This window comes from Halobacillus sp. ABH2_015 (genome assembly GCF_056158945.1).
The window spans coordinates 413,357-471,027 of the sequence record NZ_JBSWUG010000002.1 but is presented as its reverse complement, the minus strand read 5'-3'; the positions used below and the strand labels follow the sequence as shown (position 1 = coordinate 471,027).

Below are 57,671 nucleotides of genomic sequence, written 5' to 3'. Positions count from 1 at the left end.
ATTTGCAGCACCTGTGGAATGAAGTTCATCAAGTGAGTCGTATCATCCCGCTCCTCCCAGAAAAATCCGCATTTTTTATAGAGAGGGACCGCCTTAGTGTTGCCCGGCCATGTAAACAAGTCCAGACGCGGCCATCCATAGGCAACCGTTTGATCGATCGCTTTCCTCAATAGCTTGCGCCCGATCTTTCTTCCATGATAATCCGGATGAACGTTCAACAGCGGGATATATAAAGCTTCCTGATCTTCCCTGTACTCCGACAGGCCACAGTAACCGACGACTTTACCGCCGTCGAGCGCGAGGAACAGATTCAGGTTCGTAGAGGCGTTTTCCTTTTCCTTTACATCCTCCGCCGTTGTGACGACCAGGTCTCCTCCCCATTCTCCACGGCTTTCGTTCCACATCTCAGCTGTACTTTCCGCCAACCCATCATGATATTCAACAATGGTTAGATCACCTAAAGTCTTCAATACCGACTCCTCCAGTTCATGATTGATTCAAGACAATAGAGACGATTTACCTTCCTTGTCAAAGAGAGTGAGAGTGTTCCTCATACGCATCAGCCTTTCTGTTATGTAAGAAATCACGATCTCTTTTAGTGTATGGTTTTCCACGCACGGAGTAAAGAATATTCAGAAAGGTTAACAAAAAGAAAAGCCTCTTCCCAATGGAAAGAGGCAGCGCTAAGCTTAAGGCAGTTCGTGTCTTTTTACAAACTCAGCCTGCACGATAAAACGTTCAGGAGCTGAGCCGATGAAGTCAAAAGGATAGCACGTCGTCAAAGTTAATGTGGGAGAGTCTTTTTTCACGATGACAGACGTATCTTGTTCATCCGTCACCCAGATCCGGTTAATCTGGTACTCGTATTCATAGCCTCCTTCTGTAAGGTAAAGGAAGTCCCCAGGAACAAGACCGTCGAGGCCGCGGAAGACCGTTTCTCTGTGGCCAGCAAGCGCAGTATGTCCCTTTTCAGACGGAAGAGTCGTATACGACGTATCATACAGGCCGACGCCTTCTTTCAATGTGCTGTCCCCTGTCCCGAAAAACACAGGATAACGCCTTCCGAGTTTAGGAATCGTAAGCTCTCCGATTTCCCCGCCTTCCTGATAGCTTCCGACGGTTTCTGCAGCGACGAAATCTTCGGATGGAGATGGTCCGCTCTCCGGAGAATATGAAACATCCTGCATCTCTGCATCATAAACAGCGACACGACTTTCCGACCACCATTGGAAGCCATTCCAAAATACCAGCACCAATCCCAGCAGCAATAAGGCAACGCTCAGCTTTTGAATCATCGGACCTCTCCTTTATCCCGCAGTTTGTTACACTTTCAGCTGTTTCCTTCTAAAGAAAAGAATGACACCTGCGGCCCCGGCGACAGCTGCGCCGGCCAGCAGCCCCAACGGATAGGAGGTGGCTGTATCAGCCAGAGGTGCACCTTCTTCTTCCTCTTCCGCACCATTCAGCAGTTCAAAAATGATTTTAGCATTGTCCGTATTGTCAATAAATCCAGAGAAGCGATCCGAGGCCGGACCATAGGCATATACCGGAACATCCACACCTGTATGTCCGTCGGTTGTCCATCCTGTACCGGACCGCTTGTTGAAGATGTCCTCAATCGCATTATCCACATCTACCATTTTTTCCTCATCGTCTCCATTATTTACAGCATCCTGAACGGACATGATCTCTTCTTCTGTTAATTCGAAATCGATAGACTCCGTCAAGGTTTCCTCTACGTCAGCCCCCTCTTCCACAATCTGTCCGGCCATATAATCAGGCGTATGGGAAGCGGCATGGATGACATCGGGATCCCATTTATAAGGACCACCTTCTCCAAGGGAAAACCCTCCTGTAGAATGGTCCGCAGTTGTAACAACCAGTGTTTCTTCATCCTCTTCAGCAAAAGCCATCACTTTCTCGAAAGCTCCTTCGAAATCTTCCATTTCACTCATGGCAGCTACGACATCATTGTCATGTCCGGCCCAGTCAATCTGGCTTCCTTCCACCATAAGGAAGAAGCCTTCTTCATTGTTTTTCAACTTATCAAGAGCAGTTTCTGTCATATCAGCGAGAGAAGGCTGCTCTTCCGGACGGTCGATAGCCTTATCCAATCCAACAGGAGCAAAAAGGCCAAGCACTTGCTCTGCTTCAGAATCCGCCATCTCCTCGGCCGTCGTCACATAATCATAGCCGTCTTCCTGAAATTCCTTAGTCAGGTCACGGTCATCACGAATAAAATAATCCGTTCCACCACCGAGAAGGACATCAACCTTATGAGCTCCGTCAATCTGATCGTCGAAGTAATCATCAGCAATGTCATTATAATTCTGGCGGGACTCATCGTGTGTTCCGTATGCAGCAGGTGTGGCATGATTGATTTGGGAGGTAGCAACAAGACCTGTGGACATCCCCTTTTCCTTGGCCGCCTCCAGCACTGTCTTCGTATCATCCTTCTCCAGATCTTTGGCAATGGCTCCGTTGTACGTTTTCACCCCGGAAGACATGGAGGTAGCCGTCGCTGCGGAATCCGGAATATTCTCCTTTTCATCCTCTTCGCCGCCATCGTGATAAGGATCATGGGAATAGACCGACTGCATCCCAACAAGATAGGGATCAAAAGCCGTCGGCTCCATGTCCTTGGTGTCCGGATCATCTTTAAAGTAACGGTACCCGGTCGTATAGGCAGGCCCCATCCCGTCACCAACCATGAATATGACGTTCTTCACTTCTTCGTTGTGATCTTCAGCACTTATGTATGATGGGGAATCAGCCGTTCCAAAAAACAGGCAGGACAAGGCGGTCACAGACAATACTTTCTTTGCAAGCTGTTTGTTCAAAATAATTTCCCTCCGATCATGTGATTACATGGTTCATACTAGTAGCCTTATGTTAATGACAGAATAAGTAATGGTAAGAATGAGTTAATTCCACGTAATAATTATGTAAATCCTTATATAGTGTACCCGGAATCCATCCCCCTACTTCCGCATAAAAAAAGTACGTTCCCATAAGGGGAAACGTACCTTTTAATGGTCTTCATGACTGGAATCTGCTGGTTTCACCGTTAAAGCGGTTGCAATGATAAAAAGACATGTATTGATCCAGAGCATCACACCGTTCCAGTTGTTTTCAAAAAGGGTGACATTCACAAGGGCCATCCCCTGCATCATGAAAATAATCAGCAGTAAAAAATACGAGAGCTTCATGTTATCCCCCCTGTTTATTTCAATTATTACAAAAGGGGAATCGAACCTCAAGCTTTCTCGCGACAAACCTTTATTCTTCAGCCTCCGCAGCCAACGCATCCGCTTTTGTCTTATGGACCGTGCCGAATGGATGCTCTGGAGGAGCGTAGATGGAATACAGCTTCATAGGAACGTCCCCGGTATTTGTTACGTTATGCCACATTCCTGCTGGAATCATGATTGCATAGTCATCCGAAACTTCCCGTTCAAATGTAAGCTGGTCTTTTTCAGGTCCGATTTGTACTTTCCCACGTCCCTGCTCCAGACGGAGAAACTGATCAACATCCGGATGAATCTCAAGGCCGATATCATCTCCGACACCGATGCTCATTAAAGTGACCTGAAGATCGTCTCCCGTCCAGATGGCTGTGCGGAACGTATCGTTTTGAACGGTCGCTTTTTCGATATCCAGCACATAAGGCTGGCCGCCGAAGTCCACAGTCGTTCCTGTTTCTTCCTGACGGGTCAACAATCTGTACCACCGGCCTGCTTCGTCGGCATTACTTTGACAGGCACGCTGAAGACACGGTTCACATGGGGTGCCCTGCAGTGCCCTGAACGCCTGCTGATCATAATTATAGTGATTGAGCTTCATTTCATATGCTTTCTGCAGTCCATCCTGATACGTATTGAAAGCTGGCGGTACGGCCTTGAGAGAAGGCTGCCTTCCTGTCATCTGTCTATAAAGGACGGTCTGCTCATTCAAGACAGCTGATTCTTTTTCAAAAGCCTGCCTGATGACGGATTGGTCAGCAGCAGGAGCATACGAAAAAAGGCGCTGATAAAAATGGGCGGCGGCCGCTTTGGAAGCGATGCTGTTCTGCAGAATATCTCCAGCCGTCTCCTGCCTGTTCATAGGTGGGTATGGATACACATGGATCTTCCCTTCCTTACAATCTCGCCTTATCTTATGCAGAGAGGGGCAGGAACGTACATCCATTAAAAAACCGGTCTCAAAGAAGAGACCGGTTTTCTTTATGTGCCGCAATACGTGCGGTACGGCTGATCCGACGGCTCTGGAGGCTGGGCGTACTCCTCCTGCGCATCGGAATAGGCGTAAGGGTTTTTCAGTTGTTCCATCAGCTGATGCATCACCGAATAGTCATCCTCTTGAATGACTGCTTCCAACGCCTCTTCTACTCTATGGTTCCTGGGAATGATGGCAGGATTGGCCTTCTTCATTGTTTCAAAAGCGAGGTGCAGCGGCTGCTCCTGTCGTTCGAGACGTTTTTTCCATTGATCATACCAGCTTGAAAAAGCGACGGAATGATACATCGGCAGCTCTTCCGGTCGATCAAGCGTCAACGCTCTGAAGGTGTTCGTATAGTCCGCTTCCTGCTTTTTCATGATATCCAGAAGATCATCCATCAAGGCTCGATCCTGGCTTTCCTCACTTAAGAATCCGAGCTTATCCCTCATCCCGTTGACCCAGTGTGTTTGGAAATAGGAGCCATAGCGGCTGAGGATTTCCTGAGCCGTTTCGACAGCGGCTTCTTCTTCGTCATCAAGAATCGGTATCAAGGCTTCAGCCAGACGGGCAAGGTTCCACTGAGCGATAGGCGGCTGGTTTTGATAGGCATACCGTCCCTGAGTATCGATGGAACTGAATACTGTTTCCGGGTGATACACGTCCATAAAGGCACAAGGTCCGTAATCAAATGTCTCCCCGCTGATCGCCATGTTATCGGTATTCATCACCCCGTGGATGAAGCCTGTCAGCTGCCATTGGGCAATCAGCGACGCCTGTCTTTCCACGACCTTCTCATAAAAAGCGGCATACCTGTTTTCTTCTCCTGCCACTTCAGGATAGTGGCGCTGGATGGCGTAATCGGCCAACAGTCGAAGGGCGTCCACATCACCAAGGCCGGCGGCATATTGGAACGTGCCCACGCGTAGGTGGCTGCTGGAGACGCGGGTTAAAACCGCTCCTGGAATTTCAATTTCCCTTTGGATATGTTCTCCGGTTGTCGTAACAGCCAGAGTCCGATTCGTCGGAATACCGAGTCCATACATGGATTCACTGATCATGTATTCCCGCAGCATCGGGGCGAGTCCTGCACGACCATCGCCACGTCTTGAAAACGGGGTGCGTCCGGCTCCCTTCAATTGGATATCCAATCGTCTTCCCTTATTCGTGACCTGTTCACCAAGAAGGACGGCCCGGCCGTCCCCAAGCATCGTAAATTGACCGAATTGGTGACCGGCATAGGCCTGGGCAATCGGGTCAGCTCCGTCTGGAAGCTCATTTCCACTCCATAGTTCCGGGTGTTGTTTGGAATCATCCGGGAGGCCGAGTTCTGCGGCCAGATCATCGTTAAAAACGACGCAGGCCGGATTTTTGACTGGTGTCGGTTCCACTTTGGCATAAAAATGTTCCGGAAGCAGTTGATAGCTGTGCTTTAAGTTCCATCCTGTCTGTGTCATTGAATCTCCTTCATTCATAGTAGTGTTATCGTTAACCCTAACATAATTCTTCCCTTGATGCTTAAGATCTTTCATGTGGATAGTCACGCTCCTTTGGTGCCGCGGCAGGAGGCGGACAAATCCTGTGACTTGACCAAATGAGGATTGAACAGGGCAGCGGTACGTCCATTTTACAGGATCCATCAAAAAAGACTGCCGAGAATTTTCTCGACAGCCTGCAGCTCTACTCAAAAAGCCGGGTTCCTGTTTATTGCCCGATCCGCTGAAGAAACTGCTGGGTCCTGGGTTCCTTGGTAGAATGGAACACCTCATCCGGGGTCCCCTCTTCCACAATGGTTCCTTGATCCATGAAAATAACGCGGTCCGCTACTTCTTCGGCGAACTTCATTTCGTGGGTGACGACGACCATCGTCATCCCTTCTTCCGCCAGTTCCTTCATGACGTCAAGAACGTCCGCCACAAGTTCAGGGTCAAGAGCAGATGTCGGCTCATCAAACAAGATGACCTCTACACCTGTCGCCAGAGCGCGGGCGATGCCGACACGCTGCTGCTGCCCTCCGGAAAGCTGGTGGGGATACACATCCAGTTTGTCCCCCAATCCCACCTTGTTCAAAATATCAGCCGCTTTTTTCTTCGCTTCTGTTTTAGGCGTCTTCTGAACCGTTACAGGGCCTTCCATCACATTCTGGACAGCGGTTAAATGAGGGAAAAGATTATGGTTTTGGAACACCATTCCGGTCTGCTTCCTGAATTCCACCAGCTGCTTTTTCTTCTGGGGACGGCTGAAATCAAGGGAGCGTTCCCCAATGGTGATTTCACCGGATTCCGGGGTCTCCAATATGTTCAATGAACGAAGCAGCGTCGTCTTCCCTGACCCTGAAGGTCCGATAACAACGACCACTTCCCCGCGGTTCACGTTCATATCAATGTCTTTCAGCACATGAAGGTCACCGAAATATTTATTCAGTTGATTTACTTTTATCATTGTATCAGCCTCCTACTTTGCGACATATCTTTCCATTCGATTTTCAACCCGGTCCTGAACAAACGACAGAGCCACACAGATCATCCAGTAGATGAGGGCTGCTTCGGAATAAACGAGTAGAAATTCGTAATTTTGAGCAGCAATTTCCTGAGATTTCCGGAACATTTCCGTGTACGTAATGGTTGAAGCGAGCGACGTATCCTTGATCAGACTGATAAACGAGTTGGAAAGCGGTGGGATGGACACCCTTGTCGCCTGAGGCAGAATGACACGCTTCAACGCCTGTGCGGTTGTCATCCCGATAGACTCGGAGGCTTCCCACTGTCCTTTCGGGATGGATAGAATAGCTGCTCTAATAATTTCAGAGTTATACGCCCCCATGTTCAGGGAGAAACCGATAATCGCTGAATAAAAAGGACTGATGGTCACGCCAAGAGATGGTAGACCGAAAAAGATTATGAATAACTGCACGAGAAGCGGGGTGCCGCGAATGATGGAAACATAAGCGCGGGCCACGCCCCGGAAAAACTTCACGTTCGACAAACGCATCAATGCTGTGATGACAGCGAGCACGATCCCAATAGCGAATGTGATCAGCGTCAAAGGAATTGTATAATATAAAGCCCCTTTCACCAAAGGGAGAAAAGAGCTTGTAAAAATGTCCAGGTATTTTTCCTGCATGTCAGGGTTGGTGAATAGATTACTTAGATACATCTTCACCAAACCACTTCTCGGAAATTTCGAGGTATGTGCCGTCTTCCTTCATTTCTTTTAAGGCTTCATTGACAGCTTCCACAAGTTCCTCATTTCCTTTTCTGAACAACAGACCGCTTTCAGAAGCTTCATCCGCACGAGCGGCAATTTTCACCGGAGCCTCCGGGCGCTGCTGCATATAGTCCAGAACAGACAGACGGTCATTGACTGTTGCTTCAATGCGGTTGCTCGCAATCATCTGCATGGATTCGTTAAAGCCTTCCACCCCTGTAATTTCTGCGTTGTTGGCTTCTGCGATATCACGGTAGTTACTCGTCAGAGACTGAGCTGTATTGACGCCTTCCAAATCTTCAAAGGATTGAATGGAGTCATTGGCTTCGTTGGTCACCACGACCGCTGATGTCTGGATGTAAGGATTGGAGAAATCATACTTCTCCTGACGATCTTCCCTGATTCCGACTTGGTTGGCTACCATATCAAAACGTCCCGCATTCAGGCCAGCAAACATGGAATCCCATTTCGTCTCATTGAATACCGCTTCTACTCCGAGACGGTCTGCGACTTCCCTGGCGATTTCTACATCAAAACCGGTCAATTCATCATTATCATCATGGAACGTATACGGACGATAGGTTCCTTCTGTTCCAATGACGAGTTCCCCATTATCCTGGATTTCTTTCAGAAGGTTTTCCTCTCCGTTCCCTTCTGTTTCAGAGGATTCTCCCCCTTCCGATGTATTTTGGCTTTCCTCCCCACTTGTTCCGCAGGCAGCCAGAACAAGGGCAAGAAAACCGATCGATAATAACCATGTTAATTTTTTCATTTTATTTTCCCTCCGTAATACCAAGTAAATTTATAAGTTTTAATGACTTAGGTATCATAATTCAGATGATATGTCGATGTCAATCGATTGAACTCTTTCTTTTATCCTTTTCCAAATGCCGTAAATTAACCAGCATACAGTCTTGTTCCTAAAGCATAAACAGAGCGGGATCCTCATGGGACCCCGCTCTGTTTATGCTTTCAATAGTTTTTTTGAAATCGGTGCAACACCTGCGCTCTGAAGGATAAGCGAGATGATCACAACAGCGAAGGCAAGCGCTGTAAAGGCACCTCCTCCGCCCACTCCGGCTTCAAATGATAAAATGAGAAAAATGGACATCGTTCCCTTTAAACCAGCCCATGTCAAAAGCGCAGACTCGCGCCAGCTGATTTTCCTCCGCCAGTTGGGGAACAGCTGCGTAGAACCGGCAATGACGATGAACCGGACGACTATGGACAGAAGAAAAACGACAGCGGCCAGTCCCCAAAGCGTCGAAACGAGATACCCTGCGGCTTCAATCCCAATCAACAGGAACAATAAAGAAAGGGCCGACGTTTCTACAACTCCCCAGAAACCGTCAAGGGTTTCTTTAAAGTGCTCTTCCTTAATCGTTCTTCCGTATTCAAAAGACAGCATCAGACCAGCGGATACGACTGCAAGCACACCGGAAACTTCGAGATATTCAGCCAGGTTAAAAATCCCGTAGGCCAGGACGATGCTCAGCATAACCTGGTATTCACGGTTGTGCGTGTAATGGACCCCTTTACTGATCAACCTGCCAAAGGCCACTCCGAGAGCGATCCCCCCGAAGGAAACGAGTACGAACTCACCAAAAAAGGACAGCAGGGAGACATCGGACTTCCCTGTATACATCCCCATCAGAACAGAAAAAATGACAATGCTGGTTCCGTCATTTAAAAGGGACTCTCCTTCCACAACATCCGCCATCTTGTCATCACTCGTCGAGTTCTTCAAGATCGACACGACAGAAACCGGGTCTGTCGGAGTCAGAACAGCCGCCATCAACATCGCCCCTGTCAGGGACAGGGAAAGGAATGGACCGGTCACCGCATAAATCGCAGCCCCCAGAATACCCACAGTTCCTATGATGCCGATGGAAGCCAGAAAGATAATCAACGGGCTGTTTCTTTTGAATCCCTCCGGAGGGAAGCGGTACGCAGATACAAATAACAGAGCGGGAAGAAATACATGATAAATCAGATGCTCTGTTACCTCAATGGTTGAAAAGTAGGGAAGAAACGACAAACCGACCCCAATAAACACCAGGATCATGGGAACAGGAAGGTTTTCCTGCTTTTTGTCCAGGGTGAAGATAAGATAACCGATCAATAACAGCAGAATCGTTTGATTGATGGACATAGGATCCCCCCTTTTTTTTCATCTCTCCATTTTCCGATGTTCCTAAACATGAAAAACCCGGCTATATGCCGGGTCTTCCCATTATTTATGACTTCTGTTTTTTTGCCAGCTGTGCTTTGACCTGGTTGTACGAAAAGCCGGACAACGCATTCAAGCGCTTCACTTCATCCACGTTCGTCCTTGAACGCCGACCTGCTGTTTTTCCCATAAGCTCCACCTCCTTACATGAGGGTGACGCTTATCCTTCCACGCGTGCGGAAGCATAACCGAGCGCAATACCTAAAAGGGCTCCTCCCAGGACTTCAACAGGCTGATGTCCAAGCAGTTCTTTCAATTCTTTTTCACGCTCTACAAATTCAAGGCTGGGAAAATCACCGGATATTTGAGCGACGTTATCTTCAAGGTCGTTGACCAGCTGGGCGATTTCTCCCGTATGTCTGCGGATGCCCTGTGCATCATACATCACGATGACACCAAAAATAACAGCCAGGGCGGTTTCTGTATGACGAGACCCTTTATTCGCTGCAATATAGGAGGCAAGCGCGGCTACACCTGCAGAATGGGAGCTTGGCATTCCGCCGGTGGTCGCCACCTGTTTCACGTCCCACACCCCATGCACTCGTTTATGGGTGACAATTTTCAATGCCTGTGCGATTCCGATTGCTGACAGTGCTGTAACTATTCCTCGGTTCATTTTGTTCATGGTTTACACCCTCCCATTCAGACTACCATGTACCTTCCCGTTAAAAAGTCTCTTTATTCAATCAGGAAGATGATTAATGTTTTTCTGTCTGGGGAGGCTCTTCCATCCATCCGTGTTTAATCATCAATTTTGCCCCTTTATGGGCATATTCAAAAATATCCTTCATAAATAAGGAAAGTTTCGCCGGCAGGTCATTCCGGAGACTGAAAGCTGTTCCCAGCGAATTCCCTCCTAATGAGAAGCTGCAGAACAGACTGACACAATACAGCATCATTTTATCTGAAAATGGAGAGAGATGAGACTGGGTGACATTGCCGCCCGAGGTCATCGGAGCAGGCGTGTCATTTTCAAACATGATTGTGGTCAGCTGCTTTACAATCCCTTTAGCCAGATTTCCGCCTTCATGGAAATATTTTCTCGTTTCAGGTTCTTTGGCCACCTGTGAAAAACCGTAAATCATCTGCATACCGATGATATTGGACTCAATTGCGTGATGGATATGGGTCATTTCCACTGTATTCAACGCTCGTCTCCCTTGGATCGGCTTGAACAATTTCAGGTAGTCCTTATCGTGTACATGCTCCACCGGCTTTTGGATGGAGACATAAGGAGCATGTGGAAGAAGTCCTTTTTTAAGCAGATACTGGGTGCACTTTTCATAATATCTTTGTGTAAGGTAGGTTAGTTCACGATACATTTCAATAATATCCTTCTGATAAGACATCGTCAGGTTCAGCGTATGCATCCCCATACTGATTTCTTTCACAAGCCGGACGAACATGATATCAAAACCATTATCGTAGAGTTTTGGAACCTCTTTTGTCACATCGTCCTTCGTAAATCCAACCGGCACTTCAAGGCCATGCTTTTCAAATATTTTTTCTATCTTCTCCGCATAGGGTTCAATGTCCTTCTGCAGATGGACCATAATCTTTTCCGCTTCCCGGTCATCCGCTTTTTCTATAAAATAGTCCAGCATCCTGAGAATCATGGTCTTTTGCTGGTAGGTCATCCATAACGTCCCGATTTCGGCAGAAGAAAGTTGAGAATTGTCCGCCATACTGACTCCTCCAATTTGGATTGCACTAAAAACTTCTGTATCCACGTGCTTTTGTTTTAGTCTGAGCTAAATCCCGTTTTTCATCCTGCAACCTGTTGAAAAGACGAAACCCACCTCTATCCACTGTTGTCAGAAGAAAAGCATCAATATTTTTCACTGATCCAAAATCCCCATACCAGAGGAATATGAAATCGGTATCATGAAAAATCAGGAAGGCGTTGTTGTTTTTAACAAAGGATTTCGTGGTAGAACCCATTTAGCAGATTAAAAAAAGGTGGTCATGTTATGAATCGTTCAATAAGCAAAGGGTGGATTTTCTTTTTCGGTGCCCTTGGCGGATTATTATATGGGTATGATACCGGTGTCATTTCCGGAGCCCTCTTATTCATCAGTGATGATATCCCACTGACAGACTTCCTGGAAGGGCTTGTCGTCAGTTCTCTCCTCGTCGGGGCTATTGTTGGTGCAGGTTTGAGCGGCTACGTTTCCGACCGGTTCGGACGAAGAAAAGTGGTGTTTACGATCGCTTTGATCTACATAGCCGGGTCTTTTGTCCTTGCATTTGCACCGAACGTTCCCATGCTCGTCACAGGACGGGTCATCCTGGGACTGGCAGTCGGCGGGTCAACGGCCATTGTACCGGTTTATCTATCGGAAATGGCGCCGACGGATTCTCGTGGTGCGCTGGGGTCATTGAACCAGTTAATGATTACCATCGGGATTGTCCTTGCCTATCTTGTGAACTATGCGTTCGCACCTGTTGAAGGCTGGCGCTGGATGCTCGGTCTTGCTGCGGTTCCTGCCGTCGTTCTTGCTGTAGGCGTCATGTTTATGCCGGAAAGTCCGAAATGGCTCCTTAAACAGAATCGGGAGAAAGAAGCGCGCAAAGTGATGGGATTGACAAGAGACGAGAAAGAAATTGAGAAAGAAATGGAACAGATGAAGAAAATCGAAGCGGAAAAAGAAGGCACCTGGGATGTCCTGAAAGCTAAATGGGTCCGCCCCATGCTTCTTGTCGGAAGCGGAATTGCTATATTCCAGCAGCTGATCGGGATAAATGCGGTCATCTATTATGCTCCTACCATCTTTACAGAAGCAGGACTGGCCGATTCTGCTTCCATTCTTGGAACCGTTGGGATTGGAGTACTGAACGTACTGATGACACTCGTGGCTATTGCAACGATCGATAAACTCGGAAGGAAAAAGCTGCTGCTGATCGGGAACGCCGGGATGGTCACAAGTCTTGCGGTTCTGGCTGCCATCTTATTTACAGCCGAACTTACCACAGCTGTTGCCTGGCTGACAGTCGTTTTTCTTGGCTTGTTCATCATCTTCTTCTCCGCTACATGGGGACCTGTCGTCTGGGTCATGCTGCCGGAGTTGTTTCCGACTAAAGCGAGAGGGGCTGCCACAGGCTTTACGACACTGCTGCTGTCCGCCGCCAACCTGGTCGTCTCCCTCTTCTTCCCGATTCTACTCGGCGCTATCGGAACCGCGTGGGTATTCGTTCTATTCGCAGTCATCGGTATACTCGCGTTCCTATTCGTTTATACGTATGTACCGGAAACGAAAGGACGAAGCCTTGAAGAAATCGAAAATGATCTACGGGGAAGCACCAGCTGAATCTCCTAAAACTCCCTGCCTTGAGGCAGGGAGTTTTAATATTACGAATATTTCTTCTTTTTTAGAACTTCTGGATTTTATGTTCAGCGTCGTATATAATTCTGTTTATGCACTTTTTATAAAGTTTTTTCTGAACGAACTATACGAACGAGATAAACATTTCAGGAGGAATAACGTGAATAAACTTTCACCCATGTATTGGATTGCTTTAGCAATAGGAATTGTGTTTGTAAGCTGGGGAGCGATTTTCCCTGATCACCTATTAAATACGATGATGACGATTCGGAATGGAATCCTTGACCGTTTTGGCTGGTTCTATCAATTCGCCGTCACCTTCATGCTCATTATTGCCTTCATCATTGCCTTCAGTAAATACGGGAAAATCAAACTTGGTAAAAAAGATGATAAACCCGAGTATACTACTCCGACCTGGTTTGCGATGCTGTTCAGTGCAGGTATGGGAATTACCCTGCTGTTCTACGGATTGACAGAACCGGTCACCCACTATGCCAACCCGCCCGTGGGAGATGCACAGACGATCGAATCAGCTAAACTCGGTCTTGAAATCAGCTATCTGCATTACGGCCTGCACGCCTGGGTCATTTATGCGATTGTATCCCTCGTGCTTGCCTACTTTAAATTTAAAAAAGATAAGCCGGGTCTGATGAGTGCTACCCTTACGCCACTCTTCGGTAACCGCATGAACGGTGTCGCCGGTTATATCGTCGATATCATCGCTGTTTTCGCTACCATCTTTGGTGTCGCCATCTCACTTGGCGTAGGTGCCCAGCAGATCAACAGCGGCCTTGCGTATCTATGGGGCGTGCCGAACAACTACGGCGTCCAGCTTATCATTATGGGAATAACAGCCGTGCTGTTTATCTACTCAGCAGCTTCCGGCCTTTCTAAAGGCATCAAATACATCAGTAACATCAACTTGATTCTGACTGTCGTATTATTTGCAGCTTTCCTGCTGCTCGGACCTACGGGATTTGTATTGGAAACGTATTCCACAACCCTTGGAAACTATATGCAGAACTTCGTTCAGATGGGGATGCGCTTCAGCCCGTTTGATGCAGAAAACAACCAGTGGGTAAAAGACTGGACGATTTTCTACTGGGCCTGGTGGATTTCCTGGACGCCATTTGTGAGTTCCTTCATTGCCCGTGTATCCAAAGGACGTACTGTACGTGAATTTATTGTGGCGGTTGTTATTGCCCCTGCTCTTGTCTGTACCCTTTGGTTCGGCGTGTTCGGTGGAGCCGGCATCTACTTCGACTTTGTGGAAGGCGTCAACGTAGCCGGTCAGTCCATGGAATCTTCCTTGTTCTATGTCTTTGACCAGCTTCCATTCAGCGGTCTGCTTTCCTTTGTAGCCGTTATACTGATCATGACGTTCTTCATCACATCCGGGGACTCCGCCACATTCGTCCTTGCAATGCAGACGTCCCGCGGAAGCTTGAACCCTCCATTCTTTATGAAATTGAGCTGGGGTATTATCCTGACAGCGATCGCCATGATCTTAATGGGGGCTGGAGGACTTGATGGTCTACAGGCCGCAGCGATCATCAGCGGTTTCCCGTTAACCATTATACTGCTGTTGATGATCGTCAGTCTGCTCAAGTCGTTCAGAGAAGAATTTAATGAAGCGGCTGGATCGGACTCCGAAGAAGAACAAGATCAAAAGTCTGCTTAACGAAAAGAAGCTGCCATTAGGCAGCTTCTTTATTTTGTATCGACGTTCACCAATCTCATGCCTCTCTTTTCTATATCCAGTCCAAACCTACTGTCTCTTCTATAATAAAAACCCGCCTCTCCTGCAAATGCAGATGAGGCGGGTCTTTTATTTAGCCCCCGGCAATCATCCGGGCGAGCTGGCCGCATAGGAGAGCGGCGTACATGCCGACGACGTTTCCGAGAATCCCCATGAGAAGGCCGACTGGCGCAAGAGCCGGCTGGAATACGGACGCTACAATCGGCGCAGAACTTGTCCCGCCAATATTCCCCTGTGATCCGACAGCGACGAAGAACAATGGAGCACGAAGCAGACGGGCAGCAGTGAAGATAAAGAGTATGTGAATAGAAAGCCACACCATTCCCATTAAGAGAAATTCAGGAGCTTGAACAATATCTGCAAGATTCGCTTGAGCCCCTATTCCGGTAAGGAACAGATAAATTCCCATATACCCAATTTTGCTGGCACCATAGTATTCAAGCTTCCTCACCTTCGTAAAGGAAAGCAGGATACCAACAGCGGTAACAAGCAGGAATGTCCAAGTCGATGTGCTCATCACATCAGATTTCGGGATGAATGACAAATCAGCAAACAAACGGATCAAGTATGAACCGGCAAAACCGACCGCCAGAATCGCAAACAACTGTGGCAGCTCCAGCGGTTTAGCGTTGCGTGCCACGTCGGTAGCAATATCTTCGTTGATTTTTTTAATTGTAGAGTTATCTGCCTTGTTCCACTTATTGAATCGATCCTGGAAGTTGGCCAGGGAGATCATGACACCCATCCAGCCGATTCCAACGAGTGTATCGGTCAGAATAATCGGACTTAAAATATCATCCGGGGTCTTGAAGGCTTCTATCATGGCACCCATGTTTCCGGTACCACCGATCCAGCTTCCGGCAAGCGCTCCGACTCCGCGCCAGGCTTCATCAGGAAGCACACCTTGGAACAGGGCGAAAGCAACCGGGCCGCCGACGACGACTCCGAGAGTTCCTGCCAGGAAAACGAGGACCGCTTTTCCGCCGAGTTTCAAAGTGGCCGGAACGTTCGTACTGATCATTAGAAGCAGCAGACCTGCCGGAAGCATATAAGTACTTAAAAAGCTGTAAAGGTCAGAACTCTGCGGGATGATGCCGAATGTCGTCGACAACATCGGAAGAAAATACATCCAGATCAACGGCGGCAGATAGCCGAAGAATTTTTTCAGTGGTGCATAGTCAACTGTCGCTAACATGAAAACAATGCCGACGATAGCTATTAAATAGGCGAAGACCGCCATAGGCTCTTGGATAAGGGCTTGTGTGAAAATCATGATGATACTCCTTTTCTACGTAATCCTTTGAATTATCAAACAATTTATGGTTTATAAAAGCCACATTGAGGGAGTATAGCACAGGAAAACCGCTTGAGAAATAAAAAAGTACTGCCATTATTTTTCCAATCCAACCCATAAAAAAGAGGCTCCCTACGGGGGCGCGCATGTAAACGCTCCCCTGTAAAAAGCCACTGTTGAAAAATTTATTTCAATTGTATTAATCGTCCCAGATGTTCGATGATTTCGTCTGTAAAAACCTGCAGACGTGTCAAGTCTTCTTCCTTATCGGGATGCATATCTACTTTCCATCCTTCCGACATCCGCTCTCCACCGACAGCCGTTAACCTGTCTTCAAAAAGGTTCACTGCTTCACAGAACTGCGGGTAGGAGGTATCCCCTGATCCGAATACTGCAATACCTTTACCCGTCAGATCGATGTCTTCCAGGTCTTCGTAGAAATCTTCCACTTCATAAGGCAGATCTCCATCATTCCACGTATAGGATCCTAAAAGGACCGCATCGAAACCGGCGAGAAAATCGGGCTCGATTTCTTCTATTTCTTCCAAGTGGATGTCATGATCTCCTTCGAGACGCTCCTTGATCAAGTCCGCCATTTCCTCCGTATTCCCGGACATGCTGGCAAAGCCAATGAAAATGCGTGCCATAGGTTACACACCCTTTACGAGGCTGTCTTCAAGGTAACCGGAAAGCCGGGCGTGGAGACGTGCATGTGTCCGGAAACTCTCCTCATCTTTCCATTCCAACGCCTGATTGATTTTATACGTGTGATAGTTGAGAGCAAGCTGGATATCCATTTTCGTAGAAACTGCACGGCGGTCATAAAGGTCCTGGACAAACTGGGCGGACATTGGAAAAGCGCCCTCCTCATTTTTCCGCACGAGCACATACCAGCCACGGTTGGCCACAGCGTATGGATTTTGAACAATATGTAAACGATCTCCCTTATCAAACCGGATTGTTTGATGACACGAGCATTGACGACTTCCTTTTTCGTACGTAAAGGATTTGACAACAAATAAGCATTCCTGCATTGTCTTCTCTCCCTTCCTGATTCACACCTATATCATAATTGATAACGATTATCATTGTCAATAAAAAATAAAACGCACAGTCCCCCTGTACGTTTATTCCGTATGAAAGTGTCCGTCCTGGAGCTGTTTTTCAAGAATGACGCTTTTTACTGAGCGCCTGCTTTTTACTGAGCGCCTGCTTTTTCTCTTCCGTCTGCTTATTATAGCCGCCCGCGGATGAGCTTCTGCTATTTAAATATCATTCTCCTTGTCTACATCCGCAGCGATCGCCCGTTTATGACACAGCTGATTGCCGAGAATCCACCTTGTTTTCCTCCCATCCCCTCTGTCATTCAGCTTTCCGGAACGCGATCCCCCCATTAACCCGGACGGGCCGCTTGACTCTTTCCAACATCTTCAAAATAGACTACACTGTCATAAAAAAGGAGGGATCTCTGTGAAACCAACAGCATGGATGCTCCTTGAACTTCTCCGTATTCTCCTGCTGCTTCCATTCATTGGAGCAGTACTCTGGTCTACCGTGCTTGGACCGCTTTACGAAGCTGTCGACGTTCATGATCCATACAGAGTGGTTGGAGCAGCCGGCGTATGGGTCTTTTTATTTATTATATATAGGAATTACCTTCAATTCAGTGGATGGTACAAAGGAAAAGAAAGACGGAAGCTTCCACGCGGTGCCTTGATCACCCTTACGGTTGTATCCCTGCTCATGACTATCGGTCCACTTTTCTTAGGATTGAATGGATTGTGAAGAAATTTCAAAAAAGAGGATACCCTTTGACGGGTATCCTCTTCAGACCGCTGGGATCATCCCCGGCAGTTTTTTTGAATAATTATTATGCAGGCAAGAGGAGATCGGCCTTCTGGATCTCCGGAACCGCCGGTCTCTACGCTTTTTTCAACAATCCGTTTTCCAGACAGAACGCCAGCAGCAGCTCCTTATATCCATGCTCCTCAAACTGGATTCCGATCTGATCCCCGCCATATTCGGAAATGATGCCCGCTCCGAATTTCCGGTGGGACACCTTCAACCCAAGCTCCATCTCCCCTTCCTTTAGCAGCGATTCATCTGATAAGTCGACAGCCGGACGGACCGGAGCCTTTTTCTTCTTCTCCACTTCCGGCTGGATAATGCGGCGGACATTCATAAGAAAAATGGACTCTGTAACCCGCTCACTGCCTTTATAGTTGTAGGAAAGGAGTTCAAGATGAGAGCGTGCCCGCGTCATGCCGACATAAAACAACCGGACCGCTTCCTCCATCGGCGCGCGGTCTTCACTTCGATACCGCTCCATGTCATCCTTGGAGGGCACCACCCCGTTAATAAGGTCGATCATATAGACATTGTCGTATTCCAGCCCTTTAGCACTGTGGAAGGTCGTCAGAGTCAGGGGAGCTTTATTTTTGTTGTACTTCGACGTCTGAATCAGCTGTTCAAGGTGTTTCAATCTGTCTGCAAAGCCCTTTAATGAACCGAGACCGTGGGCAATTTCCTCAAGGGTGTCCAGAATGCCGAATAGATGCTCCGCATTGAAGCCGAAGTTCTCACACATTTTCGTGACCGCCTTGTCATAACCGAGCTTATCCCGGATCATACGAATGGCCTTGCCGGGCTCCATGGTGTTCATTTCATGGAACCTCTTTTTCGCCTGAGCGAGATTTTTGTCTTGATACGAAGGGATATCCTCTTCTCTCAACACATCAAAAATAGAGGTTAAGAGGTGTGTTCTTTTCAAAAAAGCGATCTGCTTTTTCGTGATATAGCCGTTGAATTTCGTATGAATCCGCTCCAGGATATCCACCCGCTGATCATTATAGCTGAAGCGCATGAAGTTCAATATATCTTCAACGATCCAGTGCTTGAAAAACTTGGCATCAATATCCTTCATATAAAAATCGATACCGGCCTTATCAAGCTTGTCTGCCAGTGGAACCGCTGATGAATTATTCCGGTATAAAACAGCCGTTTCCTCCCCCGGGGAGGCTGCTTTCACAGCTTCCGCGACATAGGTCAGCTGCTGGTCATAATTGCTGAATGTCTGCATCTGGATGGGGGCGTTGGACGGATTTTCCGTAAACATCTGCTTCGGATAGCGGTTTTTGTTGCGTTTAATAAACTGATTGGACGCTTCCACAATTTCCTTCGATGACCGGTAGTTCTGCGACATCGTCATCACGGCAGCATCCTCATAAACCTTCTCGAATTGAAGCAGCTTCGTTACGTCGGATCCCCGCCACATGAAAATCGACTGATCATCATCCGCCACGACACATAAGTTGTTGTGTGGACGCGCCAGAAGCTCCACGATTTCATGCTGGACCACACTGTTATCCTGACTTTCATCGGTCAGCACATATTCAAAGCGGCTCTGATAACGGCCCAGCAGTTCTGCATCTTCTAAAAGAAACTGATGGGCGTACGTGAGCATATCGTCAAAATCGAGCAGAAGCCGATCAGAAACCTGCTGTTTTTTAAACCGCTCGTACTCTTTATACATATCAGCCGCCCGCTTCACCTGACACGAAACCTTCTCCAGCTCTTTCCCTGCCAGCATCCGGTTTTTCACGAAGCTGATGTAAGTCATCAGTTCATCCATCTCATCCTCGGACATCTGTTTCTGATGGATATCCTCATAAATCCTTTTCAAAATAAACTTTTTGTGGAGCGGTACATCCGGTCCATGGAAACCCTTTTTCAGTTCTTCATCACTGACATTCCCCTCGATAAGCTGGAAGGATTCTCCTCTTTTATGCAGCGTCTCCCGGACCACTTGAAAGGCGAAGCTGTGAATCGTTGAGAAGTGCACCTTTTCATTCGTGAGGGAAGAAAAAAACCGGTCAAAACGATCGGACATGTCCCGGGCCGATGCTTTACTGAAAGTAATCGCCATGATCCGCTCCGGCTTCACCTTTTTCTCAAGAAGCAGGTAGCCGATTTTCATATTCAGTGTCGTCGTCTTCCCGGATCCCGGTGATGCCAGCAGGAGCAGTGGGCCGTCTGTGTGAAGAACCGCCTGCTTCTGGACATCGTTCAGTTTTACTCCCGTGTGTTGTTCCATGTTTGTGAAGAAATCCATATGTTCGTCCCTTTCTGTTCAGGAAAGAAAAAATAGATGGAAAAAGGCCCGCGCCCCTTTTCCATCTACATTTTCCATCATCATTGTTGTTCCATTATACCTCCTTCACCCAATCGATTCCAGATGATTTTCTTCCCTCTTTTTACATGAGATGACCGAAGAAGAAACATACTATCAGGGACAAGGAGGTGGAGAACGATGGCGAAGAAAACAAAGAAAAACCAAGCAGAGCAGAAAAACCAAAAAGGGTTTGCTCCAAAACAGGCCGATGTAGAGTTTTCTGAGGAGTTCGGCAGTGCTGCTGCGAATGAAGCTCATCAGAAAGAAGCGAAAAAAGCCCGCAAATCCAAAAAAGCAAAACAAGATAACTAAATGAATGTAGAGGATTTCCCTTTTTCAGGGGAATCCTCTTTCTATAGTTGGAGGTTATTATGAAACGTACAGGTCTACTTACCATCATTATTTTTTTCTCCCTTTCCACAGCACCTGTCTCTGCAAGCGTCCTCTACACAGTGAAGCCCGGGGACAGCTTATGGAAAATCGCTGCACAGTATGAAACAACGCCAGACCGTTTGAAAACGATAAACGGCATAACGGACGGTTCGCAGATCATGCCCGGGCAGTCCGTGATCATACCTGGGAATGCGTACAACGTAACGACAGGGGATACACTTTGGAAGATTGCCCGGATTCATCAGACGTCCATCCATGCTTTAAAAAAACGAAACAGCATCAGCGGAAGCGTCATCACGCCCGGGCAGAAACTCCATATCCCGCAAAGTCGGAAACAGCCGATTACCGCTGGAGCATTTTTCATTCCCGGCACCCCAGTAAAAAATCAACAGTCCATTGACTATTATGGGGAGTATTTATCTGCCCTCGGCCTGTTCGAATACCGGCCGGACGAGAGTGGAGAACTCAGCCGACTGAACGGTGAAGACTCCATATCGCGCACATGGAAAAAAGGCCTGATCCCTCATGCCACCATCACTAATTTAACTAAAGAAGGCTTCGATCCGGATTTGGCCCACCGTCTGCTGTCTAATGAGAAGAAACGAAAAGCGTTGATTGAAAATATCGCCGGCCTCGTGGACGAAAAGCAGTACAAAGGGGTGGTGATCGACTTTGAAAGTCTGCACGAAAAGGACAGGGCTTCTTTCAATACATTCATCCAGCAGCTTTCCACCCGGATTCATAGAATAGGAGGAGAAGTCGGAGCCGCCCTGCCGCCGATGACCGGCGCCTACACCCCTGCCCACCACAAAGCCTATGATTACAACACCATCGGCGGGGCCGTCGACTTCGTTTTTCTTATGACGTACAACTGGCACTGGATGGGTGGGCCGCCCGGCGCCATTGCACCGATCAAGAAGGTGGATGCTGTTATGAACTATGCAGGAACAGCCATGCCGAAAGAGAAAATTTTCTTAGGAATCGCCATGTACGCCTATGACTGGAATACAGAAGATCCTGAAGATGTCCAAGCCTATTCCCAGCAGCGAGCTGTCGATACAGCGATGGAGCACCAACGTCCGATCCATTATGATTTTGAAAAACAAAGTCCGTGGTTTTCCTACACCGATCCTCAGGGCGACATTCATGAAGTGTGGTTCGAGGACGCCCGGTCCATACTGGCCAAATACAGACTCGTGAAAAAATATGATATCCAGGGTGTCGGCGGCTGGAAAACCGGTCTCGATTTCCCTCAAGCCGGCTTCCTGCTTAAAGAAGAATTCACCATAAAAAAACGGTGAAACGCCGCACTTCCAAGCTATGATAAAATGAAAGAATCATAGAGGTAGGAGTGGGATTGATGGATAAAAAAGACATAGCCGGAATCCGGAAACAATTGAAGGTCGACAATGATCTGATGAAGATATCGAATATATTCAACGTCTATATTATGAAGGAATCAACAGACATCTATCATCATCAAAGCCAGCCGTTTGAAATGCTGGACCGCGACCAGCAGGAGCTTTTTATGACCAACTTCAAAAAAGTGCTCACAGGACAGCTCGATGAAAAGCTGTTCGAACTGAAGTTCAATCAGGAGGAAGAGAATTCCAGCCAGTTCATTCTGCACCGCGGACTCTTGAGCCGGAACGTAGAAGACTGGAAACAGGAAATGCTCGCCATGACGGAAAAAATGATCAAGGACCATCCGTATGAAAAAGATGTCGTCATCACTTTCATACGGGCCGAATACTTAAAACCGACGAGACGACGCAGTGAAGAATCAGAAGAAAGTGACCGCGATGCCGTGTACTCCAACCCGTTTATTCTCTGCAGCGTCAACCAGACGGAAGAGCCGAAAAAGGAAATCCAGTTCGACTATGTTGAAAAAGAATTCAAGTACAATATCCAGGTCGATCCGGTTATTGACTTGAAGCACCCGCTGACGGGATTCATGTTCCCGAGCATTACCGAAGGAACCTCTGATGTCAACCACGTGCTGTACGCCGCCGGCAAAGCCAACGAACCGGACTACTGGTTTATCGAGGATGTCTTAAACGGCGAAGAGATTATGACAGCAAAAGAAGACAAAGCCGTATTTGAGGAAGTCATCCGCGGTGTCGTCGGGGATCAACTGAGTCCATCCACCCTCGCCAATGTATATGGGGAAATCAATAAAGTGGTCGAGGAAAATGAGGATGATACCCCGCCAAAGCTTGATTACCGGGACGTGGAACGGGTATTAAACCAAAGCGGCGAGCAGGTCGAAGGCGAAAAAGTGAAACACGCCTTTCAAATGATCACAGACAACGAAGGATACGAGCTGAAAGCCAGCAGTATCGTTCCTAAATACAAGACGAAATCCATCAAAATCAACACGAAAGTGGCCAACATCTCCATCAGTCCCCAGGACCTGGAGTTTGTCAGACAGGTCAACTACAAAGGGAAACGATGCATCATGATTGAAATTGAAGAAGATGCAGAAATTGACGGATTTAAAATGCTGCCGGAGGCCTTCGGAAACGAATCCTCCTGAAAAAAAGGAGTGGACACGCATGTCCACTCCTCAGCTTGTAAAGAAACCCCTGTTTCTTTACAAGCTTTTTTCTTTTTTACCGCCAGGAGCGAAAGCCCCTTCCCTTTCCGCAGGAGTGGAAGGGGCGCCACTCCTTGGGGATTCTTTAACATCGAAAAAGACTCTTCACCCAGCACAGCTGGATGCAGGACAATCTTTTTCATATTCCGGCAGGCAGTCGTCATCAGCGCCTGTGCTTTCCCTTTTTGTTTTCCACGCAGGCGGCAACAGCGCAGCCCATGCCGTGCTTTTAAATCTGCGAACCTGCTTCGTGCACAATCTCTCTCCTCTATATTCCAACGTCGGCACGAGGAGCGTTCGGTGGTGATGCCTGCGGGAACAGCACGGGCCGAAGATCCACTTGGGCAGGCGGTCTTCCTGACCAAGTCAGTGGAGGGCGTGCCCGCGGCATTCATCCACCGATAAGCGGAATGTGACCTTTCACACGACAAATGGATAACTCGAACTGGTTAACACAGGCTTTTTCTACAGCCAAAGGGAGTGGACGGTGACGTCCACTCCCTTTTTTATTCTTGTCCGACAAGCTCCCGCTTGGAGGCATTCTTCTCTCCCGTATAGCCTTCTGGATTCTGCTTCCGCCAGTTCCAGGAGTCCACACACATATCATCAATCGTCTTCTCTGCCTGCCAGCCCAGCTTCAAATGAGCTTTGGCCGGGTCTGCGAAGCACTCTGCAATATCTCCGGAGCGGCGCCCCTCTATGGCATAGGGAACTTTACGGCCGGAAGCTTTTTCGAAAGCCTTCACGAGCTGAAGAACACTGTATCCTTCACCTGTTCCAAGATTATACGTTTCGATTCCAGTTTCGCCTGCTGTCTTTTCCAACGCATGCACGTGTCCTCTCGCAAGGTCCACGACGTGAATGTAATCTCTTACTCCTGTCCCGTCAACCGTCGGGTAATCGTCACCAAACACCTTCAATTCAGGGAAATGACCGACAGCCACCTTTGTAATATAAGGCATCAGGTTGTTCGGAATCCCTGAAGGATCCTCACCTATGCGGCCACTCGGGTGCGACCCGATCGGATTAAAGTAGCGGAGAACAGATATACTCCACGATTCATCAGAGACATATAAATCCTGAAGAATTTCCTCAAGCATCAGCTTCGTACGGCCATAAGGATTTGTGGCCCCAACCGATGCACTCTCCGTAAGAGGAAGAGAGTCAGGGGTGCCATACACGGTGGCGGATGACGAAAAGATCAGCTGTTTAACATCAAATTCCTTCATCACTTCACACAGCATCAACGTCCCCGTAATGTTGTTATGATAGTACGTCAGCGGCATAGAAACCGATTCACCGACCGCCTTCAGTCCTGCCAGATGAATGACAGCTGTAATATCGAAGTCCTTGAAAACCTCTCGTAAAAGGTCCTGATCCCGCAGATCCCCTTCTACAAACGTCAACGTCTTCCCTGTCAGTTCCTGCACACGCAGCAGGGATTCGGGGTGGCTGTTCGATAAGTTGTCCAGAACGATAACCTCATGGTCCCTCTCCAATAATTCAAGACAGATGTGGCTGCCTATGTATCCGGCCCCGCCTGTAACTAAGATCATTGCCTCTCCTCCTCTATCAATCTCTTACCTTGGAATGTACAGGAAAATTAAGGATATGTCTACTATAAAAGGAAAGGAGCCCTCCTTTAGGCTCCCTTATAAAAGTCCTCGATCTGTTCATTTTTCGACATTTTTACGCCATTCAGCCCATTTTTCAAGAAAATTTTTGTATAATAATTACCAAGCATTATAATGGCTGGATTCATGATAATGGATGAACCCGTGACTTTCTGCCAGCCTCTGACTTTTCGACTTCTGAGAGAAGGAGACGGTCAGTATTTCCAAACCTGTTTCCTGACGAAGCTGCTTCAAATCCCGCATGCGGTCCAGGGACCATTGATCTTTCGCAACCGAGGAGTAATTGTAATTCTCCCACATAATGCCGTCTACATAAGGATACGTTGTGGTCGACAACGTGCCGAACCCCCAGTTTTGAATAAGGGACAAGGAAGGGTACTGACGCCGGATTTCCTGCAGGAAGACGGCCATGCCCGCACGCTGGTCATCCAGTACATCGGATCCGCAGTGTTCGTTATCGATATTGCCGACAGTATCTAAAAAGACACCGTCCAAACCCTTATCAGCCACCTGCTTCTCAATCTCAGCCAGCAGCACCTGCTGATAATGATCAGAGGTGATATCGGTCAGATAAGAATCCCATTCCGGATAATAGACACGCTCACCGTCCCGGTGGAAAAAGTCGGACTCTTCAAGCTGACTGATCAACGCCGTATTCCAGTTATCAGCTTCCATGGTGTTGATATACCCATACACCAATGTCCCGGACTGCTGAATCGTTTCAATCTGGCTTTTAGTATAGAACACCGGTTCAATCATGACAGCATCATACGCCTGCATCTTATTCAAGACTGCTTCGGTCGGAGAATCATAATAAATTTTATAGGACTGCACATTGGAAAGTGGATGAGAAGATTGTGCAGAAGTAGATAGAGGGGAAAGTACAAGACCAGCGGCTAAAACAACAAGAAAACTCCGTTTCATTTTTGTGAGTATACCCATAATACGCCTCCTGATTATTCAGAGAGCGGCTGTGGCATTGCAGACTGGCAGTCGGCTCCTGTGAGGAACTACGACCCATGTCTTTGCGCCCTTATCTTTCGATAAGTTTGCCTTTCTCTATTCAATTTTATCCACATTATACCACAGGTTTAACATGTTAAAGTATTTTAAATCCACATGGAGGTGATTGGATGTTCTACCAACAATCCAGTTTTATCCGGAAGTTTATTGAACTGATCCTCGTATTTTTTGTATTGGGATTCCTTGATCAGACGTTGGAATGGAACATGCTGGAATGGACGCTTAACCCTGTCTTCTTTGCTGTCCTATTGTTTTCCCTCAGATACGGTCTGAATTTTGCTCTTTTGAGCTTTTTTGCTGCACTATTCTATCATGTGTATGACATGTATCAGCGGGACGGGGACTTGTTTCTCTTATTCTATGATCCCGCCAATTATTTATCTCTCCTCTTCCTACTCCTGACCGGCGTCATTACAGGGCTGTACAGCACGTCCTTCCGGGAGAGATATGAGAGTCAGCAGTATGTGCTGAAGGAAACGAAGGATGAAAATGAGGAACTAAAAACATCCTTAACCGCTCTGGAACGGTCTCAACGGGTCATGCAGGCAAAAGTCCTTGATTCCGAGTACACGCTTTCCAGGATTTACGAAGTCGGAAAGACGCTTGATCAGCCTTCTCCAGAACTTGTCCGAAACGAGGCCGTTACGATTATCGGAGACCTGTTTGAGGCGGAAGACTTAGCTGTCTATCATGTCGACTCTTCTAAGAAATCACTGCGCCTCCGCGTTCGAAAAGGAAATACCGAACGACTTCCGCAGACGATTTTCATTGATGATGCGGCCTCGATTTTCTCACGGGGACTGAAGAACAAAACCATTACTTTAAAGACGGTTGATGATGAAGCCGATGCTCCAGTGCTGATCGGACCGATCGTCTACAATCAGGACGTACGGGAAATCCTCGTGATTGATCAACTTGATTTTGCCAAACTGACAAAATATGAAGTTCAAATCCTCTCTCTCGTGCTCGACTGGATGGCCAACCGGATCGAAAGAGCTGGAGAGTATCTTCGTAAAGAAGAAGAGCAGAAGATGTATCCAGGCACAAGTATTTATGATAAGGAAGCTTTTGACGAACTTGTTCAGCTTCAGGAAAAACGAGCGGAGAAATACGGGGTGCCTTATAGTGTCGTTTCCATCGATGTCAGCCCTTACAGGGAAATGTCGGTCGTGGAAGCAGAAATCATCCTGCGTGCCTACTTGAGAGAATTGGACATTATGGGCTACGACCAGACGGAGCAGCATTTCCACTTCCTGCTTCCAGGTACGAGCTCCGAGAATGCATCCATCGTCGAAGAGCGGATTTACAAAGCACTCGATACAAAAGGCGGGATTTACATTGGTTAATTTCCAGGAACCCTACTGGCTGATCTTTTTCTATGTTATTCACGGCCTCGCTGTTCTGATCGTTTCCCTGCTGCTTCGAAAAAGGATGCATGATGACAAAAAAGGAACCGTCACATGGCTCGCCATTACGAGCGTATTCCTCCCGATCATCGGAGAGCTTCTCGGACTGGCCGCCTGGCTGGCTGCGAAAGCGTCCGGCAGCAATCACATGATTGATGATTACGATGATTATGTCACATTCACGCCGTTGAATCTTGAATACCTGCGTTATGAAGCATCATCAAGCATGGATTTATCGCCCATCAGCGATGCCCTTTTGAGGAACGATGGCGTCAACCAGAAGGAATTGATTGTCAGTCTGATCAATTCCGATATCGCCAATAAAGGACGGCACTTGAACCTCGGCCTGACCCACAACAATTCAGAAACCGTCCACTATGCAGCTACAACCATGAACGTGCTGTCCAGCCGGTTTGAAAAAGAACTGGAACATGCCAGAAAAGAATTGGCCCCGGAAGCACCCATGTCTTTCGAGCGTTTATGCAGCGTGTACGAACGTTATCTGGGAAGTGGTATTCTTGATGAGAACGGACAGGCGCGGCTCGAGAAACAATATGAACAACTGCTGGAAGAAATGGTTCCGAAACTTGAAAAAGAACCATGGATGTACCGCAGTCTCGGCGATATTTACATACGTCGTGGAAAAGAGGAAAAAGCGGTGGAAGCTTTCCGTGAGATGGTCAGCCGCTTCCCGGCCCATCCAGGAGGCTACTTGAAATTGATTGAAATATACTATGCAGGACGCGACTGGACAAACATCAAGCCTGTGCTCAACGACCTTTTCCAACATGTGCAGGCAGAGGACATCCCTGAAAGCCAACGCTTCATTATCCAACAGATGGGAGGGAAAACACTGTGAAAAAACAAATCACTATTTATGCTTCGGTTCTTTTCCTTCTATTCACAGCTGCCATTATCATTCTGCAATTTATGCGGCTCGATATGTTTCATCAGTGGTTTCCTGCCGAAACGGCACAAGAAACATCGGTGGAAACGATGAGCACGGAGGAGAGTCCCACAGAAGGAGAAGAACTTCAGGTTTATGTGCATAAAAATGACACCCCATTGTCCAAGGACGCATTGGAAAACCTGGAATACGCCATGGACTACGCTAAGGTTTCCTATAAGGAGATAACGAAAAAGGAAATGGAAGAGCTGACGCCTTCCCCTTATACCGTCCTCGTTCTCGGAGGTGAGCACTCCGAAGAATGGCCGTATGAAGAAATCCGCTCCTTCGTGGAAAAGGGAGGAAACCTGTATATTGCCTCACGCTTCATCAATCCCAACTGGAATGAACTGATCGGCTTGGAAGATGTGGAAGATTTCCTCGACGATATATACGGGCTGACGTTTGAGAAGGAAGTTTTCCCTGGATATATGGATTTAGGTGAGGATTCCCAGTTGTTTTCCCACAGCATTGCTGATGTTGAACTCGCTGAAACCGCCGATGTTTACATTTCAGCAGAAGATCACCCGATTTTATGGGCGAACAATTACGGAGAAGGGAAGGTCATGTTCTGGAACACCTCTTCTGTTACAGAAAAAACCTCACGTGGACTAATGCTGCAGGCCCTTTCCTTCCTGCCTCCCACATTCGTTTCCTCACAGGCGGGTATTAAGGTGATGCACATTGATGACTTCCCTTCTCCTGTTCCAAGCGGTACGACAGATGTGATCCAGCGGGATTACGATTTGACTGTGGAAGATTTTTATTCTGAAGTCTGGTGGGAGGATATGAAACGGATCGGCGAAGAAGAAGATGTGATTTATACCGGATACTTAATTGGAACCTATCAGGATACGATGGATATGACAGCAGAAGACCTGATTGAAACCAGACGTTTCCCAATGCTTTATTTCGGCCGCAAGGTTTTGAAGGAGGACGGGGAAATTGGACTCCATGGATACAATCACCAGTCTCTTGTAACAGCAGATGAACCGATCGATCCTGAATACGGCTACCGTCCTTGGCAGAATCAAGGCAAGATGGAAGAGTCTCTAAACCGAGTGAACGAACTGTTCAACTACTACTTCAAGGAAAAGGATGTTCATTCCTATGTCCCCCCTTCCAATGTGTTAAACGAAACCGGGGTGCGCGCTCTGCATGAAGTATTTCCGGAACTTGAAGCTGTATCCGGCTTGTATACAGGTGACAAGGAGACGGGAGCCTTCTTACAGGAATATGAACCAAACAGTGAGTTTCCATCCATCTACCATTTCCCAAGGATTTCAAGTGGGTATGGGGAGACCGATGAAGAGCGTTTCGTCCAGATTGATGCGATTGCGAACTTCGGGGTATTCGCCCACTTCATCCACCCGGATGATGTGCTCGATCCATACCGGGCCGGAGACAGTGGATGGCCGGAAATGAGGCAGTCTTATGAAGATATGCTCCATTATATTCACGATCACTACACACACCTGAAGGGGATGCGTCAGACGGACGCCACAAAGAAAATGAAACAGTACCAGGCTTCTGTCATTGACGTAACCTATCAGGACGAGCAGATCGTTATCAAGGGCGAAAATCTCCTCTCCCCTTCCACAGTTCTTGTCAGATTGAATGAAGGAAGGATCGAGACCGGTTCCTTTGATTATGGAGATGTCGAATCTCTCGGTGAATCCGGCACACTTTATCAAGTGACCCTTAAACAGCCGTATGCTGAAATTACGATAAAGGATGAAGCCTTGTGAAAATAGGAATGGTCGTTGAAGGAAGCTATCCCTACGTAAGCGGCGGCGTGGCCAGCTGGGTACAGATGCTTGCTGCACAGATGCCTCAGCATGAATTCGTCATTATTGCCATTACACCGGAGGAAATGACCGCTGACGATTACCGCTACGAGCTTCCTTCCAATATCACGGAAGTCATTAACCTTCCATTGAATCTAAAACCAGCCGCAAAAAAGCGGCGCGTCAAACTGACTGAAGAAGAACAGCATATGTTGACCGATTGGATGATGTTCCGCAGTCTTCCGCCGGATGTACTGGACATCTTCAAGAAAAAAATCGGTTCGACCGAAGCGCTCTTTTCAAGCGAACTGTTCTGGAACATGGTACAGGAAAGCTACCGGATTGAAGAACAGTCGGGTTCCTTCATCGATTACTTCTGGATGTGGCGCGGCATGTTCACGCCTGTCCTCGAGCTGCTGCAGGCGGACTTCCCGGACCTTGATCTGATCCATTCTGCGTCCACGGGTTATGCCGGACTGATTGCTGCTGCCATCAAGCAGCGTCAGGGAATTCCTTATCTCTTAACGGAACACGGCATCTATTCACGAGAGCGTGAGGAGGAAATCCTGCAGGCTGGATGGATTCCTGAGTACTATAAAAAACGCTGGGTCCAGTTTTTCCACCATTTATCCAAGCAGGCCTACACGGAAGCGGATGATGTGATTACGCTTTTCGACCGCAACAGCCGGCTCCAACATGAACTTGGTGCTGATGAAGACAAGCTGGCTGTCATTCCAAATGGCATCCATTATGACCGGCTTTCAGGAATTGTCAAAGTTCCCAAAACAGATGTTCTGAAAATCGGGGCGATTGTCCGCGTTGTTCCAATCAAGGATATTAAAACGATGATCAATGCCGCCAAAATCCTCGATGACAAAGGGGTCCCTTTTGAGCTGACGATTATGGGACCACTGGATGAAGAGGAAGAGTATGCCGAGGAATGCCGGCTGATGATTGAACAGCTGAGTCTAAATCACTGCGTCATGCTTGCGGGTAAGGTCAATATCATAGACTACCTTCCTCACTTTGATGTCTGCCTCTTGACAAGTATTTCAGAAGGGCAGCCGCTGGCCGTCCTTGAAGGTATGGCAGCAGGGATTCCTTATGTCGTCACAGATGTGGGGTCATGTTCTGAGCTGATGTATGGACGTGAAGATGATCCCTTCGGACCGGCAGGCTTTGTCGTCCCGCCCGTGAATCCGAAAGCCATTGCTGAACACTGCCAATGGTATTATGAGCACCCTCAGGAAGCTGAGAAATTCGGAATAAATGGACAGAAGCGGGCAGAAACGTATTATCAAGTGCACCAATTCATTGATCAGTATACAGAGTTGTACACAGAAAGGGGGATGGCTTATGGCCGGCATCGGGTTTAAGCTGCAGAAATTGTTTCAGGAGGACTACTTCTCCTCGCGGATTAAAGCCTACGCATTTGCAGGACTGGTCACCTCCGGTCCGTGGCTGGTCGTTATTGCGACCATTGCTGTAATCCAGTGGATGACCTCTTTCTTCTCCCTGCTTGATCTGCAGGAGAGGGAGCTGTTCAACCTTTCTGTAGCCTACTGCTTCATCTTTTCCCAGGTCCTTTTCGGTGTGCAGCAGTTAGTTGTCACGCGGTACACCGCCGACCTGTTTTATGAACGACGAACAGAGGCCATTTTCCCAACGTTTATCGGGATGACAAAGGTGACGCTCGGACTTGCCTTCATCAGCTGGTTGATTTTCTTTTTGATTTCGCCTCTTCCCTACTACTTCAAATGGCTGATGTTGATTCTTTATGTGACCGTTAATCTCATCTGGGTGCTGTTCCTGTTCCTCAGCGCAGCGAAATTTTATCAGGCCGTGGCCTACAGCTTCCTGGCCGGAGGCGGAGCCGCTCTGCTTCTCGTCTTCCTGTTTGGAAAAAACGCTTCCTGGTTTCCGGTGTTCGAGCACTCCAACAGCTTCTTTCTGCTTGCCGGATTTACGTCAGGCATGCTCGTGACGTTGTTCGGGTTATTCATGTCGATGCTCATGACGTTTCCAGACAGGTCGAAGGAGAACCAATTCAGCTATCTGGACTATTTTGACCGTTTCCCTTCCTTATTCTGGACGGGATTCTTGTACAATGTCGGCATCTGGGTCTGTAACTGGGTGATCTGGTTCGGTGAAGGAAACGGCTTCCTTTTAGAATCTTTCTTGTACCACCGCATCTATGATACGGCGATATTCTGGTCGTACTTAACGATCATCCCAACGCTGATCATTTTCGTCGTTTCCGTTGAAACGCGTTTTTATGAGCGGTACCGTGTCTTTTACGGTTATATCAATGAAGGGGGGACGCTTTCCCAGATCAAGACTGCGAAAACAGCGATGCAGCGCGTTCTGAAGCAGGAAATGGAGCGCCTGATCCGCAGCCAGGGGCTCTTTTCCCTGCTGATCCTTCTGACGATTGGAAGTATTGCATCCTTCCTTTCCCTAGAACCTGAAATTGCCTCCATTTTCCGCTTTACGACCATCGGTGCGTTTGCCAATGCGATGGTTCTTGTGATTACACTGATCCTCCTCTATTTCGAAGACCGGCGGGGAGCCATGTGGACATCCATCATCTTTTTCCTATTGAATCTCGGGTTGTCGCTGTTGTTCCTCCCATTCGGCTATGACGGCTATGGGCTGAGTTTCTCGATTGGGTCCACGCTGGCCTTTGTATTCGCACTAGCCCGTTTGATTCTTTTCATTGAGAAGGTCGACTATCAAGCTTTCTGCCAGCCGCAGGCACTCACCTACACGCAAAAGCGCAGACCGTTTACAAAGCTGGGGGCATGGATGAACAAACGCACCCTCTTCTAGCAGAAAAGGTCCGTCCCCACACATGGGACGGACCTTTTTTATTTTCTATAACCGCGCCTGCTTCGTGTTTTGACAGATGTTCAAACCTACATCCCATTCTATATCATTTAAAAGGCTATTTTTTTGAGGGCCGTACTGACCGATGCCATTGTCGGAATCATCCCCCTCCCGTCCTGATTGAGAAACTTCAATGTATTTCTCACCATATCCGGTCGGATTCCTGTACAAATGGGGGATATGCCGAGAAGCTTAAGAACGCCTGTCAGCTCATAGAGTAGTTTTCCGGCATGTTCATCAACATCATACAATCCGGACACATCGATGATCAGGTAGTTGAGGCGGTGACGGGGGATTTCTGTGCAGAGCTGCTGCATCATATGCTCCGTCCTTGTTTGATTCATCGTGCCGATCAGGGGAAGAACAGCGATTCCTTCCTTCAGCGGGACGATAGGAGTCATGACTTTGATCAGTTCACGCTCCGCTTCTTTCTGTGTGGTCATATCACGAAAGATCGATTGAATCGCCTTGGTTTCTTCATATTGAATTGGATGACAGAAAAGTTCCACCTCCACAACCGTGCCGTCTCCCCGGTAGACGGTTGTTTCCACCAATTCCCCGATCCTGCCCTTCTCTTCCCCATCCTTAATCCGTCCTCGGATAAAAGACCGAAAGTCTTCTGTAAACACATCTAAGACATTTCCTCCGACAATCTGGTCTTTTGCCAATCCAAAGAACTCGGAAGCCGCTTCATTGATGTGAAGAATTTCATGATCGCAGTGGATGACGGTCGGTTCCATCGAATATTCGGTAATTTCCCTGTGCAGGCTTTCTTTTTCTTCATTAAATAAGGCGCGTGTCGATTTTTTCATCCCGCTCCCTCCCCGTTGAATGGTCCTTTTCCATGCAGCTTTTCACTATAGTAGCACACGGAAACAGAGATATTTGTCACATTATGGCGAAGGACAAAGAAATATCATTGAGAATGAAAGCGCTGTACTTGAAAATTTCCTGTATGAATTTTAACCACTTAAAATATATTATATTTTCTGATATTTTGTTACAATAAAGCTAGTAAACTTCTTAAAAAACCTAAAAAACCGCATTACACCGCTTTTTGTCGATCGCTGCCAATTCCCTCTGTTCCATGAACACGAACGTTTGTTCATAAATCTTTCAAAATATTTACGGGTTCACTCTTTCAATCTATGTTCTTTTTTATTATAATTATAATCTGAGATGGGTTATAAAATAACATAAATTCTGAAGGGAGAATTGTTATATGCATAAAGATGATCTTCACGGAAGCCAGGGCGGTCAATGCCCGTTCACTGGTCAAACGAATGGTGGCACAGAGGAAGAAACAGCCATTACCACACAAAAAGTAGGAACGACCAATAAAGACTGGTGGCCGAATATGCTCAACTTGAGTATTCTTCACCAGCACGATAAGAAAACAACGCCGATGGGCGATGATTTTGATTATGAGGAAGAGTTCAGCAAGATTGACTATGATCAATTGAAGCAGGACCTTCATGACCTGATGACAGACAGTCAGGACTGGTGGCCGGCGGACTACGGGCATTACGGTCCCCTTTTCATCCGTATGTCCTGGCACGCTGCGGGAACATACCGTACAGGTGACGGACGCGGTGGTGGCGCGACAGGAAACCAGCGTTTCGCTCCATTGAACAGCTGGCCGGATAATGCCAACATAGATAAAGCCCGCCGTCTCCTCTGGCCGATCAAACAGAAGTACGGCAATAAACTCTCCTGGGCCGACCTGCTCGTTATGACAGGTAACGTTGCTCTTGAATCCATGGGTCTGAAAACGTTCGGCTTCGGAGCCGGCCGTGAAGACATCTATCACCCCGAAGAGGACGTCTACTGGGGTACAGAGAGAGAATGGCTGGCCGACAACCGTTATTCCGGTGACCGCGACCTTGAAAATCCACTGGCTGCTGTCCAAATGGGCTTGATTTACGTCAACCCTGAAGGACCGAACGGCAACCCGGATCCACTTGGAAGTGCCCGTGATATCCGCGATACATTCGGACGTATGGGAATGAATGATGAAGAAACTGTAGCGCTGATTGCCGGTGGACATACCTTCGGTAAAGCCCACGGTGCCGGAGATGCCGAAGCCCACGTCGGTCCGGATCCAGAAGCAGCACCGATTGAAAACCAGGGACTTGGCTGGCAGAGCACACACGGCAGCGGAAAAGGCCGCGACACAATCACAAGTGGTGTGGAAGGGGCATGGACAGCAAACCCGACGACATGGGATAACGGCTTCTTCGACCTTCTATTCGGCTACGAGTGGGAGCTATCCAAGAGTCCTGCCGGTGCCAACCAATGGGCTCCTGTCAACCAGAAGGAAGAACATATGGCGCCTGATGCTGAGGATGCATCCATGAAAGTACCAACCTTCATGACGACCGCGGATATGGCCCTCCGCATGGATCCGGATTATGAGAAGATTTCCCGCCGTTATCATGAAAATCCGGACGAATTCGCCGATGCATTCGCCCGTGCCTGGTTCAAGCTTCTTCACCGTGATATGGGACCAAAAGCAAGATACCTTGGACCTGAAGTCCCTGAAGAAGATTTGATCTGGCAGGATCCTGTACCTGAAGGAAACTATGACCTGTCTGATGCAGATATTGAAGACATCAAGTCCCACATTCTTGATTCTGAACTGACGATCAGTGAGCTTGTCAAAACAGCCTGGGCTTCTGCAAGCACATTCCGCGGCTCTGACAATCGTGGTGGAGCCAACGGAGCGCGCATCCGTCTGGAACCGCAGAAAAGCTGGGAAGTCAACGAGCCTCAGCAGCTGGCCAAAGCTCTTGACGTGTATGAGCGCATCCAGTCGGAAATCGATTATGAAATCAGCCTGGCTGACTTGATCGTCCTTGGTGGCTCAGCTGCCATCGAACAGGCGGCGAAGGATGCCGGTGTTCATATCACAGTCCCATTCGCACCTGGACGCGGAGATGCCACAGAAGAACAAACCGACGCTGAAAGCTTTGATGTATTAGAACCGATGGCTGACGGTTTCCGTAACTACGAGAAGAAAAAATACACGCTCAGCCCTGAAGAGCTGCTCGTCGACAAAGCCCAGCTCCTTGGACTGACGGCCCCTGAAATGACCGTTCTTATCGGCGGCATGCGTGTACTTGGAGCGAACTATGAGGATACGGATCTTGGTGTATTCACGAACCGTGTCGGCTCGTTGACCAACGACTTCTTCGTCAACCTGCTTGATATGGGCATCGAGTGGAAGCCTGTGGATTACAACCGCTATGAAGGCCGTGACCGCCAGAGTGGCGAGCTTGTCCGCACTGCTTCCCGTGTAGATCTTGTCTTCGGTTCAAACTCTGTGCTTCGTTCCATTGCAGAGGTATACGCGACAGAAGACAACAAAGAGAAATTCGTCCATGATTTTGTATCCGCATGGGTGAAAATCATGAACGCCGATCGTTTTGACCTGAAAAAGAATAAAAACCTGGCTTATAACCAGGCGTAACCATTAATCATCAACGACCCCGACCCCAAAAACCCTGGAAGCGGCACTGCTGCTTCCAGGGTTTTTTATATGCATCCTGAGTCAGGACAGCCGTCCGCACAATTAGTTACACTTCCCGGACGGCAGGGGTTCACCTCATCTATCGGAATAGTCGTTCTACCATATACCAAAAGAAACCCCGGCGCGAAAAAGCGCCGGGGAAAAATATAAACAACTTAGGTGACCCAACCATGTAAGAATCATCCTTGATTCTATACATTTCGATTGATTGTTTAAGACTTTCCCGAAGGACAATTCTACCAGGCATTCGTTTCCTTATCCCGTTACGTCCCGTTTTTATTCCAGCCCAGAAAGGAGAAAGCAGCAGCTATGGAAGCGGCCAATGTTTCTTTATTCCGCTGACCATCCAGCTTAATAAAGAAACCTTCCCTGTTATCCTTCTGCGGCCGGCTGGATCACAGACCCGATGTCCTTTCCTCGGTAAATGGAGGAACGTTTTTTCCACGGCTGTGATTTTGTCCGCTTGGAAACGAACCCGTAATGGTTGAGCCACCTAAGTTGTTTATGTTTGTTACTGATCTTCTTTACACTTTTATTATAGCACCCTGTGCGGGTGTGCACGGGGGAAGTTGTGTCTATTTTGCAAACGTTTACAAAAGGAGTTCAGACGGTTTTTGATGAATAGGTAAGGAAGAATGATCCATCGATTACTCCAAAGGAGAGAAAACCATGCTGGAATCTGTAGACTTATCCTTGAGCATAAACAAACAGCAGTACAAACAGGAACTAAAGGAAACACAGCTGAAGTTACTTCAGCTGCAGCGCCCCATTTACGATCAGCAGTTAGGGGTGATCATCGTTTTTGAAGGCTGGGACGCTTCCGGTAAAGGAGGCGCCATCAAGCGGATTACGAGCGGACTCGACCCTCGCGGCTTCGAGGTCCATGCCATCGGTGCTCCTTCTACAAATGAAAAGCGGCACCATTACCTCAAAAGGTTCTGGAATAAGCTCCCTCCCTATGGGAAAATAGCCATCTTTGACCGCTCGTGGTATGGACGGGTGCTGGTGGAGCGGGTCGAAGGTTTTGCTTCAGGGCAGGAATGGAAACAGGCGTACGATGAAATCAATCAATTTGAACAACTGCTTTCCCAGGACCGCTATGTGGTAATCAAGATATGGATGCACATATCAAAAGATGAACAGCTGAGACGATTTCAAGAACGACAATCCGACCCATTGAAAAAATGGAAAATCACAGACGAAGACTGGCGAAACCGGTCCAAATGGGACATATATGAAGAAGCGGTGGAAGATATGTTCCACTATACTTCTCCTCCTGAATGTCAGTGGCACATTGTCGAAGGGGAAAATAAGCATTTTGCCCGGGTGAAGACCAATCGGATTATTATCCAGGCCATTGAAAAAAGGTTACAGCACGTCCCTTCTCATCCAAATCCATAAGTGAGGATAATAAAAAACAATCCCTGATAGAGATGTCAGGGATTGTTCTTTCAAGGTCATTCCCCTTTTTTCTTCACGATGTACATATGATACGCGGCGTGAAAGGCAGGATAGTCTGTATAATCATCACAAAGGATTTCCCAGTCGAAATCCATCTCATTCAGCACGCGCTTCAGATCATCCTCCCTCTCCTCTCCCTGAATCATGAAAGTGGCAAGGATGCCGCCGTACTGTAACTCGGATGCGACACGATGGAGCAGCTTTGTTTCTTTTTCCAGGTCCCTTTTATAAAAATGCAGGATGGAATCAAGCAGGACAATATCGTGGTCGCGGGATACCGGGTACGCATAAAGATCTCCTGCCACCCCTTTGACGTCCAGCTGCTCATCACTGGCGGAATGGTTCATCTGCTCAAGGCCGACTGTTGATATGTCCACCCCTGTCACTGTATAGCCTAACCTTCCTAAACAAAGAGCGTCCCTCCCCTGCCCGCATCCTAAATCCAGCACGTGTCCTTTCGGTTCATAGGACTCAAAGAACTTGATGAGTCCTGGGTAGGGGTCACCGAAGTATTGCGGTTCTTCATAATAATGGTCGTAGATGGGTTTAGTCATTCTTGTCCTCCTAGATCAGTCATGTCGTTCCTAAATTAATATCCTTTCGTGATTCCTTACTGCAGACATTCCGAATATCTTTAATTACCGGGGCATACAGGTTCGTTTCTCCTGCCCACATTCTAATCAACATGCGGCTTTAAGGTCTAGTGGCAAACAGCTTCCTACACCCTTCTTTAAACTCCGGTGCACCGCCATAGGAAGGATGTCGGATAGAAATGCTTTTCATTCCATACTCCTTCAGTTTTTCCTCCGCATATTTCCCAATACCAACCACTTTAATACCAGGAGGGCAGTATTCAATAAAGCTTCTTAAATACTCTATTCCTGCTCGTAATTCCTCAACTCTTGGAGGCCGGTTGGAAAGTAGCCCTTTTTCCTCGTGATAAGGATGGAAGGGAAAGACATTCCAAAAAATCACCTTGTAAGCATCGATGTTATTTTCAAGGAGTGTTTTCCATACAATAGAAGCCGTCGGCTCACTAAAACCCTTCTTTCTCCAAGAATTTCTGAAGCCTGGATAATCTGATTCTGGATGGCTCGTTCGCTGCCCCGCTTTCCCTCTGAAAACACCCTGATGCCCTATGTCAGGATGATTACCAGTAATGATTCTTTCCGATGTCATTGGAATCCCTGAAAAACGGCCACCCTGATACCCTAATGCTTCTGCTACAAAGATATACTCTGCTGTTGTTTTTCTCTGTTCTAAATACCTGGTGAGATGTTCGGCCCTTATCAATGGCGCTTCAGGGTGGATATCAAGGTGTTCCGAGTAATCCTTCCATGGGTTAAACACTCCAGCATCCGTACGGTGTGACTTCATCTCGTCAATGAAATTCAGCATACCCTCATCCTTCCTTCTGCTCTTATGACCAGATACCCTCACGAGCTTGTTAACGATTTCAACATAATGGAAGGATTTCCTTTTCTTTTATTGAAAATCGGTCTGTGTAAATAGGCACATCACCTCTGTTCATGGTATGGTGAAGAAAATAGACGCATACCAAACACAGCCCCCTTCCCTACCCATAAAGGAGGAATGCTCCGTGGAATATAACCGCGAAGAAGAAGTGATCCGTAACTATCAAAAAGGCGAAAAAATGATGATCCTGGTTTTTGCCCAGTGGTGCATCAACCATGACCTCGATCCCATCGCCATGTATACAGAAGCCTATCCCTACCAGGAGAAGAATAAAGAGTTGATCGAAGCACTGGATCTGACTGTTCCAAAGAAGGAATCCGATCTCATTGATTCGGAAACGATTTTGGAGGTACTCTCCCTTTACGGAAATGATGACCTTGCTTTTGTCGTCTCTGATTACATCCATCGTAAAAATATAAAATAACCTTTAAAAACGGTACCTTCCCCAGCGGATTCAGGTACCGTTTTTACATTTCAAGGCGGCCACATAGGAAGTTGATATAAATACATGAAACATTCGCCCATGTTCTTACGTATATTCATAGTAAGAGATTCATAGATTCCCCCGGATATATGGTATTCTTGAAGTAATATATAAACTTGAAGCCACGGAAATTAGGAAAGATGAAAAAAGGGGCTGACAATGCATGGACAACCTCTACTCTTCTACGCTGGAGTATTTGGAAAGAGCCTTCATGCCGCATACATCCGAATATCAGCGCTATATCGACTTTCAAACGATGAGAGATATGAAACAGGTCATCAAAGAGAAACGACCGGTCTATTTCGATCTGGAGATCAAAGAGCTGGCGGAAATGAACAAAAGATATATTCTGGATGGATTTTGGAACGGCATATTCTTTACCGCCGTGCTTCCAACCTCCAATACATTCAAAGGGACGATCGAGTATTACGGCAAGCCGCCGAAAATGCTGATCGGCCGGTTTGAAATGGACGATGAACGCAGACACTTTTTCCCCACGTTCCTGAAGGAAGAGTTCAGCAGGAAAAAAGTGCTCGGAGACACATTACGGGATTTTTCAGGGATTTTGTTTACCTATTTGAATACGTACGTCAACGATATGGGCGTATCCATAGAAACTACAACCTTTGAAGATTTTGAGAACCCCATATTCGAGGAGTGGGAATTTCCATTTCTCGAAAAGCATCACGATCTTCAGAAGGAGTGGGTTTCTTTAAAGGAACGGACAGCAAACCAATTCAAACGCCTGGACGAACTCGACGTCGAAGACCAATACGCGCTCGAGACGATGATGGATAAAGACGTTCCTGACTTTATCGCATCGTTCCATCGATTGTCTGATGAGAATAAGGAAAACCGGAAGCATGAACTGGTAGAGACGATGTATGATTTGAGCCGGTTCATCGAAACGCTGGAACGGAAAGAAGAAGAAAGCTACGCGCAGAACTTCGCCAGAAGCAAAGGGATTATCGCTTCCAAGTACAACAAAGAAGATGAAAACTTCCTCTCCAGGAAGTGATCGTTTTAAGCAGCCGGCTGTTTTGTTTTTCTTGAGAAGACCGAATCGCATACAGGAGGTAGGACTATGAGTAACCATTCCACCTATAGGGACAAAGAAGCGGAACTGAACCATCAGGACCTGCGGGAAGCCATGACGCTGATTAAAAAAGAAGATCTCGACCGATTGAATGAGGAAGCAGAAACCTACGCCGGGAAATTCGATGCATCCAGGGACGACTCCCTTTCCGATGTGATGAGAGAACTTGGAGACCTCGGAGAAAAAGAACAGCGTGTCGCCGGCGAGACGATGGAAACGTTGAAGCGCCCGGTCAACGACCTTATGACCAAGGGCAATAACGACATCCCCCAGTCTTTGCAGGAGCTTGAAACGATCGTATCGGACCTTGATCCGAAGCGTACAGAAGGAAACGGCGTGCAGCGCTTCTTTTATAAACTGAGTAAGAAGAAACCGATTGACCGCTATATGAAGAAGTACGAAACCGTCGACTCGAAAATCGATACTGTCGTCCGCAGCCTGCTTGCAGGAAAAGACCGTCTTGAAGAAGACAGCGTCGAACTGCAGCTCATCAAAGAAAACGCCCAGAAGCGGATTTATGACCTGGACAAGCAGATTTATCTCGGGAAAAAACTGTTTGAGCTGTTGAAGGAAAAAGAAGCGACGGGTGAGTACGACCTTGCCCTGATCACCGAAGGCAAAGAGAAAATCATTACGCGTACGAGAAACATGACGCAGATGAAGAGTGTGCTGCATCAAAGTGTTTCCTCTGTTGATATCATTAAGAAAAACAATGAAAAGCTGAAGGAATCCATCCGCAATGCCGTGACGCTGACAAAAAATATCATTACCGTCTCCGCCTCCATCCAGCTCGCCTTGAGCAATCAGCGGAAAGTGATCGATACCGTGAACGGTGTGAATAAGGCGACCGAAGACATGCTGCTGTCAAACTCCAGGAATTTGAAGCAGAATGCAGAAGAGACGACACAGATGATGGAGAATCCGGCCATCAGTATGGAAGCTCTTCAAGAATCCTTCGATAACGTGTTTGAAGCACTGAAGACGACCGAGCAGTCGTCGGAACGCATCATTGCTTCGAGTGAACAGTTCATTGAAGAGATGGACGCATTGAATGAGAATGTCCGGAAAAAATTATCACAGACGACTACTCAAAGAGCGCTTCGTGACTGAAGCGCTCTTTGTCTAAGTCCGAGTTCATCGCCTTCAAGCAAAACCGGGATCAGCAAGGTCCGGCTCGAAATACCTTGAATTCGTAAGCACCTTTTTCTGAAAGGTGTTTTTTTCATGGGATCCTTCGTTATGAGAATACAGTTGCACATCCAATACTGTATGACATATACTATGAGTAGATAGTGTTTGTCGTACAGTATACAGAGGAGTGAAGATTTTGAGTCAACTATTGAACTCGCTGCTGACCGAACAACGAAGAGGAAATCTGACGTTAGCGGTTTTGAGCCAGCTGCGTACGCCGCAATATGGATACTCTCTCGTAAAACGATTAGAAGGCTCGGGCATTACCATCGAACAGAGCACGCTTTATCCTCTGCTGCGCCGGCTGGAAAAAAAAGATCTCGTCACTAGCAGCTGGGATACGTCAGAATCCCGCCCCCGGAAGTATTATGTACTGAGTGATTACGGGGAAGATATTTTTCAAACCTTGAAGGAAGAATGGAAAAAAGCGACAAACGAATTGTTCCAACTACTGGAGGAGGAGAACAATGAAATGGATTGAGGTCTACTTACAAGAAGTTGAGCGCCGGCTTCCAGAAAAGAACCGGGAGGACATCCTGCTTGAGATCCAATCGACCATCCAGGATATGCTTCCAGAGAACCCTTCAGAAACTGACGTCAAAAACGTCCTTCAGGAACTGGGCGACCCTGTAAAGCTTGCCCAAGGATATAGTGAAAAGCCGATGCATCTGATCGGTCCCCGTTATTATGATCTTTATATCTCCCTCATCAAATTGATTCTGCCGATTGCGATTACCGTCTCATTAATCACTCTACTCGCTGAAAATATCATCGGGAATGTTGAGGAAACGAGCTTGATTGCGATGATCCTCTCCATTGTTGGTAATGGTCTATGGCTGATCCTTTCGGTCGGCATGCAGGTCTTTTTCTGGATCACGGTCATATTCGCCCTGATTGAGCGTGTCGATTTCAGCACCGAAGACGAAGAACCGACGTCTTCACGTAAAGCATGGACACCGGAAAAGCTGAAAAAAGTCTCGCACACCCCGAAAAAACGTGCGATACCTCTATGGGAAGTGTATGGGGCCATTATTTGGACAGCGATCTGGGCCACTGTCTATTTCCACGCCGACCAATTGTTAGGGATCTATGAAAACCAGGGAGAAGGACTGACCTACATCACCCCGGCTTTGAACCAGGATGTCCTGCTCAGCTATTGGCCAGGGATTGTCCTTGTCATCGGTTTAGAAATTGCATTAGCTCTTTATAAGCTGTTGAAGAAAGAATGGAGCAAAGATGTCGTTTGGTTCAACACGATACAGGAACTCCTGTCTACAGGTATTTTCGTTTGGATCATTACGGATGAAAAACTCTTCCAATCAGCCTTCATCAACTACATCTCTGACCTCTTCCAATGGAATTCCGCTCAAGTCGCGGATGGTCTGGCTTGGAGAATCGCCGCCATTTTTATCATTTTTGCAGTATGGAACATCATTGACGGCTTCATAAAGTACAAAAAAGGCGTGAAGAAGACTAAGCTGAAAAATGAATTCAGTCCATAACACAGGAGAAAGGTGACCCATGCTGCCAAGGGTCACCTTTTCCTGTCTGAACCTGCTGTTGTTACAGGAGGAGAGTTTTTTTATCCCCCCCTTACTAAAATTACATCAAATTTTGAAACCAGAACCCAAGTCCCGTGCCTATGTAGTTTCCAATGATGTACCCGAGCGTACCTACAAGAAGAATCGGCACGATCAGTTTATGCCAGCCTTTGGCAATCGCCATGGCTGCAGCTGTTGTGGGACCCCCCATATTTGCATTACTTGCAAGAAGAGTTTCTTCTAAACTAAATTTAAATAGTTTACCCAAAACCAGAGAGACTATCACATTCATTAGAACGATGATTAAAACAAATACCAATAACAATGGTGATGTTGTGACTACGATAGCGATGGAAGCCGGCACCCCGATGACGACAAAGAATAAATAAATCAAGAACGTCCCAAGTTCCTGTGTTCCTTTGATGCTTTCGAATTGTCTGGGGAACAACGAAACGACCAGCACTGTCAGTGTCGTAAGCATCAGATAACGATCACCAATGATACCGCCCAGCACCTGATAAATGATGCTTACATCCTCCCCACCAGAAAGGACTCCCGCAAAAAAGTCAGCGAGATTAAAGGATACTGTAACAAGGGCGAATGCACTCGCCACGCTGATCGCAATATCTTTTAAGGATATTTCCTTTCCTTTCCAAAAAGAAGCGGCCTGCGTTTCACCTTCATCACCGGTAACGCCCGATTCCACCTCATCCATATGAGGGGTTCTGAATGTGTCCCGGAAGAATGAAAATGTCGGAATAGCCATCAAAACAAAGAAGAAGGTGGCCATCATCATATTATCTGCAACCACGGTAGCCGAAACAAGTTCACTGGGCGTATCGAATTTTGCTGCCATGGCGGCAAAGTTTACGCCACCACCTGTATAAGAACCTGCCATCATGGAACCAATTTTATCCAAGTGGGGGATCACATCTCTTAAAAGCATAAACGAGAGAATGGTACCGGCGACCGTACCGATGGAACTTAACAGGAATATCGTCAGCATCCGTCCACTTTCCTGCCAAACCTTCTTAATATTCGCCTGAAACAATAGCAACGGTATCGCCAACGGCACGACATAATTCCATACCGCATCATACACACTCGACTCTAGTGGAATGACATTTAAATTAGCTAAGACCATGGCTCCAATCAAAGCTATGATGGCTCCGGAAATTTTCGATGCCCATTTGTACTTTTGCTCCAAATAAATACTGATGGCCGCCCATCCTGTCAGAAACGACCAAAGCGCCCACGTATTGTCTGACGATATGAACGTGTGATCCAATTGATTCACCTCTTTGTTTTGTTTTCAAATAAAACTACACCAATCATTTTTCCTTATTTTGGTTAACTATCATTATACATGAAGCGGAAAACAGTATTAAGGCAATCTATTATTCAATTCTCCTATCGTCTGATATGTACCGATCAACTCTCCTGTGAGAAGTCGTGGATTTACACATAAACGAAGGTACTTTTCTACTAAAAGCGAAAGGAGACCTCTGTTTCTTCATAGATTTTATGCTCTCCCTCAACTACATCCACTCAGCTGTTAAAAGCTTTAACATCCTATCAATCTTTGCCTTCCTTCCTTTTTGACGAGTTGTCCGAACATCTCTATAATTAATCCCTATGTGAAATAAACGTCTTATAACCAGAGGAGCATTCGTTTTCTGAACGTCTAAAGAACAAAGCCATTATCCATCAACGTCTTCACAATATATTAACTATCACAGGTTAAAAACCTAGGGGGAAAATAATGAACGAAAAAACGGACAGGAAAACAAGGATTGACTGGATTACATTCAGCATCAGCGGAGGCTTTCTCGTCTTATTTTTACTGATGTCTCTTTTAAACAAAGACCTTACGGGAGAATGGATCTCAAGCTCATTCGACTTTTCTGTTACATTCTTTGGTGTCTTCTGGCAGCTGCTGCTGCTTGCTACTTTCGTAGTGGGCGTTGCGCTTGCCTTGTCGAAATATGGAAAAGTGAAATTAGGAAAAAAGGATACGCCTGAAAACGGATGGTTCCGCTGGGTCTCGATGATTCTTTGTACACTGCTTGCCAGTGGCGGAGTCTTCTGGGCTGCCGGAGAACCAATCTATCACTTTTTAACAACCCCGCCACTGTTTGCTGATGAGGGAATGACAAGAGCACAAGCCGTCGTCCCCGGCTTAGCGCAGAGCTTTTTCCACTGGGGCTTTACCGCATGGGCTTGTTTAGGAACCATCGCTACCATCGTCCTGATGTATGCGCACTACCATAAAGGGTACCCGCTAAAACCACGTGCGATCTTGTATCCGATGGTCGGCGAGAAAATTTTCAACAAGAAAAGTGTTGTCGGAGCAGCTGCTGACATCGTTTCTGTCATTGCTGTTGCCGCTGGAACCATTGGACCGATCGGCTTCTTAGGCTTACAAGTCGGTTATGCGCTCAACTATTTATTCAATATCCCGGACACCCTGTTTACGCAGTCCATTGTCATTATTTTTCTTGTGACGATCGCTGCCGTTTCAGCGGCTTCCGGTGTAGATAAAGGGATTCAACTGCTCAGCCGTCTCAACGTAGGATTCGCTGTCGTTCTAATGATCGGCATGCTTATTCTCGGGCCGACGATGTTCATCATCGATTCATTCGTCGCCGCCGAAGCTTTCCAAATCCAGAACTTCCTGCGAATGAGTCTTTACCGCGGAGATAGCGGCTGGCTCGGTTATTGGACGGTCTTCTTCTGGGGCTGGTTCCTCGGTTTCGGACCGGCAATGGCGATGTTCATCAGCCGTATTTCCAGAGGCCGTACCATTCGCCAGCTGATCCTTGCCGTAGCGATCCTCGCTCCGATCGTAAGCAACTTCTGGTTTGCCGTTGTCGGAGGTTCCGGTCTGTTTTACGAACTGGAATCACCAGGAGCCGTTTCAACCGCTCTCAATGAAACAGGCATGCCTGCCGCTGTTATGGCGATTATGGAGCAAGTACCATTCGGAATGGTCATGGCTGCAGGCTTCTTGATTGTAACGATCATTTTCGTCGCAACAACCGCTGACTCGATGTCCTATTCCGTCGCCGTCACACTTACAGGCGATACCCACCCGCCACGTGTCCTGCGCGTGTTCTGGGCCTTGTTGTTCGGAGGCATCGCCGCAGCACTTCTCGGTATTGGGGAAAGCAGTATTCAAACGCTGCAGAACTTCATCGTTGTCACAGCTGTTCCCGTTTCACTGCTGCTGCTGCCACCTGTCTGGCTCGCACCGAAAGTAGCGAAACAGATGGCGAAGGAGCAGGGGCTGATTGCTGAACAAAGTGCCGCTGTACCCGTTGAGGAAAAAGAACGTAAAACATCATAATTAAATGTAAAGCCGCTATTCTCATCTATACGATAGAATAGCGGCTTTTTTGTCTGTCCAGATGATTCACTGATACAATTCCACCAACAAATCATTTACTTATATGGAAGAAAATATAAAATTACTAGTAAGATGTCCGCGTTGCCTGTATCAGGCTCCACTACTTTTAAGGGGGAAACTTATGAAACGTTCACTCTTCATCCTGTTTGTCAGTGTCTTCTTAATGGCTTTGAGCGCCTGTGGTACAGAAGAAAGTTCAGGATCAGATACCACCGCTGATGATGCTTCAAGTACAGAAGGAACAGAACAAGGTACGGATACTGAAAGCAAAGAGACAGATGCTCCTGAAACCATGACGGCAGAAGAAAACGAAAATAAGGATGCCAAGGTTGGGGATACAGTCACTTCTGAAGCAGGTGAACAAACGATGGTCAGCCGCACTGATGATGTCGGAACATTTGAAAGCGGCCCTATTAGCCTTACTATTGAAAAGGTCAATGGAGTCTCCGGCACCTTAAAAGGTGAAGCCGCAGCTCTTATGGATAAGGAAGAAATCGAATACATCCAAGTCGATATGAAAACAAGCAATTCTTCTGAGGATCATATTTCCTTTTATGCTTCCCAGGCTGTAATGACTACGAATACGGGAGAGCAGCTGGAGCCTGACATGCTTATGAGTGATCATATCGATGGCGAATATTTAGGTCAAGTGAACAAAGAAGGCACTTCCTTCTACATCCTGAAGAATTCAAAAGCTGAAGATGTGGAGTCGATTACGCTGTATTACAGTGCAGCTCAGAACGAGAATTTTGAAAATATCGGAGAAGAAATTGAAGTAGACGTAGAACTTAATAAATAATGGCTCCAATAAGAAAAGCTCCCTTGATCGATGAAGGGAGCTTTTCCTATCCTGCTTTGGTTATTTCGATATCCTTTGCATGCGCCCGACTCCCCGCTTTCACAGCGGTAAAGAAGAAAGAGTCAGCCACAGTCAATCACTTACTATCTGCATCCGGTTCCTCAACAGGCAGGAAGTCGAATATCTCACCGGAATCGATAGAATCAGACAGACGCTCCAACCACTTGCAGTACTTGCGGTAATCCTCAAGCTGCTCATAATTGATCCTTGCTCGTTCTACCGTCGCTTCGTCCGCCTCCTCATCTTCCATGACCTGCTGAAGAATCTCCCCTGCATAGTCAATGGCCGACAAGTTAAGCTTGGCCTCACGTTCCCACTTGCTTCCGAAAAAGCGGGAGAAATATTTAAAGAAATTCTTCTCCGCCATAAAGGAATCCTTGCGGGACCCTTTCCGCCAAACTTTATGGATGATGCTGACCTCCTGAAGGTTCCGGACGGCAATACTCATACTCGGCTTACTCATCCCAAGGTCGTCCTTCATATCATCAAGCGTCATCGGCTCATGTTTAAAATACATTCTCGCAAATAACCTTCCCGTTGACGGAGTGATGCCATACAGGTCCATTGTTTCAGCGATCGAATTGACAACAGCGCTCTCTGCTTCCTCAATTCGTGCCTCCAGGTTTCTTTTCAAAGAACCGCCTCCACTTTCTTCATTACCTTTTAAACGTTTAAATCATTCAATTTCATTAATACGCTCTTTCTATAATATAAATCGAAAGCAGGGGCTATACAAGCCCCTGCCTTCATATGGCAGTTTATTCAAGCCGCAACTCAGCCTTTAATCGATCCCGCATCTGCTGGATGGACACCATGCTGGTAATAGTCCATATGCTCAGCTTCAAGCGGTTTTCTGCCTCGGATAATATCTGCCGCCTTTTCGGCAAGCATCAGGACAGGTGCGTGGATGTTCCCGTTGGTGACATAAGGCATAGCGGATGCATCGACGACACGCAGGTTATCAAGGCCATGAACTTTCATACTCTTCGGATCAACGACGGCCATCGGATCGGATTTTGGTCCCATTTTTGCTGTGCAGCTTGGATGCAGAGCCGTTTCCGCATCTTCTGCCACCCAGTCAAGAATTTCTTCTTCAGTCTGAGCCGCCGGCCCCGGAGAAATTTCTCCTCCGTTGAATGGCTTCATTGCCGGCTGGGACATGATTTCACGAGTCACACGGACAGCCTCGATCCATTCACGTTTGTCCTGTTCCGTTGAAAGGTAGTTGTAAACCATGCTCGGATGAGCTTTCGGATCATTGGAGCGGATCTTCAATGATCCACGAGCATCCGAATACATAGGTCCGATGTGAACCTGGAAGCCGTGTTTGACCGGTGCTTTTTCCCCATCATAGCGCACAGCTACCGGAAGGAAATGATACATCAGGTTCGGATAATCGACGTCATCATTGGAACGGGCGAAACCGCCGCCTTCAAAGTGGTTCGTCGCAGCAGGACCTTTACGCCCCATGATCCACTGCAAACCGATCCATGGCATCTTCAGCTTGTTCAAGTTCGGCTGCTCAGAAACTGGCTGCAGACTCTCATGCTGGATATACACTTCAAGGTGGTCCTGAAGATTCTCTCCAACTCCTGGAAGATGCACTTTCGGAGTCACTCCTACAGAGCGTAGGTGTTCTTGATCACCGACGCCGGAAAGCTGAAGCATCTGCGGCGTATTGATCGCACCGCCAGAAAGGATGACCTCCCCAGCCCTTACGTAGTGCTCTTTACCATTTCGTTTGAACGTCAGGCCTCGCGCTTTCCCATTATGGATATCTATGTGCTGAACGAAAGCTCTGGTTTTCACGGTAAGATTTTTCCGCTTCATTGCCGGGTGCAGATACGCACGGGATGCAGACATGCGCCGCCCTTTATAGACGTGCTTGTCAAAAGGTCCGAAACCTTCCTGACGAAAACCGTTAACATCCGGCGTCCGGGCATGACCGGCTTCGGCAGCTGCATTGAAAAAGGCTTGGAAAAGCGGATTCGTTGCAGGACCGCGCTCCAATTTCACCGGACCATTATGACCGCGGTATGGATCGTTTTTATCCGAGCCGAGGGCGTTCTCCAAACGTTTGAAGTAAGGCAGGCAGTGGGAGAAATCCCACTCTTCCATCCCATCGTCCGCTCCCCAGCGCTCATAGTCCTTCGGATTCCCGCGTTGATAAATCATGCCATTGATCGAGCTTGATCCTCCGAGCATTTTACCACGGGCATGCTTGATACGCCGTCCTTTCATATAAGGCTCAGGGTCAGATTCATATTTCCAATCATACAGGGATTTACCTGCCGGAAATGGCAGGGCTGCCGGCATCTGAACAAGTAGATCCCAAGCATAATCACTTCGTCCCGCTTCAAGTACAAGGACATCTTTCTTTCCATCTTCAGTCAGCCGGTCTGCGAGGACCGAACCTGCACTTCCGGCACCGATGATGACAATATCATAAGATTCTTTCATGATAACAGCCTCCTTAACATTGTTGTCATGTATTTAAATCAAGCCTTAAACCAATGGATCGGTTCAGGATTCACGTTACGGAAAATATGTTTTGTTTCTGTATATTCTTCAAGTCCCGGTTTACCAAGTTCACGGCCGATTCCGGATTGTTTATATCCACCCCAGGGCGCTTGTGCGAAATACGGGTGGAAGTCATTGATCCATACCGTTCCCATGCGCAGCTTACCTGCTATACGTTCGGCTTTGTCGATATCCTGTGTAAACACAGCACCAGCCAGCCCATAAATGGAATCATTCGCAAGCTTCACGGATTCCTCTTCCGTTTGGAAACGTTCGATCGTCAATACAGGGCCAAATACTTCCTCCTGCACGATCCTCATATCTGTCGTGCACTCTGTGAAAATCGTCGGCAGGTAGAAAAAACCGTCCTGAAGTTCAGGATTCTCCGGCCGTGCGCCTCCGACAAGCAGTTTTGCGCCTTCTTCCTTCCCGATTTCCACATAATTTTCGACCTTTTCGCGGTGTTCCGCTGAGATGAGAGGTCCGGATTGAGTATCTTCATCAAAACCGTTCCCCAGCTTAATACGCTCCGCCCGCTTCTTCAGCTCCTCTACAAACCGATCATGAATGGAATCTTCCAGGATTAATCTCGCTCCGGCAGAACACACCTGTCCGGCGTGGAAAAAGACCGCGTTCAGTGCCTGATCGACGGCTGTTTCGAAATCAGCGTCTGCAAAGACAATATTCGGGTTCTTGCCACCAAGTTCAAGCGCGATGTTCTTCACATTGCCACTCGCGGTCTGCATAATTCTCTTTCCGGTTTCAATGCCTCCAGTGAAAGAAATCAAATCAACGTCGTGGCTTTCTGCAAGCTCGTTCCCTACCGTTGCCCCCGGTCCCATCACGAGGTTGACGACACCTTTCGGGAAGCCGGTTTCTTCCATCAGTTCTGTTACTTTCAAAGTTGTGAGCGGAGTAATTTCACTAGGCTTCAATACGATGGTATTGCCTGCCGCCAATGCCGGTGCGATTTTCCACGCCGCTTGTAGAAGCGGATAATTCCATGGAGTAATCTGCCCGCAGACACCCACCGGTTCGCGGACGACTTTGCTTTGACTGTCGGGAATCGGGGATTCGATGACTTCTCCGCCATCCTTATCTGCCAGGCCTGCGAAGTACCGGAACACACCGGCAATGTCTTCCATATCCGCACGGCTTTCTTCTAATGTCTTACCAGTATCCAGCGTTTCGAGTTCAGCAAGTTCTTCTTTATCCCGTTCAATCAGTTCTGCGATACGAAAGACCTTTTGGCCGCGCTCGGCTCCCGGAGTATCACTCCACTCCCCATTGTCGAATGCTTCTCTCGCAGCCGCGATCGCAAGCTTCGCGTCCTCAGCATCCCCTTCCGCCACTTGGGCAATGACTTCCTGATTGAAGGGATTGATGATATCTCTCACCTTTTCAGACGCTGCGTTGACCCACGCTCCATTAATGTACATGTATTTCAACGTGAAACCTCCTTGTTTTTAATTTATTTATTTTATTTAATTTTTTTTAAACGAAATGAACAATTTGATCGTAACGTAAAATAGGAACCTTGTAAACCTATAGATGCGATTTTTAAAATCATATAAAAAACACAGATGAAGAAAAAGATTTTCACCTTTCTTTATTACTTATGATTATCCCTTCCATCGACGAAATGATCTCCAAAATATACCGAATCGAACTGTTGACAAACTTTCATTCTACGTTAGTGTAAATAGGTGCAGGTATGTTTAATAATTATTAAACGTTTTAAAACAATTAACAGGAACCGGTTCCATAGAAAGTTTTACATCGAAAAAAGAACTGTTCACCTTTCGAACAGTTCGATACAACCAATATGTAAAAGGAGTGATTCGGTGCAGCAGACAGTCACAAAACAGGAACAGAAATATGGTAATTCAGGATTATTAGGCTTCTTAGGCTTACTTGCCATCGTCGCCATTTATGTAGGAATTGCAGGTAAAGATGTGAACTGGGGAGCGTTGGCCTTCATGTTTCTCTCATATGCCATCATCTTCTATATAGGTGTCATCACCGCTGGAAAAAAATCCGACAGCGCCAAGGATATGATGGTCGCCGGTCGTTCCATGCCGTTATGGGTCGCTATGTTCACGATGACTGCGACATGGGTCGGCGGCGGATATATCGCCGGAACAGCCGAAACGACGTTTGCCTCAGGAATCGTATGGGCGCAGGCCCCTTGGGGATACGGCCTCAGTTTAATCATAGGCGGGATTTTCTATGCCCGTAAGATGAGAAGGCACGAATTCACGACAATGCTCGATCCGCTGGAGGTTCGCTTCGGTAAGAAGGTGGCAGGTGTTCTATACTTACCAGCCCTGCTCGGGGAACTATTCTGGAGTGCCGCCATCCTCGTTGCACTCGGAACAACATTCGGTCTGATTCTCGGACTCGATTTCAATACATCGATCATCATTTCCGCGATTATCGCCGTCGCTTACACCTTTGTCGGAGGTATGTGGTCCGTCGCTCTTACAGACGTAGCCCAGATCATCATGATCCTCATCGGGTTGTTCCTCGTCGTTCCGTTCGCCCTTTCTGAAGCAGGCGGTGTCGGACAAGCATGGGGAGCTTACAAAGATGGAATGGCCGGGTTTGCGAACCTTCTTCCTCCTCTTGATGGCTGGAACCATCCGGACTGGGGAAATTATTACTGGAACTGGTGGGATTATGCCTTACTGCTTATCTTCGGAGGTATTCCGTGGCAGGTATATTTCCAGCGTGTGCTTTCATCAAAAAATGAAAAGACAGCGATGTGGCTGTCCATCGCAGCAGGTATCCTGTGTATCGTACTAGCCGTACCCGCTGTTATGATCGGTGTCGCAGGCTTCTCTGCCGATTGGGCGAGCTATGGAATCGAAGGACCCGGTTCCGCTTCCGAAATTCTCGCTTACGTCATCAACTATATGTCGCCCTACGGGATTGCGATCATCGCCCTGGGTGCTGTAGCCGCAGCCGTCATGTCATCGATGGACTCTTCCATCCTATCCGCATCATCCATGGCAGCCTGGAACATCTACCGTCCACTCATCAAGCCGAAAGCGACAGGTAAGGATATTAAAGGCACCATCCGTTTATCCATCATCATCATCGGACTAGCCGCAACCATCGTCGCTTTAAATATCGACAGTGTGTACACACTTTGGTATTTATGTGCCGATCTCGTCTACTGTATGCTTTTCCCTCAGTTGACAACTGCGTTGTTCGATAAAAAAGCAAATACATATGGAGCCGTTGCAGGACTGACGGTTTCTTTCATTCTGCGTTTCGGCGGAGGTGAACCCGCACTCGGATTACCGGCATTTCTTCCCTATCCGATGATTGAAGACGGCGTGGTCCTTTTTCCATTCCGTACGCTTGCAATGGTAGGCGGCCTGCTGACGATCATCATCGTTTCACGGCTCACACAGAAATCATGCCCTCCACAGCCTTTAACTAAGCTGAAAACAGAGGTAAAAAGCGAGTAAATCAAATAAAACCCGTCTACGCCTTAAAGCGCGGACGGGTTTTATTTTTACATAAGGATGAATTCTCAGCCAAGAGATTTCAAACAAGTGATTTCTTGTTTATACGTTCTATGTTTCTCATTCATCAATGCAGGCTGTAGAGAAGTGGACATTATTTCATCAGGGGTTTCCATCCCCTCCCATGGGCGGGTTGTCTCTTGGTCCTGTATGCCTCGTATTCTCTTCATAGACCTTTTCTCTTCCTCTTTTTTGATGCTTATTCAATTCATCGCCGTAAAATCGGTTGGTATTCCCTCCGAATTTATCCCGGATCATTCCCCATAAAATAGGCAGACCGAGCAAACTCAGAATGATCAGCAGAAACACGCCTCCACTCATATCCTTCCACCCACTTTCGCTTTGTTCCTTATCTATACGATTAGAAGGGGAATCAGGTTTCATCCTCTATGGGATCATCACAGGAAGCGTGTACGAACCGGTTCCATTCTCCCATTCAGCGAAAACTTCAATCGTATACCGGCCTTCTGAATCCGGAAGAGTCACCTGTTCATTTTCAATCGGAAGCTCCTCCTGCCTTCCTTCATCATCCCAGATAAAAGCGGAGAGTTCCGGTGTTTTTCCACTGCTGAATGTGATCACTGCAGTCTTGTCACCGCCTGACGGTGCCGCTTCAACATTGTCAGCAATGTCGTAAGGTGTTCCGGCATCCGCTGTCACTTGGCTGTCCGAAAACACCCCCTCTTTGGTCCATTCATACGTGCCTTTCGCCATCTCCGTCACTTCTTTATTCATCGTCATAAAACCGTCCGGCGGTTCTGATGTTCCGGAGCAGGCTGTAAGCAGCGCCCCTGTTAAAATTATCAGCCACAAAGCTGTTATCTTTTTCATTTCTCTCACCTCTGAAGTTTACTCTACCTATAAAGAGTACACCATTTTGCTGAGGTATGGATAGTTCAAAACACATATCAAGCATTCATTTTCATTCGTACGTGTTGAAGCTGTCTAATGACCATGGGATTCAAGCGTTTCCAGGACTTCTCCGCGTATAAAAAAGCACCACACTTGTCGAGTGCGGTGCTTCTTATCCCTATACAGCAGAGGCCGGACTTACTTTTTGCTGCGTTTTTTAATGGTGTAGTTCTTATGAGCAACAACGGTCTTTTCGAAGTCAAAATTGCGCTCGTGGAAATCTTCCATGATGGTAAGATCGCAGACAACGGAGTTTGCCGGATTCGTAGAAGTAACGACAGCTTCCAGCTGCTGGCCGTCTCTTTTGAAAGTAATAATATCCCCGTCGTTTGCTTTATTTTCTTCTTTTATTTTCTCTGCCTCTTCTGCTTCTTTCTTATTAAAGGCAGCATCAACAAGGCCTTTACTTAGGTTTTCATCAGCCATTGGAATTCCCCTTCCTAATTGAGTGTAGTTTCGATTTCGATTATGCCATGATTCAGGCAGAGGTTTCCTATATCTATACCCTTAATCACAGACTCTCATTCGCTCTACTGAATTTTTCAGACACGATTTTTTCAATGTCTGATTGTCAGCACCGTTCACACTGTACAATAATGCGGACCGGGTACGAAAGTCATCAGCTTTGATGAAGACTATAAATTTTCTCGTTTTGGTTGAACGTCGTTTCATTACTTCAGCAGTCTTGGAGTCCTACTTTTCTTTCTTCTCCAACCAGGTTACACACTCCACATGTCTGGTGTGTATGTGACAACACATAGGGTGCTGGTTTGTTTACAACTACAAAATTTATTCTAATTCTTACCTACCGCAACATCTTTTGTACTTCTTTCCACTTTTACAAGGACAAGGATCATTTCTTCCAACACCTTGATACTTTTTTTGAACTGAGTATTTATTCCTTGGTTTATTATAAGATAAAGTACGAACATTAGTTTTGATCTTTTTAAAGAGGTTGTTCGGAATTAATAAGCGCAATTCTGTATTATTAAATATTGTATGTATAGCAAAAAGATACTCTCCTGGAGCATTATCTTTTAAACCCTCATCTTCTATTACTTTTAAAAAATACTCCATTGCTTTTGGATATTCTTTGTTAGTTAATGCTATATCCCCAGTTATATTGTATATAACTCCACGAGTACGTCCACCATAGTTTTTTGGATTTTCTATTTCACCTAGTTTATCTAAAGCATCTTCATGTAATTCAGCAAATTTGTAATATTGCGCTAAATTAACTTTCATTTCTCCAATAATTGAATTAGGTAAAGAGTTTTCCAGGTCTATAGTTTTTTGCAACAAATTTTCCCCAATATCTATTGCCTGAAATAGATACTCATCATTTGTATAATCTTTTGCCATTTGGAAATATAAATCTGCCAAGTTTATCTCGGTAGTAAATCGAAGTTGTGTTAAACGATTTTTTACTAATTTATCATAATCACTTAGCTCATTTTTAATTTCTTTAACTAACTGAAGACGTTCTTGCTCACTAACACCGATTTTTCTTTTCTCATTACTTAATTTTCTACTAAAATAACCTAATTTTGAATCTGGTGTATCCCTAAATGCATCCAGTGATAATTCCTCTTTTACATAAATCCCTTGTTGATTTTGTATACTTTCTTGTAATAATTTAGCATCTATTTCTAATTCATGAATATTAGTTTGAATTGAATATTCTAAAGCCTTATCACAATATTTTGTTGCTTTTTTATAATCCTGTTGGCGTACTGCAATCCTTCCTTTTCGAATATACACCTCAGCAAGAAATTCTTCTTCATTACCGAATACCATTGAATTTTCTATCCAAACATCATACATATCTTGAGCCTTTTCATATTGTCCATAGTTCTCGTAGGCTTCAGCAATTGTTTCAACTACCTGATAGATTAATGAGAATTCTCCTAATTCCAAATAATTTTCAATGAATATTGTTAGATCAGTTTCAAGCAATACAGCTAAATCATAAGCTTTTTTATAATTACCCATTTGGCCAGCAAATAAAATTTGATCAATTCTTGCAAAAAGCATATTTGGATTTGTACAATCCTCATTTTCCAATAGCTTTAATTTTAATTCATTTACTTCAGAAGCTCGATTATATTTTTCCAAATTCTCATAGTTGTTTAGCAGAATATTTATTATATCTAGTAGTGGAGTTAGAATCTCTTCTTTTCTTGCTCTTATTCCATGTTCAATTATTTGTTCTTTAAGAGCTAAGAATTCGAGTTCTTCCCCCTCTTGATCTTCAACCGATGTTTGCAAAAAATAATCTTGAAGTTTGTAAAAAACTTCTCTATGTAATTGTCCTTCAGTTAGATCTGAGCTTAAACGAATAAATTGTCTTTGTAAAAATTCTTTATATATCGCATGTGTAAAGTTAAACATTAAAGAAGATTTTACAGGGCTAGATGTATTTTTCCTTTTTATTATTTGGTGAACTTGTTCGATCTGTTCAATATATTTATCACATAATTCTTCATTAAATTCATTTTTCATATAGTAATTAACAAAAGTATAAATAATAGGTTCTCCGATATATGCAGCAAATTTAATCATATTATTATAAATATCGCCGTTAATTATGTGCCTTGAAATTTTAATTAAGCGTTCTTCAAGAATAGCTTCGGTTTTATTTGATACAGTTTTATTAGATTGTAAGTTGCGGAGGTTTTTAATTATTAATCCTATTCGTTCTCTTACATCTTTCAATTCTAATGGGATAATAAATTTATTTTCTTGATTTAGATAAATTATTGGGGTATCACTATTAATAAACACTTGCAGCAA

At 46.6% G+C, this 57,671-nt stretch carries 51 protein-coding genes and 1 riboswitch (2 of these 52 running past the window's edge); of the genes, 21 read left to right on the top strand and 30 right to left on the bottom strand.

The window, feature by feature from the left end; translation table 11 throughout:
- The 13 genes from ACXAD6_RS02320 to ACXAD6_RS02260 all read right to left on the bottom strand — a co-directional run.
- Positions 1-470, bottom strand: partial view of an N-acetyltransferase family protein gene (locus tag ACXAD6_RS02320; protein WP_474967463.1) — the 5' end (the start) only. 2,626 nt of this gene lie to the left of the window's left edge; the window shows 470 of its 3,096 coding nt (coding positions 1-470); it begins with the start codon at positions 468-470; its stop codon lies beyond the left edge, outside the window.
- Positions 471-689: 219 nt separating this feature from the next.
- Positions 690-1,295 carry a sortase gene (locus ACXAD6_RS02315; RefSeq protein ID WP_474967462.1) on the bottom strand — a complete coding sequence of 202 codons (606 nt, stop codon included), beginning with the start codon at positions 1,293-1,295 and terminating at the stop codon, positions 690-692.
- Between the two features lie 27 nt (positions 1,296-1,322).
- Positions 1,323-2,843: an alkaline phosphatase gene (locus tag ACXAD6_RS02310; RefSeq protein WP_474970346.1), complete on the bottom strand. Its 1,521-nt coding sequence runs from the start codon at positions 2,841-2,843 to the stop codon at positions 1,323-1,325.
- A gap of 186 nt (positions 2,844-3,029) precedes the next feature.
- Entirely contained in the window at positions 3,030-3,209 is a 180-nt protein-coding gene (locus ACXAD6_RS02305) for a hypothetical protein (RefSeq protein WP_474967461.1), read from the bottom strand.
- 70 nt (positions 3,210-3,279) lie between these two features.
- Positions 3,280-4,104, bottom strand: coding sequence for a cupin domain-containing protein (locus tag ACXAD6_RS02300; RefSeq protein WP_474967460.1), 825 nt, complete (start codon positions 4,102-4,104; stop codon positions 3,280-3,282).
- A 119-nt stretch (positions 4,105-4,223) separates the two neighbouring features.
- A complete protein-coding gene (locus tag ACXAD6_RS02295) occupies positions 4,224-5,672 on the bottom strand; it encodes a protein adenylyltransferase SelO (RefSeq protein ID WP_474967459.1) in 1,449 nt (482 codons plus the stop codon).
- Positions 5,673-5,919: 247 nt separating this feature from the next.
- A complete protein-coding gene (locus ACXAD6_RS02290) occupies positions 5,920-6,657 on the bottom strand; it encodes an amino acid ABC transporter ATP-binding protein (protein WP_027955789.1) in 738 nt (245 codons plus the stop codon).
- Positions 6,658-6,669: 12 nt separating this feature from the next.
- A complete protein-coding gene (locus ACXAD6_RS02285) occupies positions 6,670-7,371 on the bottom strand; it encodes an amino acid ABC transporter permease (RefSeq protein ID WP_027955788.1) in 702 nt (233 codons plus the stop codon).
- Complete coding sequence (locus ACXAD6_RS02280; RefSeq protein WP_474967458.1) at positions 7,358-8,194, bottom strand: amino acid ABC transporter substrate-binding protein; 837 nt, start codon at positions 8,192-8,194, stop codon at positions 7,358-7,360. The genes ACXAD6_RS02285 and ACXAD6_RS02280 overlap by 14 nt, the downstream gene beginning before the upstream one ends.
- Positions 8,195-8,386: 192 nt before the next feature.
- Positions 8,387-9,574: a cation:proton antiporter gene (locus ACXAD6_RS02275; protein ID WP_474967457.1), complete on the bottom strand. Its 1,188-nt coding sequence runs from the start codon at positions 9,572-9,574 to the stop codon at positions 8,387-8,389.
- A gap of 85 nt (positions 9,575-9,659) precedes the next feature.
- The gene (locus tag ACXAD6_RS02270) at positions 9,660-9,782 is read right to left on the bottom strand and encodes a hypothetical protein (protein WP_474967456.1); all 123 of its coding nucleotides are present in this window, start codon (positions 9,780-9,782) and stop codon (positions 9,660-9,662) included.
- A gap of 30 nt (positions 9,783-9,812) precedes the next feature.
- Positions 9,813-10,277: a divergent PAP2 family protein gene (locus tag ACXAD6_RS02265; protein ID WP_027955785.1), complete on the bottom strand. Its 465-nt coding sequence runs from the start codon at positions 10,275-10,277 to the stop codon at positions 9,813-9,815.
- Between the two features lie 73 nt (positions 10,278-10,350).
- Positions 10,351-11,337: a DUF3231 family protein gene (locus tag ACXAD6_RS02260; RefSeq protein ID WP_474967455.1), complete on the bottom strand. Its 987-nt coding sequence runs from the start codon at positions 11,335-11,337 to the stop codon at positions 10,351-10,353.
- 285 nt (positions 11,338-11,622) lie between these two features.
- Here ACXAD6_RS02260 and ACXAD6_RS02255 point away from each other — a divergent pair, with 285 nt between their 5' ends.
- Both ACXAD6_RS02255 and ACXAD6_RS02250 read left to right on the top strand, forming a co-directional pair.
- A complete protein-coding gene (locus tag ACXAD6_RS02255; protein WP_474967454.1) occupies positions 11,623-12,960 on the top strand; it encodes a sugar porter family MFS transporter in 1,338 nt (445 codons plus the stop codon).
- Between the two features lie 175 nt (positions 12,961-13,135).
- Complete coding sequence (locus tag ACXAD6_RS02250) at positions 13,136-14,656, top strand: BCCT family transporter (protein ID WP_474967453.1); 1,521 nt, start codon at positions 13,136-13,138, stop codon at positions 14,654-14,656.
- A 151-nt stretch (positions 14,657-14,807) separates the two neighbouring features.
- On the opposite strand, the gene ACXAD6_RS02245 is transcribed toward ACXAD6_RS02250, so the two are convergent.
- The 3 genes from ACXAD6_RS02245 to ACXAD6_RS02235 all read right to left on the bottom strand — a co-directional run bounded on the left by ACXAD6_RS02245 (position 14,808) and on the right by ACXAD6_RS02235 (position 17,062).
- Positions 14,808-16,007, bottom strand: coding sequence for a DUF819 family protein (locus ACXAD6_RS02245; protein WP_474967452.1), 1,200 nt, complete (start codon positions 16,005-16,007; stop codon positions 14,808-14,810).
- Between the two features lie 206 nt (positions 16,008-16,213).
- Positions 16,214-16,675, bottom strand: coding sequence for a flavodoxin (locus ACXAD6_RS02240; protein WP_474967451.1), 462 nt, complete (start codon positions 16,673-16,675; stop codon positions 16,214-16,216).
- A 3-nt stretch (positions 16,676-16,678) separates the two neighbouring features.
- A complete protein-coding gene (locus ACXAD6_RS02235; protein WP_474967450.1) occupies positions 16,679-17,062 on the bottom strand; it encodes a hypothetical protein in 384 nt (127 codons plus the stop codon).
- A gap of 436 nt (positions 17,063-17,498) precedes the next feature.
- Between ACXAD6_RS02235 and ACXAD6_RS02230 the strand changes: the two genes are divergently transcribed.
- Positions 17,499-17,813 (top strand): hypothetical protein, encoded by a 315-nt coding sequence (locus tag ACXAD6_RS02230; RefSeq protein ID WP_474967449.1) that lies wholly within the window; start codon positions 17,499-17,501, stop codon positions 17,811-17,813.
- A 136-nt stretch (positions 17,814-17,949) separates the two neighbouring features.
- Here ACXAD6_RS02230 and ACXAD6_RS02225 read toward each other — a convergent pair whose 3' ends face one another.
- Positions 17,950-20,121, bottom strand: coding sequence for an ATP-dependent helicase (locus tag ACXAD6_RS02225; RefSeq protein WP_474967448.1), 2,172 nt, complete (start codon positions 20,119-20,121; stop codon positions 17,950-17,952).
- Positions 20,122-20,337: 216 nt separating this feature from the next.
- Between ACXAD6_RS02225 and ACXAD6_RS02220 the strand changes: the two genes are divergently transcribed.
- Genes ACXAD6_RS02220 through ACXAD6_RS02210 form a run of 3 tightly spaced genes read left to right on the top strand, consistent with a single transcriptional unit; the run spans position 20,338 to position 23,128 of the window.
- Positions 20,338-20,511 (top strand): hypothetical protein, encoded by a 174-nt coding sequence (locus tag ACXAD6_RS02220; protein ID WP_202409778.1) that lies wholly within the window; start codon positions 20,338-20,340, stop codon positions 20,509-20,511.
- A 59-nt stretch (positions 20,512-20,570) separates the two neighbouring features.
- Entirely contained in the window at positions 20,571-21,893 is a 1,323-nt protein-coding gene (locus ACXAD6_RS02215) for a glycoside hydrolase family 18 protein (RefSeq protein ID WP_474967447.1), read from the top strand.
- Between the two features lie 59 nt (positions 21,894-21,952).
- Positions 21,953-23,128: a DUF4317 domain-containing protein gene (locus tag ACXAD6_RS02210; RefSeq protein WP_474967446.1), complete on the top strand. Its 1,176-nt coding sequence runs from the start codon at positions 21,953-21,955 to the stop codon at positions 23,126-23,128.
- Between the two features lie 566 nt (positions 23,129-23,694).
- Here the strand turns inward: ACXAD6_RS02210 and galE are convergent.
- Both galE and ACXAD6_RS02200 read right to left on the bottom strand, forming a co-directional pair.
- On the bottom strand, positions 23,695-24,744 hold the full coding sequence (galE, locus tag ACXAD6_RS02205) for a UDP-glucose 4-epimerase GalE (RefSeq protein WP_474967445.1): 1,050 nt from the start codon (positions 24,742-24,744) through the stop codon (positions 23,695-23,697).
- Between the two features lie 177 nt (positions 24,745-24,921).
- Entirely contained in the window at positions 24,922-25,764 is an 843-nt protein-coding gene (locus ACXAD6_RS02200) for a glycoside hydrolase family 191 protein (protein ID WP_474967444.1), read from the bottom strand.
- Positions 25,765-25,799: 35 nt separating this feature from the next.
- Positions 25,800-25,886, bottom strand: a riboswitch (cyclic di-GMP riboswitch).
- A gap of 69 nt (positions 25,887-25,955) precedes the next feature.
- Between ACXAD6_RS02200 and ACXAD6_RS02195 the strand changes: the two genes are divergently transcribed.
- From ACXAD6_RS02195 to pelG, 5 genes are read left to right on the top strand one after another with little or no spacing between them, the layout of a single operon-like run.
- Positions 25,956-27,191 (top strand): GAF domain-containing protein, encoded by a 1,236-nt coding sequence (locus ACXAD6_RS02195; protein ID WP_474967443.1) that lies wholly within the window; start codon positions 25,956-25,958, stop codon positions 27,189-27,191.
- Positions 27,184-28,110: a tetratricopeptide repeat protein gene (locus ACXAD6_RS02190; protein WP_474967442.1), complete on the top strand. Its 927-nt coding sequence runs from the start codon at positions 27,184-27,186 to the stop codon at positions 28,108-28,110. Before ACXAD6_RS02195 ends, ACXAD6_RS02190 begins: the two co-directional genes overlap by 8 nt.
- A complete protein-coding gene (locus tag ACXAD6_RS02185) occupies positions 28,107-29,945 on the top strand; it encodes a DUF2194 domain-containing protein (RefSeq protein WP_474967441.1) in 1,839 nt (612 codons plus the stop codon). Before ACXAD6_RS02190 ends, ACXAD6_RS02185 begins: the two co-directional genes overlap by 4 nt.
- Positions 29,942-31,360 carry a GT4 family glycosyltransferase PelF gene (gene pelF, locus ACXAD6_RS02180; RefSeq protein WP_474967440.1) on the top strand — a complete coding sequence of 473 codons (1,419 nt, stop codon included), beginning with the start codon at positions 29,942-29,944 and terminating at the stop codon, positions 31,358-31,360. The genes ACXAD6_RS02185 and pelF overlap by 4 nt, the downstream gene beginning before the upstream one ends.
- Positions 31,341-32,813: an exopolysaccharide Pel transporter PelG gene (pelG, locus tag ACXAD6_RS02175; RefSeq protein WP_474967439.1), complete on the top strand. Its 1,473-nt coding sequence runs from the start codon at positions 31,341-31,343 to the stop codon at positions 32,811-32,813. The genes pelF and pelG overlap by 20 nt, the downstream gene beginning before the upstream one ends.
- Before the next feature lie 107 nt (positions 32,814-32,920).
- Here the strand turns inward: pelG and ACXAD6_RS02170 are convergent, their stop codons facing one another.
- Complete coding sequence (locus ACXAD6_RS02170) at positions 32,921-33,682, bottom strand: PAS domain S-box protein (protein WP_474967438.1); 762 nt, start codon at positions 33,680-33,682, stop codon at positions 32,921-32,923.
- Positions 33,683-34,092: 410 nt separating this feature from the next.
- Here ACXAD6_RS02170 and katG point away from each other — a divergent pair, with 410 nt between their 5' ends.
- Positions 34,093-36,339 carry a catalase/peroxidase HPI gene (katG, locus tag ACXAD6_RS02165; protein ID WP_474967437.1) on the top strand — a complete coding sequence of 749 codons (2,247 nt, stop codon included), beginning with the start codon at positions 34,093-34,095 and terminating at the stop codon, positions 36,337-36,339.
- A gap of 729 nt (positions 36,340-37,068) precedes the next feature.
- Entirely contained in the window at positions 37,069-37,800 is a 732-nt protein-coding gene (locus ACXAD6_RS02160; protein ID WP_474967436.1) for a polyphosphate kinase 2 family protein, read from the top strand.
- A gap of 56 nt (positions 37,801-37,856) precedes the next feature.
- On the opposite strand, the gene ACXAD6_RS02155 is transcribed toward ACXAD6_RS02160, so the two are convergent.
- Together ACXAD6_RS02155 and ACXAD6_RS02150 are read right to left on the bottom strand one after the other, a co-directional pair.
- The gene (locus ACXAD6_RS02155; protein ID WP_474967435.1) at positions 37,857-38,414 is read right to left on the bottom strand and encodes a class I SAM-dependent methyltransferase; all 558 of its coding nucleotides are present in this window, start codon (positions 38,412-38,414) and stop codon (positions 37,857-37,859) included.
- A 139-nt stretch (positions 38,415-38,553) separates the two neighbouring features.
- Positions 38,554-39,258: a uracil-DNA glycosylase gene (locus ACXAD6_RS02150; protein ID WP_474967434.1), complete on the bottom strand. Its 705-nt coding sequence runs from the start codon at positions 39,256-39,258 to the stop codon at positions 38,554-38,556.
- A 256-nt stretch (positions 39,259-39,514) separates the two neighbouring features.
- Here ACXAD6_RS02150 and ACXAD6_RS02145 point away from each other — a divergent pair, with 256 nt between their 5' ends.
- From ACXAD6_RS02145 to ACXAD6_RS02125, 5 genes are all read left to right on the top strand, one after another.
- On the top strand, positions 39,515-39,760 hold the full coding sequence (locus tag ACXAD6_RS02145; protein ID WP_474970345.1) for a hypothetical protein: 246 nt from the start codon (positions 39,515-39,517) through the stop codon (positions 39,758-39,760).
- A gap of 223 nt (positions 39,761-39,983) precedes the next feature.
- Positions 39,984-40,838 (top strand): hypothetical protein, encoded by an 855-nt coding sequence (locus ACXAD6_RS02140; RefSeq protein WP_474967433.1) that lies wholly within the window; start codon positions 39,984-39,986, stop codon positions 40,836-40,838.
- Between the two features lie 66 nt (positions 40,839-40,904).
- Complete coding sequence (locus ACXAD6_RS02135) at positions 40,905-42,026, top strand: toxic anion resistance protein (protein ID WP_474967432.1); 1,122 nt, start codon at positions 40,905-40,907, stop codon at positions 42,024-42,026.
- Between the two features lie 217 nt (positions 42,027-42,243).
- Positions 42,244-42,588, top strand: a complete 345-nt coding sequence (locus tag ACXAD6_RS02130; protein WP_027955754.1) for a PadR family transcriptional regulator — start codon at positions 42,244-42,246, stop codon at positions 42,586-42,588.
- Positions 42,575-43,609: an HAAS signaling domain-containing protein gene (locus ACXAD6_RS02125; RefSeq protein ID WP_474967431.1), complete on the top strand. Its 1,035-nt coding sequence runs from the start codon at positions 42,575-42,577 to the stop codon at positions 43,607-43,609. Before ACXAD6_RS02130 ends, ACXAD6_RS02125 begins: the two co-directional genes overlap by 14 nt.
- Before the next feature lie 100 nt (positions 43,610-43,709).
- Here the strand turns inward: ACXAD6_RS02125 and ACXAD6_RS02120 are convergent, their stop codons facing one another.
- Entirely contained in the window at positions 43,710-44,936 is a 1,227-nt protein-coding gene (locus ACXAD6_RS02120) for a DUF819 family protein (RefSeq protein ID WP_474967430.1), read from the bottom strand.
- 474 nt (positions 44,937-45,410) lie between these two features.
- On the opposite strand from ACXAD6_RS02120, the gene ACXAD6_RS02115 reads away from it, so the two are divergent.
- Positions 45,411-46,994, top strand: a complete 1,584-nt coding sequence (locus tag ACXAD6_RS02115; protein WP_474967429.1) for a BCCT family transporter — start codon at positions 45,411-45,413, stop codon at positions 46,992-46,994.
- Between the two features lie 181 nt (positions 46,995-47,175).
- Complete coding sequence (locus ACXAD6_RS02110; protein ID WP_474967428.1) at positions 47,176-47,853, top strand: hypothetical protein; 678 nt, start codon at positions 47,176-47,178, stop codon at positions 47,851-47,853.
- 136 nt (positions 47,854-47,989) lie between these two features.
- Here ACXAD6_RS02110 and cudC read toward each other — a convergent pair whose 3' ends face one another.
- The 3 genes from cudC to betB all read right to left on the bottom strand — a co-directional run bounded on the left by cudC (position 47,990) and on the right by betB (position 51,872).
- The gene (gene cudC / locus ACXAD6_RS02105) at positions 47,990-48,547 is read right to left on the bottom strand and encodes a choline uptake/conversion transcriptional regulator CudC (protein WP_160839581.1); all 558 of its coding nucleotides are present in this window, start codon (positions 48,545-48,547) and stop codon (positions 47,990-47,992) included.
- Between the two features lie 140 nt (positions 48,548-48,687).
- Positions 48,688-50,373, bottom strand: coding sequence for a choline dehydrogenase (gene betA, locus ACXAD6_RS02100; protein ID WP_474967427.1), 1,686 nt, complete (start codon positions 50,371-50,373; stop codon positions 48,688-48,690).
- A 38-nt stretch (positions 50,374-50,411) separates the two neighbouring features.
- Entirely contained in the window at positions 50,412-51,872 is a 1,461-nt protein-coding gene (gene betB, locus ACXAD6_RS02095; RefSeq protein WP_474970344.1) for a betaine-aldehyde dehydrogenase, read from the bottom strand.
- A 405-nt stretch (positions 51,873-52,277) separates the two neighbouring features.
- Between betB and ACXAD6_RS02090 the strand changes: the two genes are divergently transcribed.
- On the top strand, positions 52,278-53,909 hold the full coding sequence (locus ACXAD6_RS02090; RefSeq protein WP_474967426.1) for a high affinity choline transporter 1: 1,632 nt from the start codon (positions 52,278-52,280) through the stop codon (positions 53,907-53,909).
- 159 nt (positions 53,910-54,068) lie between these two features.
- Here ACXAD6_RS02090 and ACXAD6_RS02085 read toward each other — a convergent pair whose 3' ends face one another.
- The 4 genes from ACXAD6_RS02085 to ACXAD6_RS02070 all read right to left on the bottom strand — a co-directional run.
- Complete coding sequence (locus ACXAD6_RS02085) at positions 54,069-54,287, bottom strand: hypothetical protein (RefSeq protein ID WP_160841340.1); 219 nt, start codon at positions 54,285-54,287, stop codon at positions 54,069-54,071.
- Between the two features lie 66 nt (positions 54,288-54,353).
- Entirely contained in the window at positions 54,354-54,797 is a 444-nt protein-coding gene (locus ACXAD6_RS02080) for a carbohydrate-binding protein (protein ID WP_474967425.1), read from the bottom strand.
- A 219-nt stretch (positions 54,798-55,016) separates the two neighbouring features.
- Positions 55,017-55,304, bottom strand: coding sequence for a YkvS family protein (locus ACXAD6_RS02075; RefSeq protein ID WP_474967424.1), 288 nt, complete (start codon positions 55,302-55,304; stop codon positions 55,017-55,019).
- 375 nt (positions 55,305-55,679) lie between these two features.
- Positions 55,680-57,671 carry the 3' portion of an SEC-C metal-binding domain-containing protein gene (locus ACXAD6_RS02070; RefSeq protein WP_474967423.1) on the bottom strand. Its footprint extends 1,665 nt past the window's final position, so the window shows 1,992 of its 3,657 coding nt (coding positions 1,666-3,657); the start codon falls outside the window, past its right edge — the gene reads right to left on this strand; its stop codon occupies positions 55,680-55,682.

What these genes read in the sequence shown, in the direction of transcription:
- ACXAD6_RS02315 (WP_474967462.1), bottom strand. Translation starts at nt 1,295, where the DNA reads ATGATTCAAAAGCTGAGCGTTGCCTTATTGCTGCTGGGATTGGTGCTG.
- ACXAD6_RS02305 (WP_474967461.1), bottom strand. Translation starts at nt 3,209, where the DNA reads ATGAAGCTCTCGTATTTTTTACTGCTGATTATTTTCATGATGCAGGGG.
- ACXAD6_RS02300 (WP_474967460.1), bottom strand. Translation starts at nt 4,104, where the DNA reads ATGAACAGGCAGGAGACGGCTGGAGATATTCTGCAGAACAGCATCGCT.
- ACXAD6_RS02295 (WP_474967459.1), bottom strand. Translation starts at nt 5,672, where the DNA reads ATGACACAGACAGGATGGAACTTAAAGCACAGCTATCAACTGCTTCCG.
- ACXAD6_RS02290 (WP_027955789.1), bottom strand. Translation starts at nt 6,657, where the DNA reads ATGATAAAAGTAAATCAACTGAATAAATATTTCGGTGACCTTCATGTG.
- ACXAD6_RS02285 (WP_027955788.1), bottom strand. Translation starts at nt 7,371, where the DNA reads ATGTATCTAAGTAATCTATTCACCAACCCTGACATGCAGGAAAAATAC.
- ACXAD6_RS02280 (WP_474967458.1), bottom strand. Translation starts at nt 8,194, where the DNA reads ATGAAAAAATTAACATGGTTATTATCGATCGGTTTTCTTGCCCTTGTT.
- ACXAD6_RS02275 (WP_474967457.1), bottom strand. Translation starts at nt 9,574, where the DNA reads ATGTCCATCAATCAAACGATTCTGCTGTTATTGATCGGTTATCTTATC.
- ACXAD6_RS02270 (WP_474967456.1), bottom strand. Translation starts at nt 9,782, where the DNA reads ATGGGAAAAACAGCAGGTCGGCGTTCAAGGACGAACGTGGATGAAGTG.
- ACXAD6_RS02265 (WP_027955785.1), bottom strand. Translation starts at nt 10,277, where the DNA reads ATGAACAAAATGAACCGAGGAATAGTTACAGCACTGTCAGCAATCGGA.
- ACXAD6_RS02260 (WP_474967455.1), bottom strand. Translation starts at nt 11,337, where the DNA reads ATGGCGGACAATTCTCAACTTTCTTCTGCCGAAATCGGGACGTTATGG.
- ACXAD6_RS02255 (WP_474967454.1), top strand. Translation starts at nt 11,623, where the DNA reads ATGAATCGTTCAATAAGCAAAGGGTGGATTTTCTTTTTCGGTGCCCTT.
- ACXAD6_RS02245 (WP_474967452.1), bottom strand. Translation starts at nt 16,007, where the DNA reads ATGATTTTCACACAAGCCCTTATCCAAGAGCCTATGGCGGTCTTCGCC.
- ACXAD6_RS02240 (WP_474967451.1), bottom strand. Translation starts at nt 16,675, where the DNA reads ATGGCACGCATTTTCATTGGCTTTGCCAGCATGTCCGGGAATACGGAG.
- ACXAD6_RS02235 (WP_474967450.1), bottom strand. Translation starts at nt 17,062, where the DNA reads ATGCAGGAATGCTTATTTGTTGTCAAATCCTTTACGTACGAAAAAGGA.
- ACXAD6_RS02225 (WP_474967448.1), bottom strand. Translation starts at nt 20,121, where the DNA reads ATGGAACAACACACGGGAGTAAAACTGAACGATGTCCAGAAGCAGGCG.
- ACXAD6_RS02220 (WP_202409778.1), top strand. Translation starts at nt 20,338, where the DNA reads ATGGCGAAGAAAACAAAGAAAAACCAAGCAGAGCAGAAAAACCAAAAA.
- ACXAD6_RS02215 (WP_474967447.1), top strand. Translation starts at nt 20,571, where the DNA reads ATGAAACGTACAGGTCTACTTACCATCATTATTTTTTTCTCCCTTTCC.
- ACXAD6_RS02210 (WP_474967446.1), top strand. Translation starts at nt 21,953, where the DNA reads ATGGATAAAAAAGACATAGCCGGAATCCGGAAACAATTGAAGGTCGAC.
- galE (WP_474967445.1), bottom strand. Translation starts at nt 24,744, where the DNA reads ATGATCTTAGTTACAGGCGGGGCCGGATACATAGGCAGCCACATCTGT.
- ACXAD6_RS02200 (WP_474967444.1), bottom strand. Translation starts at nt 25,764, where the DNA reads ATGGGTATACTCACAAAAATGAAACGGAGTTTTCTTGTTGTTTTAGCC.
- ACXAD6_RS02195 (WP_474967443.1), top strand. Translation starts at nt 25,956, where the DNA reads ATGTTCTACCAACAATCCAGTTTTATCCGGAAGTTTATTGAACTGATC.
- pelG (WP_474967439.1), top strand. Translation starts at nt 31,341, where the DNA reads ATGGCCGGCATCGGGTTTAAGCTGCAGAAATTGTTTCAGGAGGACTAC.
- ACXAD6_RS02170 (WP_474967438.1), bottom strand. Translation starts at nt 33,682, where the DNA reads ATGAAAAAATCGACACGCGCCTTATTTAATGAAGAAAAAGAAAGCCTG.
- katG (WP_474967437.1), top strand. Translation starts at nt 34,093, where the DNA reads ATGCATAAAGATGATCTTCACGGAAGCCAGGGCGGTCAATGCCCGTTC.
- ACXAD6_RS02160 (WP_474967436.1), top strand. Translation starts at nt 37,069, where the DNA reads ATGCTGGAATCTGTAGACTTATCCTTGAGCATAAACAAACAGCAGTAC.
- ACXAD6_RS02155 (WP_474967435.1), bottom strand. Translation starts at nt 38,414, where the DNA reads ATGACTAAACCCATCTACGACCATTATTATGAAGAACCGCAATACTTC.
- ACXAD6_RS02150 (WP_474967434.1), bottom strand. Translation starts at nt 39,258, where the DNA reads ATGCTGAATTTCATTGACGAGATGAAGTCACACCGTACGGATGCTGGA.
- ACXAD6_RS02145 (WP_474970345.1), top strand. Translation starts at nt 39,515, where the DNA reads ATGATGATCCTGGTTTTTGCCCAGTGGTGCATCAACCATGACCTCGAT.
- ACXAD6_RS02140 (WP_474967433.1), top strand. Translation starts at nt 39,984, where the DNA reads ATGGACAACCTCTACTCTTCTACGCTGGAGTATTTGGAAAGAGCCTTC.
- ACXAD6_RS02135 (WP_474967432.1), top strand. Translation starts at nt 40,905, where the DNA reads ATGAGTAACCATTCCACCTATAGGGACAAAGAAGCGGAACTGAACCAT.
- ACXAD6_RS02125 (WP_474967431.1), top strand. Translation starts at nt 42,575, where the DNA reads ATGAAATGGATTGAGGTCTACTTACAAGAAGTTGAGCGCCGGCTTCCA.
- ACXAD6_RS02115 (WP_474967429.1), top strand. Translation starts at nt 45,411, where the DNA reads ATGAACGAAAAAACGGACAGGAAAACAAGGATTGACTGGATTACATTC.
- ACXAD6_RS02110 (WP_474967428.1), top strand. Translation starts at nt 47,176, where the DNA reads ATGAAACGTTCACTCTTCATCCTGTTTGTCAGTGTCTTCTTAATGGCT.
- betA (WP_474967427.1), bottom strand. Translation starts at nt 50,373, where the DNA reads ATGAAAGAATCTTATGATATTGTCATCATCGGTGCCGGAAGTGCAGGT.
- betB (WP_474970344.1), bottom strand. Translation starts at nt 51,872, where the DNA reads ATGTACATTAATGGAGCGTGGGTCAACGCAGCGTCTGAAAAGGTGAGA.
- ACXAD6_RS02085 (WP_160841340.1), bottom strand. Translation starts at nt 54,287, where the DNA reads ATGAGTGGAGGCGTGTTTCTGCTGATCATTCTGAGTTTGCTCGGTCTG.
- ACXAD6_RS02080 (WP_474967425.1), bottom strand. Translation starts at nt 54,797, where the DNA reads ATGAAAAAGATAACAGCTTTGTGGCTGATAATTTTAACAGGGGCGCTG.
- ACXAD6_RS02075 (WP_474967424.1), bottom strand. Translation starts at nt 55,304, where the DNA reads ATGGCTGATGAAAACCTAAGTAAAGGCCTTGTTGATGCTGCCTTTAAT.